Annotated in this window: 41 protein-coding genes, 6 tRNA genes and 1 riboswitch; of the genes, 29 read left to right on the top strand and 18 right to left on the bottom strand. The window is 73.2% G+C overall.

Annotated features, from left to right (window positions below):
- The first annotated feature begins 15 nt into the window (after positions 1-15).
- Together IE124_RS16770 and bldC are read left to right on the top strand one after the other, a co-directional pair.
- Entirely contained in the window at positions 16-885 is an 870-nt protein-coding gene (locus IE124_RS16770) for a DUF8083 family protein (protein WP_189508583.1), read from the top strand.
- A 587-nt stretch (positions 886-1,472) separates the two neighbouring features.
- Positions 1,473-1,679 carry a developmental transcriptional regulator BldC gene (bldC, locus tag IE124_RS16765; protein ID WP_003949541.1) on the top strand — a complete coding sequence of 69 codons (207 nt, stop codon included), beginning with the start codon at positions 1,473-1,475 and terminating at the stop codon, positions 1,677-1,679.
- Positions 1,680-2,009: 330 nt separating this feature from the next.
- On the opposite strand, the gene IE124_RS16760 is transcribed toward bldC, so the two are convergent.
- The 3 genes from IE124_RS16760 to hrpA form a co-directional block, all read right to left on the bottom strand.
- The gene (locus IE124_RS16760) at positions 2,010-2,201 is read right to left on the bottom strand and encodes a DUF6274 family protein (RefSeq protein ID WP_189508582.1); all 192 of its coding nucleotides are present in this window, start codon (positions 2,199-2,201) and stop codon (positions 2,010-2,012) included.
- Positions 2,202-2,323: 122 nt separating this feature from the next.
- Positions 2,324-2,397 (bottom strand) — tRNA-Asp (locus tag IE124_RS16755).
- A gap of 88 nt (positions 2,398-2,485) precedes the next feature.
- Positions 2,486-6,463: an ATP-dependent RNA helicase HrpA gene (gene hrpA, locus IE124_RS16750; protein WP_189508581.1), complete on the bottom strand. Its 3,978-nt coding sequence runs from the start codon at positions 6,461-6,463 to the stop codon at positions 2,486-2,488.
- A gap of 103 nt (positions 6,464-6,566) precedes the next feature.
- On the opposite strand from hrpA, the gene IE124_RS16745 reads away from it, so the two are divergent.
- The 3 genes from IE124_RS16745 to IE124_RS16735 all read left to right on the top strand — a co-directional run bounded on the left by IE124_RS16745 (position 6,567) and on the right by IE124_RS16735 (position 8,783).
- Positions 6,567-7,139: a hypothetical protein gene (locus IE124_RS16745; protein WP_189508580.1), complete on the top strand. Its 573-nt coding sequence runs from the start codon at positions 6,567-6,569 to the stop codon at positions 7,137-7,139.
- Between the two features lie 73 nt (positions 7,140-7,212).
- A complete protein-coding gene (locus IE124_RS16740; protein WP_189508579.1) occupies positions 7,213-7,944 on the top strand; it encodes a DsbA family protein in 732 nt (243 codons plus the stop codon).
- Positions 7,941-8,783 carry a cytochrome c biogenesis CcdA family protein gene (locus tag IE124_RS16735; RefSeq protein ID WP_189508578.1) on the top strand — a complete coding sequence of 281 codons (843 nt, stop codon included), beginning with the start codon at positions 7,941-7,943 and terminating at the stop codon, positions 8,781-8,783. Before IE124_RS16740 ends, IE124_RS16735 begins: the two co-directional genes overlap by 4 nt.
- Positions 8,784-8,923: 140 nt before the next feature.
- Here IE124_RS16735 and IE124_RS16730 read toward each other — a convergent pair.
- The 3 genes from IE124_RS16730 to IE124_RS16720 all read right to left on the bottom strand — a co-directional run bounded on the left by IE124_RS16730 (position 8,924) and on the right by IE124_RS16720 (position 9,206).
- Positions 8,924-8,997, bottom strand: a tRNA-Phe gene (locus IE124_RS16730).
- A gap of 22 nt (positions 8,998-9,019) precedes the next feature.
- Positions 9,020-9,093 (bottom strand) — tRNA-Asp (locus tag IE124_RS16725).
- 40 nt (positions 9,094-9,133) lie between these two features.
- Positions 9,134-9,206, bottom strand: a tRNA-Glu gene (locus IE124_RS16720).
- 127 nt (positions 9,207-9,333) lie between these two features.
- Here IE124_RS16720 and IE124_RS16715 point away from each other — a divergent pair.
- The 5 genes from IE124_RS16715 to IE124_RS16695 all read left to right on the top strand — a co-directional run bounded on the left by IE124_RS16715 (position 9,334) and on the right by IE124_RS16695 (position 16,600).
- A complete protein-coding gene (locus IE124_RS16715) occupies positions 9,334-9,684 on the top strand; it encodes a metallopeptidase family protein (protein ID WP_189508577.1) in 351 nt (116 codons plus the stop codon).
- A gap of 85 nt (positions 9,685-9,769) precedes the next feature.
- Positions 9,770-10,573: a hypothetical protein gene (locus tag IE124_RS16710; RefSeq protein WP_189508576.1), complete on the top strand. Its 804-nt coding sequence runs from the start codon at positions 9,770-9,772 to the stop codon at positions 10,571-10,573.
- Positions 10,574-10,771: 198 nt separating this feature from the next.
- On the top strand, positions 10,772-13,108 hold the full coding sequence (locus IE124_RS16705; protein ID WP_189508575.1) for a DEAD/DEAH box helicase: 2,337 nt from the start codon (positions 10,772-10,774) through the stop codon (positions 13,106-13,108).
- A 191-nt stretch (positions 13,109-13,299) separates the two neighbouring features.
- Positions 13,300-16,422 carry an FG-GAP-like repeat-containing protein gene (locus IE124_RS16700; protein ID WP_189508574.1) on the top strand — a complete coding sequence of 1,041 codons (3,123 nt, stop codon included), beginning with the start codon at positions 13,300-13,302 and terminating at the stop codon, positions 16,420-16,422.
- Between the two features lie 105 nt (positions 16,423-16,527).
- Positions 16,528-16,600 (top strand) — tRNA-Lys (locus tag IE124_RS16695).
- 75 nt (positions 16,601-16,675) lie between these two features.
- On the opposite strand, the gene glyS is transcribed toward IE124_RS16695, so the two are convergent.
- A complete protein-coding gene (glyS, locus tag IE124_RS16690) occupies positions 16,676-17,866 on the bottom strand; it encodes a glycine--tRNA ligase subunit beta (protein WP_229832515.1) in 1,191 nt (396 codons plus the stop codon).
- A 191-nt stretch (positions 17,867-18,057) separates the two neighbouring features.
- On the opposite strand from glyS, the gene IE124_RS16685 reads away from it, so the two are divergent.
- Entirely contained in the window at positions 18,058-19,674 is a 1,617-nt protein-coding gene (locus IE124_RS16685) for an IS200/IS605 family accessory protein TnpB-related protein (protein WP_370468774.1), read from the top strand.
- Here IE124_RS16685 and IE124_RS16680 read toward each other — a convergent pair.
- From IE124_RS16680 to IE124_RS16670, 3 genes are all read right to left on the bottom strand, one after another.
- Positions 19,671-19,808, bottom strand: a complete 138-nt coding sequence (locus IE124_RS16680; RefSeq protein ID WP_189508572.1) for a glycine--tRNA ligase subunit alpha — start codon at positions 19,806-19,808, stop codon at positions 19,671-19,673. The genes IE124_RS16685 and IE124_RS16680 overlap by 4 nt on opposite strands.
- 123 nt (positions 19,809-19,931) lie before the next feature.
- The gene (locus IE124_RS16675) at positions 19,932-20,393 is read right to left on the bottom strand and encodes a pyridoxamine 5'-phosphate oxidase family protein (RefSeq protein WP_189508571.1); all 462 of its coding nucleotides are present in this window, start codon (positions 20,391-20,393) and stop codon (positions 19,932-19,934) included.
- Positions 20,394-20,402: 9 nt separating this feature from the next.
- The gene (locus IE124_RS16670; protein ID WP_189508570.1) at positions 20,403-20,762 is read right to left on the bottom strand and encodes a VOC family protein; all 360 of its coding nucleotides are present in this window, start codon (positions 20,760-20,762) and stop codon (positions 20,403-20,405) included.
- A 218-nt stretch (positions 20,763-20,980) separates the two neighbouring features.
- Between IE124_RS16670 and IE124_RS16665 the strand changes: the two genes are divergently transcribed.
- The 3 genes from IE124_RS16665 to IE124_RS16655 all read left to right on the top strand — a co-directional run bounded on the left by IE124_RS16665 (position 20,981) and on the right by IE124_RS16655 (position 25,903).
- On the top strand, positions 20,981-23,806 hold the full coding sequence (locus tag IE124_RS16665) for an ATP-binding protein (RefSeq protein WP_189508569.1): 2,826 nt from the start codon (positions 20,981-20,983) through the stop codon (positions 23,804-23,806).
- Positions 23,807-23,885: 79 nt separating this feature from the next.
- A complete protein-coding gene (locus IE124_RS16660) occupies positions 23,886-25,289 on the top strand; it encodes a diacylglycerol/lipid kinase family protein (protein WP_189508568.1) in 1,404 nt (467 codons plus the stop codon).
- 20 nt (positions 25,290-25,309) lie between these two features.
- Positions 25,310-25,903 carry a phosphatase PAP2 family protein gene (locus IE124_RS16655; protein WP_370468773.1) on the top strand — a complete coding sequence of 198 codons (594 nt, stop codon included), beginning with the start codon at positions 25,310-25,312 and terminating at the stop codon, positions 25,901-25,903.
- 123 nt (positions 25,904-26,026) lie between these two features.
- On the opposite strand, the gene sigJ is transcribed toward IE124_RS16655, so the two are convergent.
- Positions 26,027-26,908: an RNA polymerase sigma factor SigJ gene (gene sigJ, locus IE124_RS16650; protein WP_189508814.1), complete on the bottom strand. Its 882-nt coding sequence runs from the start codon at positions 26,906-26,908 to the stop codon at positions 26,027-26,029.
- 498 nt (positions 26,909-27,406) lie between these two features.
- Between sigJ and IE124_RS16645 the strand changes: the two genes are divergently transcribed.
- The 9 genes from IE124_RS16645 to IE124_RS16605 all read left to right on the top strand — a co-directional run bounded on the left by IE124_RS16645 (position 27,407) and on the right by IE124_RS16605 (position 35,841).
- Complete coding sequence (locus IE124_RS16645) at positions 27,407-27,901, top strand: rhodanese-like domain-containing protein (protein WP_189508567.1); 495 nt, start codon at positions 27,407-27,409, stop codon at positions 27,899-27,901.
- Positions 27,902-27,952: 51 nt separating this feature from the next.
- A tRNA-Met gene (locus IE124_RS16640) sits at positions 27,953-28,026 on the top strand.
- Positions 28,027-28,171: 145 nt separating this feature from the next.
- On the top strand, positions 28,172-28,912 hold the full coding sequence (locus tag IE124_RS16635) for a MerR family transcriptional regulator (protein ID WP_189508566.1): 741 nt from the start codon (positions 28,172-28,174) through the stop codon (positions 28,910-28,912).
- Positions 28,913-29,017: 105 nt separating this feature from the next.
- Entirely contained in the window at positions 29,018-29,398 is a 381-nt protein-coding gene (locus IE124_RS16630) for a hypothetical protein (protein ID WP_189508565.1), read from the top strand.
- 67 nt (positions 29,399-29,465) lie between these two features.
- A complete protein-coding gene (locus tag IE124_RS16625) occupies positions 29,466-30,497 on the top strand; it encodes a PLP-dependent cysteine synthase family protein (protein WP_189508564.1) in 1,032 nt (343 codons plus the stop codon).
- Positions 30,494-31,783 carry an MFS transporter gene (locus IE124_RS16620; RefSeq protein WP_229832514.1) on the top strand — a complete coding sequence of 430 codons (1,290 nt, stop codon included), beginning with the start codon at positions 30,494-30,496 and terminating at the stop codon, positions 31,781-31,783. The genes IE124_RS16625 and IE124_RS16620 overlap by 4 nt, the downstream gene beginning before the upstream one ends.
- 132 nt (positions 31,784-31,915) lie before the next feature.
- Positions 31,916-33,127 (top strand): PP2C family protein-serine/threonine phosphatase, encoded by a 1,212-nt coding sequence (locus tag IE124_RS16615; RefSeq protein ID WP_189508563.1) that lies wholly within the window; start codon positions 31,916-31,918, stop codon positions 33,125-33,127.
- Positions 33,128-33,352: 225 nt separating this feature from the next.
- Positions 33,353-33,498: riboswitch (cyclic di-AMP (ydaO/yuaA leader) on the top strand.
- 11 nt (positions 33,499-33,509) lie between these two features.
- Complete coding sequence (locus tag IE124_RS16610; RefSeq protein ID WP_189508562.1) at positions 33,510-34,697, top strand: M23 family metallopeptidase; 1,188 nt, start codon at positions 33,510-33,512, stop codon at positions 34,695-34,697.
- Between the two features lie 196 nt (positions 34,698-34,893).
- A complete protein-coding gene (locus IE124_RS16605) occupies positions 34,894-35,841 on the top strand; it encodes an aldo/keto reductase (RefSeq protein WP_189508561.1) in 948 nt (315 codons plus the stop codon).
- Here IE124_RS16605 and IE124_RS16600 read toward each other — a convergent pair.
- The 4 genes from IE124_RS16600 to IE124_RS16585 all read right to left on the bottom strand — a co-directional run bounded on the left by IE124_RS16600 (position 35,838) and on the right by IE124_RS16585 (position 41,570).
- The gene (locus tag IE124_RS16600; protein WP_370468772.1) at positions 35,838-37,193 is read right to left on the bottom strand and encodes a PrsW family intramembrane metalloprotease; all 1,356 of its coding nucleotides are present in this window, start codon (positions 37,191-37,193) and stop codon (positions 35,838-35,840) included. The genes IE124_RS16605 and IE124_RS16600 overlap by 4 nt on opposite strands.
- A gap of 56 nt (positions 37,194-37,249) precedes the next feature.
- A complete protein-coding gene (gene trmB / locus IE124_RS16595; RefSeq protein WP_223834765.1) occupies positions 37,250-37,969 on the bottom strand; it encodes a tRNA (guanosine(46)-N7)-methyltransferase TrmB in 720 nt (239 codons plus the stop codon).
- Positions 37,970-38,709: 740 nt separating this feature from the next.
- Positions 38,710-39,894, bottom strand: a complete 1,185-nt coding sequence (gene lhgD, locus IE124_RS16590; protein ID WP_189508559.1) for an L-2-hydroxyglutarate dehydrogenase — start codon at positions 39,892-39,894, stop codon at positions 38,710-38,712.
- A gap of 170 nt (positions 39,895-40,064) precedes the next feature.
- Positions 40,065-41,570 carry an NsdA family TPR-like regulatory protein gene (locus IE124_RS16585; protein WP_189508558.1) on the bottom strand — a complete coding sequence of 502 codons (1,506 nt, stop codon included), beginning with the start codon at positions 41,568-41,570 and terminating at the stop codon, positions 40,065-40,067.
- 539 nt (positions 41,571-42,109) lie between these two features.
- On the opposite strand from IE124_RS16585, the gene IE124_RS16580 reads away from it, so the two are divergent.
- The 3 genes from IE124_RS16580 to IE124_RS16570 all read left to right on the top strand — a co-directional run bounded on the left by IE124_RS16580 (position 42,110) and on the right by IE124_RS16570 (position 48,235).
- Positions 42,110-44,533: an asparagine synthase-related protein gene (locus tag IE124_RS16580; protein ID WP_229832513.1), complete on the top strand. Its 2,424-nt coding sequence runs from the start codon at positions 42,110-42,112 to the stop codon at positions 44,531-44,533.
- On the top strand, positions 44,530-44,757 hold the full coding sequence (locus tag IE124_RS16575) for a Uma2 family endonuclease (protein WP_229832512.1): 228 nt from the start codon (positions 44,530-44,532) through the stop codon (positions 44,755-44,757). The genes IE124_RS16580 and IE124_RS16575 overlap by 4 nt, the downstream gene beginning before the upstream one ends.
- Positions 44,758-44,830: 73 nt before the next feature.
- Positions 44,831-48,235: an AfsR/SARP family transcriptional regulator gene (locus IE124_RS16570; RefSeq protein WP_189508557.1), complete on the top strand. Its 3,405-nt coding sequence runs from the start codon at positions 44,831-44,833 to the stop codon at positions 48,233-48,235.
- A 239-nt stretch (positions 48,236-48,474) separates the two neighbouring features.
- Here the strand turns inward: IE124_RS16570 and IE124_RS16565 are convergent, their stop codons facing one another.
- Both IE124_RS16565 and IE124_RS16560 read right to left on the bottom strand, forming a co-directional pair.
- On the bottom strand, positions 48,475-50,640 hold the full coding sequence (locus IE124_RS16565; protein ID WP_189508556.1) for a sigma-70 family RNA polymerase sigma factor: 2,166 nt from the start codon (positions 50,638-50,640) through the stop codon (positions 48,475-48,477).
- A gap of 247 nt (positions 50,641-50,887) precedes the next feature.
- Positions 50,888-51,679, bottom strand: a complete 792-nt coding sequence (locus tag IE124_RS16560; RefSeq protein ID WP_229832511.1) for a TetR/AcrR family transcriptional regulator — start codon at positions 51,677-51,679, stop codon at positions 50,888-50,890.
- 353 nt (positions 51,680-52,032) lie between these two features.
- Between IE124_RS16560 and IE124_RS16555 the strand changes: the two genes are divergently transcribed.
- Both IE124_RS16555 and IE124_RS16550 read left to right on the top strand, forming a co-directional pair.
- The gene (locus IE124_RS16555) at positions 52,033-53,397 is read left to right on the top strand and encodes an NAD(P)/FAD-dependent oxidoreductase (RefSeq protein ID WP_189508554.1); all 1,365 of its coding nucleotides are present in this window, start codon (positions 52,033-52,035) and stop codon (positions 53,395-53,397) included.
- Between the two features lie 106 nt (positions 53,398-53,503).
- Complete coding sequence (locus IE124_RS16550; protein ID WP_189508553.1) at positions 53,504-55,159, top strand: ATP-binding SpoIIE family protein phosphatase; 1,656 nt, start codon at positions 53,504-53,506, stop codon at positions 55,157-55,159.
- 10 nt (positions 55,160-55,169) lie between these two features.
- On the opposite strand, the gene IE124_RS16545 is transcribed toward IE124_RS16550, so the two are convergent.
- A complete protein-coding gene (locus tag IE124_RS16545; protein WP_189508552.1) occupies positions 55,170-56,456 on the bottom strand; it encodes an MFS transporter in 1,287 nt (428 codons plus the stop codon).
- A gap of 154 nt (positions 56,457-56,610) precedes the next feature.
- On the opposite strand from IE124_RS16545, the gene IE124_RS16540 reads away from it, so the two are divergent.
- On the top strand, positions 56,611-57,177 hold the full coding sequence (locus IE124_RS16540) for a MarR family winged helix-turn-helix transcriptional regulator (protein ID WP_189508551.1): 567 nt from the start codon (positions 56,611-56,613) through the stop codon (positions 57,175-57,177).
- The last annotated feature ends 494 nt before the right edge of the window (positions 57,178-57,671 follow it).

Here is a 57,671-nt window from a genome sequence, read left to right as displayed (position 1 = left end):
GGAAGGATTCGCGGCATGTCGGTCGCCTCCTCGGTCCTCGTCCCTTATGCGTCCTATCTGCGGGTGTACGAGCCGCTGGCCGCGTTTCCGGAGCCGGAGCGGAGCCACTGGGCGCGGTACGCGCGGCGGCCCCGCACCCCTGGGGCGCAGGAGGAGCTGCGGCGCTCGCTCGCCGACCTGCTGTCGACTCCTCCTGTGCCGGTGCCGCTCCAGGAGAGCGGGGAGGCCTTCGTCGCACATCTGGACGGGGTGGTGGTGATCTGCCCGTGGCGGACCCGGCTGCGGAGCTGGCTGGCGGTCGAGGAGCTGGTGGCCGACGGCTATCCGGGGCCGGTGCTGGACGCGATGCTGCCGCCGGTCGTGCGGTCCCAGATCGCCGGCGACTACGAGCGGTGGCTGAGCGGGAACCCGGACGCGCGCCCGTGGATCCGTACGGCGGTCTGGCAGGTGCCGCTGCGCTGGTTCGCGCTCTTCGGGGACGAGGACCGGCGGTACGAGCCGGGGGTGCCGGCGGTCGAGGGGGCCACGGAGCCGGGCCGCCCGCCGATGCTGCGCTACCGGACGACGATGGCGCAGGCGCGGCGGCGGCTGGCCCGGGCGCTGCGGGCGCTGCGGGAGTCGATCGACGAGGGGCCGATGACGGAGGGCCTGGTCGATGTGGGCCGGTGGCTGGAGGAGTTCCATCCGCGGGCGCTCGTGGAGCTGGACTTCGGGGGGCTGGTGCACGCGGTCGCGGAGGAGTGGCTGGCGGCGGAGCGGTCGGCGGCGGAGATGGCGGAGGGGATCGCGGCGCTGCGGGCCGGGGACGGCGAGCGGGCGAGTGAGGTGTACGGCCGGCTGGCGGAGCGCTGGCGGGTCGTCAGGGACCTGCGAGGCGCGAATTGACATCAGTCGGGCATCTTCGTCAGGTCGCCATCGACAAGACATGTCCGGCTGGGGTAAATGATCTTCAAGCATCCGGACCCTTCGGCTCCGGGTGCCTCTCGGCGCGCTCTCCGCGCCGGGGTCTTTCGGCATGTGGGTGACGAGGACGTTGGTCCCGATCCGGGCCTTTGGCTCAAGCGTGACGGACAGCACTTAACGCACCCTTGCGTCCATCACCCACCCTCGTGCCAAAATAGGACAAGGAGTCCGGGGAGGGTTCCTTCCGTCCAAGTTTGGGCGGAACGCTCAGCATTGCACTCTATGGGGGGTCTGAGGACTCCTGATCGCCCTGTGACTGATCGTCACAGGCGCGTGACTGTCCGTTATGGCATGGTCCATCGACTTCCGCCGCTGATGAACACCTGCGAGGGCAATTCCATCGGTTTGGCCGACGTGGCTGGACGGATGGTGTAGTTGTAGTGCCGAGGACAAGCCGTTCGTCCTATAACCGACTCGACCCGCTTCTGCCATTTCGGGCAACGCGGGTCAAGGTGCAGAATTTAGAGGAAAGAACCGAGATTGGTTCGGTTCTCCCGAGGAGGCCGCTCATGACCGCTCGCACCCCTGATGCCGAGCCGCTGCTGACCCCCGCCGAGGTTGCCACGATGTTCCGTGTGGACCCGAAGACGGTGACCCGTTGGGCGAAGGCGGGCAAGCTCACGTCCATCCGCACCCTGGGTGGGCACCGCCGTTACCGCGAGGCCGAGGTTCGCGCTCTGCTCGCGGGTATTCCGCAGCAGCGCAGCGAGGCCTGAGGCTCGCTCAACACCCCGCAGCACCCCGTAACACCGGGCCCGTCCGGATCCCCCAATCCGGTCGCCCACCCCTAGTACTGCCGACGGATTCCTGCCCCAACAGGCCTTCGTCAACGATCGCGCTGGACTCCGCCGGGTCTGGCGCGATCTTTTTTGTGCCCGGCGCCACTCTGCGAACGGTGGTGCAATTGCACATATTAAATCGGGCCGGTGTAGGAGGGGTGTAAGTGAAGGGGTTCCAGAAACTCTTTCGGTGACTCCCGTCACACCGGTGAAGCCTTGCCAACCACCAGCCTGCCACTCGCGGGAACGCTTCCAACCCGCCGTTGGTCATGGGTCGGTGGGACTTTCGTCCTCCTCGGGCCCCGTGGGCTCCTCGGCCTCGGGAAGCTCCATGACGAGCCGCAGGAGGCGATGGCAGACCACGCAGTGACGTGTGAGGTGTCCGTACCGGGAAGCGGCCGCCAGATGGGCACGCAGCAGCGCGCGCGTGTCGTGCCGTGCCGCTGACGCCGCCGCCATGCGCGACCACCTCCGGTGGGGACCCGACTCCCTGAGTCCGGGGTACCGGCGGGCACCCTGCGCCGTCAATACACGGGAACACGACGAAGGCCCGCATCTCACGATGCGGGCCTTCATTGAAGCGACTCTGACGGGACTTGAACCCGCGACCTCCACCTTGACAGGGTGGCGAGCTAACCAACTGCTCCACAGAGCCTTGCTCGCAGCCTCTTGTGAGCGGCTGCGAGACAGACTGTACAGCAGGTCAGGGGGTGCGGTCGAACCCGCCGGGGGCGACTGCCCTGCTAGGGGGCGGCCGCGTCGATCGCCTTCACGATCCGCTTGTCCGAGACGGGGTGCGCCGTGCCCAACGCGTGCGCGAAATAGCTCACCCGCAGCTCCTCGATCATCCAGCGGATGTCGGTCACCTCGGTCGGCACCGGGCGGCCCTTCGGGAGCTGTTCGAGCAGCCACGCGTACTCGTCGAGCATCTCGTGGACCTTCTCCATGCGGGTGGTGTCCCGCTGGACGCCCGTCGCCATCTGCTGGAGCCGCCGGTCCACCGCCACCAGATAGCGCATCAGGTCCGGCAGCCGCTTGAGCCCCGTACGGGTGACGAAGCCCGCCGGCACCAGCCAGGCCAGCTGCTCGCGCACGTCCGTGAGGTTGTTGATCAGGGCCAGGCTGTTCGTGGACTTCAGCCGGCGCTGGCAGGCCTGCCAGGCCGCCAGGATCTGCTGGACCTGGCCCACCGTCCGGACCGTCGTGTCCACCAGGTCCGCGCGGACCTTGTCGTACAGCTTCCGGAAGGAATCCTCGTCCCAGGCCGGGCCGCCGTGGTCGGCGATCAGCTTGTCGGCCGCGGCGGTGGCGCAGTCGTCGAAGAGGGCCTGTATCGAGCCGTGCGGGTTCGAGGACAGGGCCAGCTTCTGCTGGTTCGTCAGCTTGTCCGAGGCGAACTTCGCCGGGTTCACCGGGATGTTCAGCATGATCAGCTTCCGGGTGCCCCGCCACATCGCCTGCGCCTGCTCGGCCTCCGTGTCGAAGAGCCGGACGGCCACGCTCTCGCCCTCGTCCACGAGCGCCGGGTACGCCTTGACCGGCTGCCCGCCCCGCTTGGTCTCGAAGACCTTCGTGAGCGCCCCGATCGTCCAGTCCTTGAGGCCCGTGCGCTCCAGGGAGGGCCCCGAGCCGTCCGGGCCGCCCGTGGCCGCCGCCGCGGCCTGCGAGAGGGCCTTGCGGGCCTTGGGGCGCAGCTGGAGCCGCAGCGTCTCCAGGTCCTTGTCCTCGGCCAGCTTGCGCCGCCGCTCGTCGACGATCCGGAAGGTCACCTTGAGGTGCTCGGGGACCTTCGTCCAGTCGAAGTCCTCGGCCGTGACCGGGACGCCGACCATCCGCTGGAGCTCACGGGCGAGCGCGCCCGCCAGCGGCTCCTGGACGGGGACGACCGCGTCGAGGAAGCGGGTCGCGAAGTTCGGCGCCGGCACGTAGTGGCGGCGGATCGGCTTCGGGAGCGAACGGATCAGCTCCGTGACGACCTCGGTGCGCAGCCCCGGGATCTGCCACTCGAAGCCCTCGTCCGTCACCTGGTTGAGCACCTGGAGCGGTACGTGGACGGTCACGCCGTCCGCGTCCGCGCCGGGCTCGAACTGGTACGTCACGCGGAACTTCAGCGGGCCCTGCCGCCAGGAGTCCGGGTAGTCGTCCTTGGTGACCCCGGCCGCCTTCTCGTTGATGAGCATCTCGCGCTCGAAGTCCAGGAACTCCGGCTCGTCATGGCGCTTGTGCTTCCACCACGAGTCGAAGTGGGCTCCGGACACGACGTGTTCGGGGACGCGCTTGTCGTAGAAGTCGAAGAGCGTCTCGTCGTCGACCAGGATGTCCCGGCGCCGGGCGCGGTGCTCCAGCTCCTCGACCTCGGTGAGGAGCTTGCGGTTGTCGGCGAAGAATTTGTGGTGGGTCCGCCAGTCGCCCTCGACCAGCGCGTTCCGGATGAAGAGGTCGCGGGAGACCTCCGGGTCGATCCGGCCGTAGTTCACCTTGCGGTCGGCGACGATCGGCACGCCGTACAGCGTCACCTTCTCGAAGGCCATCACGGCAGCCTGGTCCTTCTCCCAGTGCGGCTCGCTGTACGTCTTCTTCACCAGGTGCTGGGCGAGCGGCTCGATCCACTCGGGCTCGATCCGGGCGTTCACCCGGGCCCAGAGGCGCGAGGTCTCGACCAGCTCGGCCGACATGACGAAGCGCGGGGGCTTCTTGAAGAGCGCGGAGCCGGGGAAGATCGCGAACTTGGCGTTCCGCGCGCCCAGGTACTCGCCGCCCCGGCCGCCTTCGCGGCGGGAGCCGTCCTTCGACCCGTCCTTGGACTCCTTCACGTCCTTCAGACCGATGTGGGAGAGCAGGCCGGCGAGGAGCGAGACGTGCACGGACTGCTCGGGGGCGTCCTCCTCGTTGAGGTGGATGCCCATCTGCTTGGCGACCGTCCGCAGCTGCGCGTAGATGTCCTGCCACTCGCGGATGCGCAGGAAGTTCAGGTACTCCTGCTTGCACATCCGGCGGAAGGAGCTGGAGCCGCGCTCCTTCTGCTGCTCGCGGACGTACCGCCAGAGGTTGAGGAAGGCGAGGAAGTCGCTCGTCTCGTCCTTGAAGCGGGCGTGCTGCTGGTCGGCCTGCGCCTGCTTCTCGGAGGGCCGCTCGCGCGGGTCCTGGATGGAGAGCGCGGCCGCGATCACCATGACCTCGCGGACGCAGCCGTTCTTGTCGGCCTCCAGGACCATCCGGGCGAGCCGGGGGTCCACGGGCAGCTGGGAGAGCTTCCGGCCCTGCTGGGTGAGCCGCTTCTTCGGATCCTTCTCGGCCGGGTCGATCGCCCCCAGTTCCTGGAGGAGCTGCACGCCGTCCCGGATGTTGCGGTGGTCCGGCGGGTCGATGAAGGGGAACTTCTCGATGTCGCCGAGGCCGGCGGCGGTCATCTGGAGGATGACGGAGGCCAGGTTCGTCCGGAGGATCTCGGCGTCCGTGAACTCCGGACGGGTCAGGAAGTCGTCCTCCGAGTACAGCCGGATGCAGATGCCGTCGCTCGTACGACCGCAGCGGCCCTTGCGCTGGTTGGCGCTGGCCTGGCTGACCGCCTCGATCGGCAGGCGCTGGACCTTGGTGCGGTGCGAGTAGCGCGAGATGCGGGCGGTGCCCGGGTCGATCACGTACTTGATGCCGGGGACGGTCAGCGAGGTCTCGGCGACGTTCGTCGCGAGGACGATCCGGCGGCCGGAGTGGGCCTGGAAGACGCGGTGCTGCTCGGCGTGCGACAGGCGGGCGTAGAGAGGGAGGACCTCGGTGTTGCGGAGGTTCCTTTTGAGGAGCGCGTCCGCCGTGTCGCGGATCTCGCGCTCACCGGAGAGGAAGACCAGGACGTCGCCGGGGCCCTCGGACTGGAGCTCGTCGACGGCCTCGCAGATCGCGGTGATCTGGTCGCGGTCGGACTCTTCGCTGTCCTCTTCGAGGAGCGGGCGGTAGCGGACCTCGACCGGATACGTACGGCCGCTGACCTCGACGATCGGGGCGTCGCCGAAGTGGCGGGAGAAGCGCTCCGGGTCGATCGTCGCGGAGGTGATGACGACCTTGAGGTCGGGGCGCTTCGGGAGCAGCTGGGCCAGATAGCCGAGCAGGAAGTCGATGTTGAGGGACCGCTCGTGGGCCTCGTCGATGATGATCGTGTCGTAGGCGCGCAGCTCGCGGTCCGTCTGGATCTCGGCGAGCAGGATGCCGTCCGTCATCAGCTTCACGAAGGTCGCGTCGGGGTTCACCTGGTCGGTGAAGCGGACCTTCCAGCCGACGGCCTCGCCCAGCGGGGTCCTCAGCTCCTCGGCCACGCGCTCGGCGACCGTGCGGGCGGCGATCCGGCGGGGCTGCGTGTGCCCGATCATGCCCCGGACGCCCCGGCCCAGCTCCATGCAGATCTTCGGGATCTGCGTGGTCTTGCCCGACCCCGTCTCACCGGCGACGATCACGACCTGGTGGTCGCGTATCGCCTCCAGGATCTCGTCCTTCTTCTGGGAGACGGGCAGCTGCTCGGGGTACGTGATCGCGGGCACGCGGGCGGCGCGCCCGTCGACGCGCTCCTTGGCCTTGGCCGCCTCGGCGGCGATCTCGTCCAGGACGGCCTCACGGGCCTCGGGCTTGCGGATGCGGCGGGCGCCTTCGAGACGACGGCCGAGCCGGTGGGAGTCCCGCAGCGAGACCTCGGCCAGGACGGACTGGAGGGCGGCGAAGGAAGTAGACATACGGATCCCAGGATCGCACCTGCGGCGGAGAAGCGGCGAACCGATTTCCGGGTGGGGGGTGCGTACTATTTCGGGCACGTCGACCGGACCCGAGAGGTATCGCATGTTCCGCACCACCCGCGCCCTGGCGGCCTTCGCCGCGCTGGCGGGGCTGGTGCTGGGCCTGCTGGTGTGCGGGACGGCGACGAGCGCGTCCCCGGTGAGGGGAGACTCGGCCGCGAGGAGCGCTTCCCCTGTGACGGGAGCCCCGCCCGCGACGAGCGCGGCCCACGCCCTGAGCCCGGCCCCTGCCGTGAGGGCGGCCCACGCCCTGAGCCCGGCCCCCGCCGTGAGCGCGGCCCACGCCTTGAGCCCGGCCCACGCCCTGAGCCCGGCCCCCGCCGTGAGCCCGGCCCCCGCCGTGAGCGCGGCCCACGCCCTGAGTGCGGCCCCCGTCATGGGCGCCGGCGTGCCGGGCTGTGATCCGGGCCACGCCGCCGAGGCCGGGGCCTCGGGTCCCGTCGTACCGCCGCGCCCCGGCGGCTTCGCGGAGCTGCTGCCCGCGCTGGCCGCCGACCGGACGCCGGCCTCGGCCCGGCACGGGGAGCCGGACGGGCGGGGGGCCGCCCCGGGGCGGGAGCCGCCCGAGCGCGCGGCGCCGTCACCGGTGGAGCTGTCGACCCTGATGAGGGTGTAGACGGACGGCGCACTCCGCCGTCCCTCGTCCCTTCTCCCTCTCTTCTCCTCTCCCTCCTCAGGAGCGCTTCCGCATGTCCAAGTCCAAGCCGATCGTGATCGTCTCCGGCGTGGCGGCCGCCGCCGTGCTGCTCGGCGTCGTCTCGTACACCGCCACCGCGCCGTCCTCCGGCCGCGGCGCGGGCGGCTCGTCCGCCGTCGCCGAGGTCTCCGCAGACCCGTCCGCCGGCGTCTACCCCGAGCTGGAGGCGTACGCCCGCCGCGACGCCTCCGACAAGCTCGCCCTGGGCCGCGCCGATGCGCCCGTCGTCCTCATCGAGTACGCCGACTTCAAGTGCGGCTACTGCGGGAAGTTCGCCCGGGACACCGAGCCGGTCCTCATGAAGAAGTACGTGGACAAGGGCGTCCTGCGCATCGAGTGGCGGAACTTCCCGATCTTCGGCGAGGAGTCGGAGGCCGTCGCCCGCGCCTCCTGGGCGGCCGGGCAGCAGGGCCGGTTCTGGGAGTTCCACAAGGCCGCGTACGCCGAAGGGGCCAAGGAGAAGGGCTTCGGGAAGGACCGGCTCGCGGCCCTCGCGAAGGAGGCCGGCGTCCCCGACGCGGCCCGGTTCGCGAAGGACGCCGAAGGGACGGCGGCCCGCGAGGCCGTCCGCAAGGACCAGGAGCAGGGGTACGCGCTCGGCGCGACCTCCACCCCGTCCTTCCTCGTCAACGGCCGCCCGATCGCGGGCGCACAGCCCCTGGAGACCTTCACCGAGGCCATCGACGCAGCGGCGAAGAGCGCCGCCTCGAAGGACAAGCGGTGACCTCCGGCATCGGGTACTTCGCCGCGTTCCTCGGCGGTCTGCTCGCCCTCCTCAGCCCGTGCAGCGCCCTGCTCCTGCCCGCCTTCTTCGCGTACTCGATCGACACCCGCGCGAAGCTGGTGGCCAGGACCGGCATCCTCTACGCGGGTCTGGCGACCACCCTCGTCCCGCTGGGAGCGGCCGGTTCCGTCGCGGGCCGGTTCTTCTACGGCAACCGCGACCTCCTGGTGACCGTCGGAGGCTGGCTGATCGTCGGGCTCGGCGTCGCCCAACTGCTCGGCCTGGGGTTCGCCTCCCGCCGCCTCGCCGAGGCGAGCGGCCGCATCAGGCCCACGTCGGCGCTCTCCGTCTACGCCCTCGGCCTGGTCTACGGCCTCGCGGGCTTCTGTGCGGGCCCGATCCTGGGGAGCGTCCTGACGGTGGCGGCGCTGAGCGGCAGCCCGGCCTACGGCGGGCTGCTCCTCGCCGTGTACGCGCTGGGCATGGCGGTCCCGCTCTTCGTCCTCGCGCTGCTCTGGGAGCGGTACGACCTGGGCCGGCGGCGCTGGCTGCGGGGCCGGCCGCTCCGGGTCGGCCCGCTGACGCTCCACTCGACGTCGGTCCTCTCGGGCCTGTTCTTCATCGCCCTCGGCACGCTCTTCCTGGTCTTCGACGGGACGACCGCGCTGCCGGGGCTGCTCTCGGTGGACGAGTCCTTCGCGGTGGAGGAGCGGGTGGCCGAGCTGGGCCGCGCGGTGCCGGACTGGGCGCTGCTCGTCGCGGTGGTGGCCGTGGTGGCGGTGGCACTGGCGCTGCGGGGCCGGCGGGGGAGCGGCACGCGGGAGCGCGAGGAGGCGTGACCGTACGGGGAAGGGGCGCGGGCCCCTTCCCCGTACGCGGACGGCCTTCTCCGCGCGCGGACGAAGAACTTCTTCCTGCGCGGACGAGCTTGTCCTGGGAACGGCGAAGGCCCCGTTCTTTCGAACGGGGCCTTCTTTTGTGGCTGGGGCCGGGGTCGAACCGGCGACCTATCGCTTTTCAGGCGATCGCTCGTACCAACTGAGCTACCCAGCCACGAAGCTGTTTCCAGCTTCAGCGACTCTGACGGGACTTGAACCCGCGACCTCCACCTTGACAGGGTGGCGAGCTAACCAACTGCTCCACAGAGCCTTGCGTAGTGCGAGAACAAGTCTCGCACACGTTTACTGCGTACCCCCAACGGGATTCGAACCCGTGCTACCGCCTTGAAAGGGCGGCGTCCTGGGCCACTAGACGATGAGGGCTAAGGGCCCACCTGCGCACTTCTCAGTGCGTCGGGGACGTGAGAAGCATATGGGATGTCGGCCGCGATCGCCAAAACGGTTTCCGCGGACCCCCGGCGAGTCCCCCCGGCAGGGGGACAATGGGCCCGTGCTGGAGATGACGCGCGAGGAGTTCGAGGAACTTGTCGCCGAGGCCCTGGACCGGATTCCACCGGAACTCGCCCGGCTGATGGACAACGTCGCGGTGTTCGTGGAGGACGAGCCCGCCCCGGACGATCCCGAGCTGCTCGGGCTGTACGAGGGGACGCCGCTGACCGAGCGGGGTGAGTGGTACGCCGGGGTGCTGCCGGACCGGATCACGATCTACCGGGGCCCGACGCTGCGGATGTGCGCGTCGCGGGCGGACGTGGTCGCGGAGACCGAGATCACCGTGGTGCACGAGATCGCCCACCACTTCGGCATCGACGACGAGCGGCTGCACGCGCTGGGCTACGGCTGAGCCGGGGCGTGTCCCTTGCGGCGCCAAGGGAGTTGGGCAGGGTGACGCGTTCCTTCCCTGCCTGTTGTGTCCTGGAGGTGCCCCCGTGCGCCATTTGCCCACCCGTTTGCCCGCCCGCGTGCGATGGGTCGCCGCCGCGCTGGCCGTCGCGGCCTGCGCCGGCCTGAGCGGCTGTATGAGTGTGAGTGACGAGGGGGCGAAGCCGGCGCCCGGCGCGTCCGGGGGGAAGCGCGGCGTGGCGGCCGAGGCCGCCGGTGGTGCCGGGAGCCAGGGCGGGGGCGGCGGCTCCTGGGACGGGAGCTCGGAGAACGGCGGGCCCGAGCCGGACGGCGCGGGCGGGAAGTCCCCGGTGCCGAGCGGCTCGCCGACGGGCTCCGCGAAGCCCTCGCCGGGCGCGTCCCTGCCCTCGACGGGCCCCGCGGGCACCGGCGGCTCCATGGCGCCCGGGGAGGCGGGCGGCGGAGCCGGTGGCGCCGCCGGCGGCGGTCAGGACTCGGGCGGGGGTCCTGTCGACGGGGGGAGCGGCGGAAACGGCGGAAGCGGCGGGAACGGCGGCAGTGGCGCCAACGGGGGCGGTGGGGGCAACGGCGGGAACGGGGGCAGCGGCGGCGGTGACGGTGGCGCGGGGAGCGGCGACAACGGCGGCGGGGCCGGTGGCCCGGGTGACGGCGGAGTGACGCCGACGCCGGAGCCGACCCCGAACCCGACCGAGCCTCCGACGCCCGAGCCGACCACGGAGCCCACCCCGGAGCCGACGCCGGAACCGACCTCGAACCCGACCGATCCGCCGACCCCCGGACCCGAGACCCAGCTGGGCGCGATGCGGGCGGCGGACGGGCGGGGAGCCCCTTCGGAGCCGTCCGCGTCACCGCAGGTCGGGCCGGTGTGACGTAGTCCGGTTTGCCATAGGTGGGGGAGGGTGCGTATGGTGGTAGATCGTTTGATCCCATTGCCCGGCGCCGACACAGAAGAGCGCCGTGTGGCGCGTACTCTCCCTAGCCGTGGCTGACCGCATTGAGGCGGTCGATTTGCGAATTCACGGAGTTGACGGGCGCGTGCCGAGACTCCGGAAGGTTTCGCATTTCGCATGTCCATTTTCAGTTCTGACCACGCCGTCATGCCCGAGAACGACGAGATCGTCGAGGCCGTAGTGGCCACCGAGACCGTCGAGGCGGCCGTCATCGAGGCCGACGACATCGTCGACGCCGTCGACACCGACGACATCGACACCGACGCGGACTCCGACGACGAGCCCGCCGAGCCCACCGTCACCTTCGGCGACCTCGGTCTGCCCGAGGGCGTCGTGCGCAAGCTCGCGCAGAACGGCGTGACGACCCCCTTCCCGATCCAGGCGGCGACCATCCCGGACGCCCTGGCCGGCAAGGACATCCTCGGCCGTGGCCGTACCGGCTCCGGCAAGACCCTCTCGTTCGGTCTGCCGCTGCTCGCCGGCCTGGCCGACGGTCACACCGAGAAGAAGAAGCCCCGCGGCATCATCCTCACGCCGACGCGTGAGCTCGCGATGCAGGTCGCGGACGCCCTCCAGCCGTACGGCGACGTGCTCGGCCTCAAGATGAAGGTCGTCTGCGGCGGTACGTCGATGGGCAACCAGATCTACGCCCTGGAGCGCGGCGTCGACGTCCTCGTCGCCACCCCGGGCCGTCTGCGCGACATCATCAACCGCGGCGCCTGCTCCCTGGAGCAGGTCAAGATCGCCGTCCTCGACGAGGCCGACCAGATGGCCGACCTGGGCTTCCTGCCCGAGGTCACCGAGCTGCTCGACCAGATCCCCGGCGGCGGCCAGCGCATGCTCTTCTCCGCCACCATGGAGAACGAGATCGGCACCCTGGTCAAGCGCTACCTGACCGACCCCGTCACGCACGAGGTCGACAGCGCGCAGGGCAACGTCACGACCATGACCCACCACGTCCTCGTCGTGAAGCCGAAGGACAAGGCCCCGGTCACCGCGGCGATCGCCGCCCGCAAGGGCCGCACGATCATCTTCGTCCGCACCCAGCTGGGCGCCGACCGCATCGCCGAGCAGCTGTGCGACTCCGGCGTGAAGGCCGACGCGCTGCACGGCGGCATGACGCAGGGTGCCCGTACCCGCGTCCTGGAGGACTTCAAGAAGGGTTACGTCAACGCCCTCGTGGCGACCGACGTCGCCGCCCGAGGCATCCACGTCGACGGCATCGACCTGGTCCTCAACGTGGACCCGGCCGGCGACCACAAGGACTACCTGCACCGCTCGGGCCGCACCGCCCGTGCCGGCCGCTCCGGTGTCGTGGTCTCCCTGGCCCTGCCGCACCAGCGCCGCCAGATCTTCCGCCTGATGGAGGACGCGGGCGTCGACGCCTCGCGCCACCTCGTCGGCGGTGCCGGCGCCTTCGACCCCGAGGTCGCCGAGATCACCGGCGCCCGTTCGCTGACCGAGGTCCAGGCCGACTCGGCGAACAACTCGGCCAAGCAGGCCGAGCGCGAGGTCGTCGACCTGACCAAGCAGCTGGAGCGCCTCCAGCGCCGTGCCGTCGAGCTCCGCGAGGAGGCCGACCGCCTGGTGGCCCGCGCCGCCCGTGAGCGCGGCGAGGACCCCGAGGCCGCTGTCGCCGAGGTCACCGAGGCCGCCGAGGCCGAGGTCGCCGCGGCTGCCGTCGAGGCCGAGCGTGCCGCGAAGGCCGAGGAGCAGCGCCGTGAGGAGCGCCCGGCGTTCCGCGACGAGCGCGGCAACTACGAGCGCCGTGACCGTGGCGGCGACCGCGGTGGCGACCGTGGCGGCTTCCGCCGCGACGACCGCCCGTCCGGTGGCTTCCGTCGTGACAACGACCGTCCGTCCGGCGGTTTCCGTCGTGACGACCGTCCGTCGGGTGGCTTCAACCGCGATGACCGTGGTGGCGACCGTGGTGGCTTCCGCCGCGACAACGACCGTCCGTCCTCCGGTGGCTTCCGTCGTGACGACCGTCCGTCGGGTGGCTTCAACCGCGACGACCGCGGCGGCCGTTCTTTCGAGCGTCGTGACAACGACCGTCCGTCCGGCGGTTTCCGTCGTGACGACCGTCCGTCGGGTGGCTTCAACCGCGATGACCGTGGTGGCGACCGTGGTGGCTTCCGCCGCGACAACGACCGTCCGTCCTCCGGTGGCTTCCGTCGTGACGACCGTCCGTCGGGTGGCTTCAACCGCGACGACCGCGGCGGCCGTTCTTTCGAGCGTCGTGACAACGACCGTCCGGCCGGCGGCCACCGTGGCAGCGACCGTCCGTTCAACCGCGACCGTCGCGACGACCGCCCCTCCGGCGGCTTCCGCTCCGGTGGCGGCGACCGCCCCTTCGCCCGTCGTGACGACCACCGCGGCACCGGTTCGACCGGTTCGACCGGCGGCTCCTTCGGCCGTCGCGACGACAAGCCGCGCTGGAAGCGCAACGGCTGAGGTCGGATGACCTGACACAGCAGGGCCCGTACGAGCACTTCGGTGCTGGTACGGGCCCTGCCCCGTTTCCGCGTCCCGTTTCCGCGTCCCGTTTCCCCGTCCCGCTCCCCGCCCCGGATCGCGCTCTCGGACCGGCGTTCGACCCGATACGCTCAGCCGATCACCAGGTTGCCCCGGGGAGGGACCTCTCTTTGTCTCGTTTCGCACGCGTGCGGCGCCCCCGCGCACGTATCGCCGTCCTCGCCACCACGCTCCTCGCCTCGGCCGTCGGCCTCTCGCCCGCCGTGGTCGCCGAGGCGTCGCCGATCGTCGGGGTCGACCAGCTCGACATCGCGCCGAACTGGCGGGCGGTACCCCGACAGGTGACCGTCACCGCGGCCGGCCCCACGGGCTACGTGCACGAGACGGAGGACCCCGACCGGTCCACCGGCGGCGAGCTGGAGTGGACGGACCTCACCGACCCCACGAAGAGCGTTCCGCTGGGGTACGGGACGACGGCGGCCCTGCCCTTCGCAAAGTCCGGCACCGGCGGGCGCTATCTGTACGTCCAGCGCGGTGACGGCGCCCACGCCGTCCGCGACCTGGAGTCCGGCACCGAACAGTCGTTCGACATGCCGGGCGACGCGACCTACCAGGGGCTGCTCGGCTCCATGCTGCTCTTCCAGCAGTACGCCTCCGCCGAGGACCACTCCACGACCACCGGCTACTACCTGGTGAGCGCGGCCGACCCGGACGGGGCCCGCACGCCCGTCACCGGCTGGCCCGAGGGCGCCCACCTGAACACGGCGCCGCTCGTGGCCGGCGACGACTCCGTCGCCGTGCTGCGCTTCGGCCGCTCCGGCGACCCGGCCGCGTACGGCTACTCCGACCTCGGCGTCGTCGACCTGAGCACCGGGCAGATGACCGTGATCCCGGCCCCCACCCCGACCGGGACCGCGCTCTTCGCGCCGGTGGCCGTGAGCCCCGAGCGGATCGCCTGGATCGACAAGAACCGCACCGTGCACGTGCGGCAGCGCGCGGCGCTGACCGGCGCCGAGCAGACGATCACCCTCCCCGCGGGCCTGAGCACCGCTCGTGTCGGCCTTGTCGGCGACTGGGTCCTCGCCCTGAGTGAGGCCTCTGGAGCCGACGCCGCCCTGAAGCGGCGGCTCGTCGCGCTCCACCCCGACGGGCGGACGAAGACCCTCCTGGAGAAGGCGGAGGCGGAGCTCACCCAGATCGCGGGCGGGGGCGTGGCCGTCGTCGGCGGTACGGCCTCCTCCGACTGGTCCGCCTTCAAGGCCGTTCCGGCGAAGGACGGCGGCGCACCACTCCTGGAGAAGCTGAGCCGCTTTGAGCCGCTGCCCGCCGAGGTGCGCTCGCTCGCGCTCGGTGCGGGCCGGTTCTCCTCGCTGGAGGTCGGCACCCGGATGGGCAGCGGCTTCTACGGATGGACGCCGCTGCCGGTCGGACCGGTGCACACCGGTCGTCCCCAGCCGGTGTGGGCGGGCGCGGAGTCGAAGCGGCTGGAGAGCGGCACGCCGCTGTTCGACAGCGGTGACGGCCGGACGGTCTACCTGGCCCGTGACGAGTCGAAGCCGCTGGAGGTCACCGCCCGTACCTCCGACGGCCTGGTGAGGCGGGTCTCCACCGCGCAGACGGACGGCCGGATCGCCGACGCCTTCGGCCGGCGGGCGGTCTTCCAGGGCGGCGGGCAGACGCTCGCCGTGGACTTCGACGCGCAGACCTCCAAGCCCGTCCCCGGTGTGCCGTCGTCGGCGCCGGCGGCGCTCTGGGGCGACACCCTGTACGCGGGCACGGCGGCGGGCGAGGTGACGCGTACCGACCTGAACACCAATGGCCCGCTGGGCAAGGTCACGACCGGGGCGGCGTGTGTCCCGACGGACCTCCAGGCGGCGGCGGGACGTTGGCTGTACTGGGCGTGCGGAGCGACCCAGCAGCGGGGCGTGGTCGACCTCAGGGCGAACACGCGGATCGTGCTGACCCCGGGGACGGACACCAGCGGCCTGCTGGGCGACGGCTACGTCGTCGACCGCGACTCCGGCGGGTACCTCCGGCTCCACGACCTGACCAAGCTCACCAGCGGAAAGCCCGCCGTGCGCCGGCTCGTCGACGCCGAGCCCGTGCCGGGTGCCCGCCGCGAGCACTGGACCGTGGACCGCTTCGGTGGGGCCGTCGCCTACAAGGACCGTCAGCAGCTCGTCCACGTCGTGTGGCCCGGTGTCCCCACCTCCGGCCTCACCGCCGCCTCGTCGAAGGTGCCGGCGACCATGCGGCTCCAGGACGGCTGGAAGGCGTACTGGACGCTGTCCAAGCCCTCGTCGTACTGGCAGCTGACGGTGCGCGACCTCTCCGGGAACCCGGTCCGCGCCTACGGGGGCGGCGAGACCCGGAGCCGTGTCGACGTCTCCTGGGACGGCAGGACGGCGGCGGGGAAGCCCGTCGCGAACGGCCGGTACACCTGGCACCTCCAGGCGAACACGGCGGACGGGCAGGGCAGCGACCTGTCGCTGACCGGCACCGTCACGGTCTCCGGCGGTCAGCCGGCCTGGCGCGACATGGCCGGGAACGACACGCAGGGCGACCTCCTGGTGATGGACACGACCGGGCTCGTGTCGATGTACAAGGGCACCGGGTACAGCGGACTGTCGGCGCGGATCGCGGGCACCGGCGCGAAGTTCCCGACGGCGTCCCTCCTCGTGCCGTTCGGCGATGTCAGCGCCGACGGCTGCGCCGACGTGCTGGTGCGCGTCGGGGACCAGCTGCGGGCCTACCGGCCCGGGTGCGGGAAGGTCGTCTCGGCCTCCTCCCCGTACACGTCGGTCGGCTCGGGCTGGGGGCAGTACGACGTCCTGACGTCCCCCGGCGACGCGAACGGTGACGGGTTCGCCGATCTGATCGCGCGCCAGACGACGACGGGCGACATGTACTTCTACGCCGGTACGGCCGACCACCGCATGAAGCCCCGGGTCCGGATCGGCACCAACTGGAAGCTGTACAAGAAGATCGCCGGCGCCGGTGACCTCAACGGCGACGGGCGCGGCGACCTGCTCGGCGTGGACGCGGCGGGCGTGCTGTGGCGGTACTACGGCACGGCGACCGGCGGCGTGACCCCGCGGGTGAGCGTCGGCAGCGGCTGGGGCGTCTACACCTCGCTGGTGGGCGTCGGCGACATCTCCGGCGACGGCTGCGCGGACCTGGTCGCCCGTGACACGGCGGGCCGGCTCTACGACTACGACGGCACCTGCCGCGGCCCGTACGGCTCGCGCATCCTGATCGGCGGCGGCTGGAACGCCTTCAAGAGCCTCCACTGACCTGACGGATGTCCGGGGGAGGCGCGGCGCGTGCCGCGCCTCTGCCGGATACCCGATCGGTTCCGGGGGGCTGTCGGGCTATGCTGCTCGGGTGTGCTTGTGCACGGGCCGTTAGCTCAATTGGCAGAGCAGTGGACTTTTAATCCATTGGTTGTGGGTTCGAGTCCCACACGGCCTACCGAAGGCCTCACCGGAAGGACCCCCGTCGACCTGAGTCGGCGGGGGTCCTTCCGTTTCGGCGTGCCTGGCGTGCCTACAGGGCGCTCCAGTTCAGGACCGGGCGGGCCAGGGCGGCCACGTCGTCCAGGAGGGCCAGGCGGGCGGCGCGGAGGGCGGGGTCGGCGTCCATGACCAGGACCTCGTCGAAGAAGGCGTCGACCGCGGCGACCAGCGGGGCGGAGGCCCCGGTCAGGGCGTCGAGATCGTCCTCACGGCCGGTCAGGGACGCGCGGACGGCTTCGGCGGCCCCGGCGAGGCGGAGTTCGGCGGGGGCTGTCAGGAGGGAGCGGTCCGCGGACTCCGGGGCCGCGTCCTTCGGGAGGATGCGGAGGACCCGCTGGAGCGCGGCCGTCAGGTCGGCGAACGCGGTCGTGCCGATGTGGCGCTCCAGAGCGGCGAGGGTCCGGTCGCCCCGGGCGGGGCGGTCGGCCCACGGCAGGACGGCCTGGACGAGGCGGTGCTCGTGGCCCGCGTCCGCGAGCTGCTGCTCATAGCGGCGGGTGATGAGCTCGGCCGCCTCGGCGAGCCGCTCGGCGGGCACCTCGACGCCCTGGGCGGCGTAGCGGTCGGCCGCCGCGCGCAGTCCGTCGCGGACCCGGAGGCCGGCGACGGAGGGCACGCTCCGGAGGACGTTGAGGAGGCCGATGGCGGCCCTGCGCACCCCGTACGGGTCGGAGCTGCCCGTCGGGGCGGCGCCGATCACGAACATGCCCGTCACCAGGTCGAAGCGGTCGGCGAGCGACAGGACGACGCCCGCGTCGCCGGCCGGCAGCGCGCCGCCCGAGGAGCGCGGCAGCTCCATCTCGGCGAGGGCGCGGGCGACCCGCGCGGGCTCGCCGGCGCGGAGCGCGTACTCCTCGGCCATCACGCCGGCCAGGCTGGAGAACTCGACGACCATCTGCGACGCCAGGTCGAACTTGGCCAGTTCACCGGCCCGGCGCACGGTGTCGAGCGTCTCCGGTGCGAGGCCCGTACGGTCCGCCAGGGTTGCGGCGAGGGCGGCGATGCGGTCGGCGCGGTCGGCGACCGTGCCGAGGCGCTCCTCGAAGGTCAGCTTGTCGAGCCGGCCGCGGAACTCCTCCGGGGCGACCTTCAGGTCGGCGCGCCAGAAGAAGGCGGCGTCCTCGTAACGGGCCCGCAGGACCGCCTCGTTGCCGGCCCGCACCACGTCCTCGTCGCACGTGCCGTTGGCGAAGGTGAGGAAGTGCGGTTCGGGACCGATCACGCGCAGCGCGGTGGAGGGGTTGGGAGCTGCTGCTCGGCGAGTGTCCAGGAGCACATGCAACAGCGCGTGGGTGTGTCCTGGATCACACCGCGAGGGTGTGGGGGTCGGGTTGTCGGTGGCGGTCGTAGGTTCGGGGTGTGGGTCGCGGAGGGAGGTGGGCGGTGCGGGGGGACGCGAACGGGCGACTGCGTGTGATCGATGCGCCGTTCGTTGCTCTGGGGCCGTCGGGTGTGGCGGTACGTGACCGGCTCAAGGGGCTGACGCCTGAGGATGAGGGGGTTCTGCGGCTGGTCGGCGGGCATCTGGGCAGGCTCGCCTCGCTTGACCTCAAGGCCCGGTGCGCTGACGCGGGCGATCACACCTCGGGTACGTGGGCGGCTCGTAAGCAGGGTCTGACGGCGGATTCGTCCTCGCGGTGGGCGGGGTCGATCACGAAGGCCACGCACGATCAGTGGGCACTGTCCCGCCGCTGCCAGCTCGCGCACGTCCAGTCCCTTGAGGCTGGTGTCCGCATGCTGATGCACCGGCTGTCCCTGCCGCTCGGCGAGAAGGGTTCGAAGCGGGCAGCGGGCGGATACCGGTCCAAGGGGGAGTGGTTCCGCAAGTCGCGGCGTCTGCACATCCTGGAACACCGGCTCGGTGTCGCTCGCGCCGAGCGTGAGGCCGGTGTCGTGCACGTGGTGCGCGGTGGCCGGAAGTTGCTGAACACCCGGCACAACCTCGACGCGGCGCGGCTCACCGAGGCCGAGTGGCGGCAGCGCTGGGAGGTGGAGCGCTGGTTCCTCGCCGCTGACGGGGAGTCGGGGAAGCGTTTCGGGAACGAGACGATCCGCGTCGCTCCCGACGGCGAGGTCAGCATCAAGCTGCCCGCCCCGCTGGCACACCTGGCCAACGCCAAGCACGGCCGGTACATCCTCGCTGCCCGCATCGCCTTCGCCCACCGGGGCCAGGAATGGGCCGACCGCATCACCGCCAACCGGGCCGTCGCCTACCGCATCCACTACGACACCGGCCGCGGCCGCTGGTACCTCACCGCCTCCTGGCAACGCCCCGTCGTCGAGACCGTCCCTCTGTCGGCCGCACGGGCCCGGGGCGTGATCGGCGTCGATACGAACGCCGACCACTTCGCCGCCTACCGGCTCGACCCGCACGGCAACCCCGCCGGCGAACCGCACCGCTTCTTCTACGACCTGTCCGGCAGCGCGGATCACCGCGATGCGCAGATCCGGCACGCCATCACCCGCCTCCTGCACTGGGCGAATACCCGTGACGTGGCCGCCATCGCTATCGAGGACCTGGACTTCGCTGCCGAGAAGACCCGGGAGAAACACGGCCGCAAGAAGCGGTTCAGGCAGCTGATCTCCGGCATACCCACCGGCAAGCTGAAAGCCCGGCTTGTCTCCATGGCGGCCGAGCACGGCCTGTCGATCGTCGCCGTCGATCCGGCGTACACGTCGATGTGGGGCGATGAACACTGGCGCAAGCCCCTGACCAGCAACAAGCGAAAGATGTCCCGTCACGACGCCGCGAGCATCGCGATCGGGCGACGCGCCCTCGGGCACCCGATCCGGCGTCGGACGGCACCGCCCCTACAGCACCGGAGTGATGCTGTGGTGCATCGGACCGCCCAGGCCGGACCGGAGACACGAGAGCGTGAGGGAACCCGCCCACCCGTCACGGAACGCGCACGCGATGCACGTGCCCGAGCGGGGAACACCGGAACGCGGGCAACCAGTCGGATATCCAAAACCGTTCGGGATGTCCGCAGCGACCAGATATGGGTACAAGACTCACTTCTGGTCACTTAATTGGAACGGTTGGCGGTGCCGGCTCCCACCTCCGTGTTCAGCGGCTGCGTGATCATGCAGCCGTTGTCGCTCCAGTATTTCTGCAGGGTGAGGACGGCGTCCTGCATGGTCAGCGCTGTCCGGCCGTTGTTCATGGTGATCGAATCGCCTGCTTTCCCGAGTCGGTTCCCGAGCAGTCAAGCTACGGGAGAAGCGGCCTCGGACTCGGGGGATTTTGCGGGGCGTCCTGTGAGGCGGGCGTCCCGTGAGGTGGGGCGTCACGTCACCGGGAGCCCGGCGCGCAGGAGTTCGCGGCCCTGGAGCTCGTTGGCCTCGCGCCAGGCCTGCACGCGGTGCGGGGTGATGCGGAACCAGCGGTACGGGCCCGACTGGGTGCGCGGGTCGAAGCCGGTGCGCTCGGCGAAGCGGTCGCCCCGCTCCCGCGGCAGCGCGTCGATCTCCAGGACCTCGACCGTGCCGTCGATCATCGTCACGTCACGGGTGAGGCCGAGGCCCAGGCGGACGCGCCGGGTGGCGGCCATGTTCCGGCCGGTCGGGCTGTTCGCCGGGGTGGAGACGAGGACGGCCTCGCCGTCCCAGTCGAAGGAGAGCGGTACGAGGTACGGCACACCGTCCGGTGAGGCGGTGGCCACCCAGACGTCGACGTCGTGGGCGAGGCGCTGCTCGGTGTCGTGGCGGCGCTGGTCGCGGGAGCGGGGTGCGGCGGCGGTGGTGGTCATCGGCGGGGCTCAGCTGTCCTGGAGGAGGCCGATGAGGTTGCCGTCGGGGTCGACGACCGTCGCGACGAGCCGGCCGCCGCCGACGTCCTGCGCCGCGTCCTTCACGGTGGCGCCCGCGGCGGTCACCTCGGCGAGCTTCGCCTCGATGTCCGGCACGTGCCAGTAGGCGAGCGAGGAGGTCAGGCCCTGCGGACCGCCGCCCGGCAGCAGCCCGATGTGCTGGCCCGCGGCCTCGAAGGCGACGTAGTAGGGCTCGTCGACCTGCGGCTCGACACCGAGGAGGGCGGCCCACACGGCCTTGGCCTTCGCGAGGTCGGACACGGGGTGCAGCACGGTCTTGATGCCCTGGGTGGTGGACGTACCGGTCATGGTGGTCACTCCTGTGGGTCGTGTCGTTCGGTGTCGTGCGGTGTCGTTCGGTGTGGTTCCACTCTCCGTCAGCGGGGCGGAGCCCGCCTCCGTGGTGACCACGGAACGCACCACGGAACGCACCACGGAGTCGGTACGGAGTCCGTACGCAGGCCGGTACCGAGTCGGGTACGGACAGACCCCCCGGAAGTCGTCGCGCCCCGGCCGATAATGAGCCGGTGTCGACTCCAGAGATCTCCTCCCGGGAAGCCGAGGTGCTCGCGCTCCTCGGAGAGCACCTCAGCAACGCGGAGATCTCCGCGCGGTTGTTCATCTCCGTACGGACCGTCGAGTCGCACGTCTCCTCGCTGCTCCGCAAGCTCGCGGTGCCGGACCGGCGGGCGCTCTCCCGGCGGGCGGCCGAGGCGGCGCCCGTCGACACGCCGGTGCCCGTCCTGCCCGCCCCGCTGACGGCCTTCGTCGGCCGGGTGCGGGAGCGCGGGGAGCTGATGGAGGCGCTGAAGGCGTACCGCCAGGTCACCGCGGTCGGCCCGGGCGGCGTCGGGAAGACCCGGCTCGCGCTGGCCGTCGCCGCGGAACTGACCGGCGACTTCGCCGACGGGGTGTGGTTCGTCGACCTGGCCCCGGTCACCGATGCGGGCCGGGTGGGCGCGGCCGTCGCGGCGGCCGTCGGCGTGGGCGAGCAGCCCGGGCGGGGCGTCGAGGCGTCGGTGTTCGCCGCGCTGGCGGACCGTCAGGCGCTGCTGGTCTGGGACAACTGCGAGCAGATACGCGACGGGGTCGGGCCCTTCCTGGAGCGGCTGCTCGCGGCCTGCCCGCGCGTACGGGTGCTCGTGACGAGCCGGGCGCGGCTGATGGTGCCCTTCGAGCGGGTCTTCCCCGTGCCGCCGCTGTCACGGGCCGGGGGCGGGGAGTCGGAGGCCGTGGAGCTGTTCCTGGAGCGGGCGGCGGCGGTCGGTCTGCCGTCGCCGGATCCGGCGGTACGGGACACGGTGGTGGCCCTGTGCGAGCGGCTCGACGGCATGGCCCTGGCCATCGAGCTGGCGGCGGCGCGCTGGCCCACGCTCGGTCTGGACGGTCTCGTGGCCGGGCTCTCCGACCAGTTGAGGATCCTGGCCGGCGGGCCGCGCGCGGCCGACCGGCACCGGTCGGTGCGGGCCGTCCTCGACTGGAGCCACGACCTGCTGGAACCGGCGGACCGGGCCCTGCTGCGCCGGGTGTCGGTCTTCGTGCTGCCGTTCACCGCGGGGGCGGCGGCGGAGGTCGCGGGCTTTGGCCCGCTGGAGCCCGGCGCGGTCGCCGACGGGCTCGGCCGGCTGGCGGAGCAGAGCCTGCTCACCGTGACGCCGTCCTCCTCCGGCACCCGCTACCAGGCGCTGGAGACCATCCGGCAGTACGGCGCCGAACGGCTCGCCGAGGCCGACGAGTCGGCGGCCGTCCGTACGCGTCACACGGAGTGGTGCCTGGCCGGGGCGACGGGCCTCCTGGACACCGGGGGTGCGGACTGGCGCGCCCGTTTCGACGCCGTGGCCGAGGACCTCGGGGCCGGCCTCGCCTGGGCCGCCGAGCGGCCGGAGCTGCGCGCGGAGGCCCACCGGCTCGCCCTGGCCCTGGCGGAGTCGTCCTTCACCCGCAATCTGCTGGGCGAGGCGCAGGAGCGGTACGAGCAGGCCGCCGCGCTGGCCGCCGCGGATTCCGACGCCGCGGAGTGCCTGCGGCTCGCCGCCGGGGTGGCCGGGTGCCGCCGGCTGGGCGACGACATGTTCCGCCTGCACCGGGCCGCCGCGGAGGCCGCCCGCCGCGCCGGCGACCTCCCCGGGACGGCCCGCGACCTGGCGACCGCCGCGACCGTCGCGTACCGCTTCTCCAGCGAGTTCGCCCGGGTCCCGTCACCGGAGGAGGCGAAAGCCCTCCTCGCTGAGGCCGGGGAGCTGTCAGGGCCCGGTGACAGCGGTTCCGCTGCCTCCGCCGTCGCGCTCGCCGAGGCCGCCGTCGTCGCCGATGCCTTCGGGGCCGTCCAGGGGGAGACGGACAACACCGTGGAGGAGACGATCGCCCTCGCCGAGCGTGCCGTCGCGCTCGCCCGGCTCGCGGGCGACCCCGTGGCGGAGTCCGCAGCACTCGACGCGCTCTCCGGCGCCCGGAGCTGGGCCGGTGACACCTTCGCCGCCGCGGCCGCCGCCCGCCGCCGCATCGACCTCCTGGTTCCTCTGCCGCCTGCTCCCGCGCGTACCCACGAGCTCCTCGACGCCCTCGCCATGGCCTCCGGCACCGCCCTCGGCGCGGGGCGGCTGGCCGAGGCCCGCCGGTGGGGCGGGGAGCTCGCGGGGCATCCGCTCCTCGCCGAGGTGGGCCACCACGCCACGTCCTGGCTCCTGGTCGCCGACGCGTTCGCCGGCCGGGGCGACGAGGTGCTCACCGGCAGCGGGCGGTTCCTCGACGCCTGGGAGCGCGGCGGCCGTCAGCAGTCGTTCTCCCTCGGCCCCGCCGCCGCCTCGGTCGCGATGGTGCACGGCCTGCGCGGCGACCTCACCGCCCGGGCGGAGTGGCTCGCGATCGTCGACCGCGCGGGGACCTCGGAGGAGTACCGCCACGGCTACGGCGCGATCCTCGACGCCACGGTCCTGCTCCATGACGGGGACGCCGCCGCGGCCCTCGACCGGGTCGCTCCCGAGCCGGAGCAGGTCTGGAAGTGGGTCACCTGGATCTGGCTGCACTGGTACGTGGCCCTCAGGGCCGAGGCCTCCGTGCTCGCCGCACACCCGGACGCCCGGGCCCGGACGGCCGCCGCCCGGACCGTCGTCGCCGGCAACCCCGTCGCCTCCGCCCAGCTGGACCGGGCGGAGGCACTGCTCGACGGCGGCGACCCACGGCGACTCCTCGCCGTGGCCCGGGCGTTCGACGCGGCAGGCAGCCGCTACCAGGCGGCCCGCACCCTGCTCCTCGCCGGCGGCGAGCACGCCGCCGCCGGTACGGCCGCCCTCGCCGGGCTGGGCCTGAGCACGGTGCCGCGCAACCTTCCGGGTCCCGGCCCGCGTCCGTGAGGGCGTACCCCCGACAGATCGAAGATCTTTTTCCTCCGAACGGGCCGTGCCGGGGCGCGTGGTGAGGGACCGTGGGGGAATGTGGGACACGGAGTACGGACGTACGGAGGTGGCGCCGGTGACGGCGAGCGGTTCGGGTGATCCGGCGGCGGCGGCCCGACGGCTGGCCCGCTGTGCGCTGGCGGCGGCGGGCGCCGCGATCCTGGCGCTCCTGACCGCCCTGACGGGCGGGCTGCTGATCCTGCTGGGCGGGATCGTGGGGCTCGCCGCCGCGGCCATGGGCGTCTGGTGGTTCCTCGCCCACCGCGGGCTGCCGCGCGTGGCCGGCGCGGTCGTCGCCGTGGGCGCGCCGATCGGCGTCCTCGTCCTGTTCGTCGTCGGCGGCGTCTGGGTCAACGCGCTGGTGGCCCTCGCGCTCTGGGGCGTGGCGCTCGGCTGCGCGCGGACCGCGCTGCGCCGCCCCGACCGGGAGTGGGAGGCGGTGATGCGGGGCACCCCCGCGGCCCGCCCCCGGCGGCCCGTCCTGATCATGAACCCGAAGTCCGGCGGCGGGAAGGTCGGCCGCTTCGGGCTCGTCGCCCGCGCGGAGGCCCTGGGCGCCCAGGTCGTGCTGCTCGACCCGTCCGTGCAGACCGACGTCACCGCGCTGGCCCGGAAGGCAGTGGCCGACGGCGCCGACCTCCTCGGTGTGGCCGGCGGCGACGGCACCCAGGCGCTCGTGGCCGCGGTGGCCGCCGAGCACGACCTGCCGTTCCTCGTCGTCTCGGCGGGCACCCGCAACCACTTCGCCATGGACCTCGGCCTCGACCGCACCGACCCGGCGACCTGCCTGAACGCGCTGACCGACGGCGAGGAGCTCCGGGTCGACCTCGGGTCGGTCGACGGGCGCCCCTTCGTCAACACCGTCTCCTTCGGGGTGTACGCGGACGTCGTCCAGCGCCCCGAGTACCGCGACGCGAAGGCCGAGACCGCGGTCGAGGTCCTGCCCGACCTGCTCCAGGGCGGCGAGGGCCCGCGCCTCGACGCGACCGTCGACACCGTCCGGCTCCCGGGTCAGCAGGCGCTCCTCGTCAGCAACAACCCCTACTCCGCGCCCGACCCCTTCGGTGTCTCCTCCGCCCACCGGCCGCGCCTCGACAGGGGTGAGCTCGGGGTGATCGGCATCCGGGTGGACGGCGCCGCGCAGGCCGCCGAGCTGGCCGTCCGGGGAACCCAGGCGGCCGGCCTGAACGTTCTGACGGCGCGGAGGGTCGAAATCGTGGGGAGCCCGGGCAGCCCCTCCGGCACCACAGTCTCCGGCACCATCTCGGTGGCCGTGGACGGTGAGGCCCTGACCCTGCCCACCCCGGTGGTGTGCACGCTCCGCCCCGGCGCGCTGAGGGTCCTCGTGCCCCGCGACCGGCCGGGGACCGTGCCTCCTCTGCCGCCGCTCGACTGGCGGCGCATCACCACACTCGCCTTCCACACCCCTCACACCCCCTGAACCATCCGAAGGAGCGGCGCATGACGGACATGACAGCGGAGACGGTGGAGCCCGGGACCATCCGGGCGGTCCTGCGCGACCTCCGGGCCGTCGACGGAGCCGTGTACGCCGCCGTGGCCGCCACGCCCACGCCCACGCTCGACACGGCGCTGCGCCGCCTCTCCACCGCGGCGAACCACTCCAAGATCTCGTTCGCCACCGCCGCGGCGCTCGCCCTCGTCCCCGGCCGGCCCCGCCGGGCGGCGCTCGCGGGGCTCGGGGCGATCGCCGTGGCCTCGGCCTCGGCGAACCTGCTGGGCAAGCGGCTCGTGCGCAGGCAGCGGCCGGACCGGGAGGCGGCCCGGGTGGCCGTGAGCCGGCACGTACCGATGCCCGACTCGGCCTCGTTCCCGTCCGGGCACACCGCGTCGGCGGTCGCCTTCGCCGCCGCCGTGGGCGCGGTGCTGCCCGGCGTCGGCGTGCCCCTCGGGGCCCTCGCGGGGGCCGTGGGCTACTCGCGGGTGCACACCGGGGTGCACTACCCGGGTGACGTCGCCGCGGGCGCGGTGCTCGGGGTCGCGAGCGCCGCGGTCTCCCTGGCGGCCGTGACCTGGGCGACCGCCGGGGAGAGGTGAGAGCGGGGGCGGACCGCTCGCGCGGCCTGCCCCCGGCTCAGAACACCGCGCGGCCTCGGAACCCGCCGCGCGGCGCGGGCTCAGAACGTCGCGCGGCCTCGGAACCCGCCGCGCGGCGCGGGCTCAGAACGTCGCGCGGGCCAGGTCCTCGTCCGAGAGGTCGAGCGCGGCGAGCCGCTCCGGGTCCGCCAGGATCTGGAGGCCGACGATCCGGTCCCCGGCGATCGTGAACGACATGAGCACGGTCGGGCGGCCGTCCACGACCGCGACGAACGCGGGCGAGCCGTTGACCACGACCGGCAGCGCCGCCTGCTTGAACTTCGCGTACATGAGCGCCTGCGAGATGACGGCCTCGGCGCCCCGCACCACCTTGGAGGCGGCCGCCAGGACCCTGCCGCCGTCCGCCCGCAGCACCACATCGGGGTCGAGGACCGCGAGCAGGCCCTCGAAGTCGCCGCCGTTCGCGGCGGCGAGGAAGGCGTCGGCGATCTCCCGCTGGCGCCGGGCGTCCGGGCCCGGGGCGGGCGTGGCGTCCTGGACCCGGCGGCGGGCCCGGCTGGCGAGCTGGCGGGTCGCGGCCGGGGTGCGGTCCACGATCCGGGCGATCTCGTCGAAGGAGACGGCGAACATGTCGTGCAGGACGAAGGCGAGCCGCTCGGCCGGCGACAGCGTCTCCAGCACGACGAGGAGCGCGAGGCCGACGGACTCGGTGAGCTCCGCCGTGTGCTCGGGGTTCGTGGCGTCGAGGACGGTGACGACCGGGTCGGGCACGAAGTACTCCAGCGGGTCCTCGCGGCGCGAGCCACGGGAGCGCAGCATGTCGAGGCAGACGCGGCCGACGACCGTGGTCAGCCAGCCGCTGAGGTTCTCCACCGCGCTGACGTCGGCGCGGCTGAGCTTGAACCAGGCCTCCTGGACGGCGTCCTCCGCCTCGCTCAGCGAGCCGAGCATCCGGTAGGCCACGGCCCGCAGATGCCCGCGGTCGGCCTCGAACCGCCGGGCCAGCTCCTCCTTGGAGCGTCCGCGCCCGTCGCCGACCGGCCCGTCGCCGACCGGCCCGTCGCCGACCGGTCCGTCGCCGACCGGTCCGTTGCCGTTCAGCTTGGCGTCGACCGGTCTGGCGTCGACCGGTCCGTCGCCGTTCAGCCCGGCGTCGACCGGCCTGGCGTCGACCGGCCTGGCGTCGACCGGTCCGTCGCCCTTCAGCCGGGCGCCGACCGGCCCGTCGCCGTTCGGCCCCTCGCCCTTCAGCCCGCTGCCCGGTCCGTCGTCGTTCGGCTCGCCGTTCACGTGTCGATCTCCCCCTTCGCCTCCGTCATGCCTTCATGACGGATGGAACCCTGCCGATGTGACACGAACCGCGGCGGTCGAGCGGGCCGAACGGTCTCGTCACGTGAGATCCCCGCCGCCCCGCGGCGAACGCCCGGGATTCCCCGGCCATGGCCCTCGAGCGCCGTGGATCCGTCCTTCAGCACGGTGATCTTCGTCCGTAGATTGATCACCATGACGACGACAACGACGCAGGTCAACCCCGTACTCCGCACCCCGCCGGCCTCTCCCGCCGCCGCTGCCGCCTACTTCTCCGCCAGCCTCGCCTTCCACGCCGACGTCTCCGACGTGGCCTCCGCGCTGGCCACCGCGACCGCCGAGGGCACGGACCCCGGCTTCGTCGTGATCGACTCGCGCTCCACCGCCTCCTGGGACCAGGGCCACGTCCCCGGCGCGCTCCACCTGCCGACCGCGCTCATCCCCGAGCAGGCCGAGCAGCTGCTCGACAAGTCCGTGCCGGTCGTCACGTACTGCTGGGGCCCCGGCTGCAACGGCGCCACGCGCGCCGCGCTGGCCCTCGCCGAGCTGGGCTTCCAGGTGAAGGAGATGCTCGGCGGCTTCGAGTACTGGGTGCGCGAGGGCTTCGCCTACGAGACCTGGGAGGGGCCCGCGGAGAAGGCCGCGGACCCGCTCACGGCGCCGGTGGACTCCGACGACTGCGGCTGCTGAGAAACCGATTTCACGATTGCGCCGGTCATGACGTAGAGTCGTGTTTACCGACGCGGGGTGGAGCAGCTCGGTAGCTCGCTGGGCTCATAACCCAGAGGTCGCAGGTTCAAATCCTGTCCCCGCTACTCAGTAGCAACGAAGGCCCGGATCCGATTTCGATCGGATCCGGGCCTTCGTCGTTTCCTGTGCCTTTCTCCCGCCCCGGCCTTCCTCGTGTCGGGGGATCGTCGGCTTGACCTTGACGCGACGTCAAGATTTAGCGTTGTCGGCATGGAGTGGTCGATCCAAGAGATCGCCAAGAAGGCCGGCACCACCAGCCGCACCCTCCGCCACTACGGCGAGCGGGGCCTGCTGGAGCCGAGCCGGATCGGCGCGAACGGTTACCGGTACTACGACCAGGCGGCGCTCGTGCGCCTGCAGCGCATCCTGCTGCTGCGCGAGCTGGGGCTCTCACTGCCCGCGATCGCCGAGGTCCTGAAAGGACAGCGCGACCCGTCCGCCGCGCTGCGCACCCATCTGCTCCTCCTGGAGCAGGAGCGGGAGCGCATCGGCCGGCAGATCGAGGCCGTCCGCACCACTCTCCACAAGACCGAGAAGGGAGAAGAGCTCATGGCGGAGGAAGTCTTCGACGGCTTCGACCACACGCGGTACGAGCAGGAGGTCACCGAGCGCTGGGGCCGCGCGGCGTACGAGAAGGGCGACCAATGGTGGCGCTCGCTCGACGCCGAGGGGAAGAAGGCGTTCCTGGACGAGCAGACCGGCATCGCCCGCGACTTCGCACAGGCGGTACGGGACGGCCTGGCCGCCGGCAGCGACGAGGTGCAGGCGATCACGCGGCGCCAGATCGCCTGGCTGTCGGCGACCACGACCCCGACCAAGGAGTACGTGATCGGGCTCGGGCGCATGTACGTCGACGACCCGCGCTTCACCGCGAACTACGACAAGCACGGCGAGGGGACCGCGGTCCTCGTCCGGGACGCGATGGCCGTCTACGCGGAGCGGAACCTGTAACCACCGCGCCGGAAGTGCTCGGAAGTAGTCGGAAGTAAACGGTGGCCAAAACCGCGCCCGTCGCATTGCCGGTGCGCGACACCCCACCGTAGTCTCACGCGCACCATGAGTGACGAGCGTGTGAGTGACGTGCGAAGGCGGGCGCCCGCCGTCCTCGTCCTGCTCGCGCTCCTCGCCCTCCTCATGAGCGTCTGCCACGGAGGGAACGGGCACGCCCTGCCCTCCTCCGGCGTCGCGACCGTCTCCGCCCCCGCCCTGCCGCACGGCTGCGAGCGATCCGGGGAAGTGGGGTCCTTCGACGCCCACCTGCCCGCGCAGACCACCGCCCCCCAGTTCGCCGCGCCCGACACCGGCGCGGCCGTGACCCCGTCCTCGTACGAAGCGGACCTCCGCACCGACCCCCGCGCGCGCTGCGTCCGGGGCCGGGCGGGCCCCGGCCCCGAGCCGGGCCGTCTGCTGATCGCCCTCGGAGTGGACCGGAACTGAGCCGGGTCCCGCACTCACCCGCGTGACCAGGTTCCCTTCGGCGTACCACCTCAAGGACGTAGACCCCATGAACAGTCGCCTGTTCGGCAACACCCTGCCCATCGCCGTGCAGACCGTCGGCAACACCCCCGTCCTCTGGACGGACGACGGCTACTGGGCCAAACTCGAAGGCTTCAACTTCGGCGGCATCAAGGACCGCGCCGCCCTCTACATGGTCGAGCAGGCCCGCCGCCGCGGTGAGCTGCGGCCCGGCGCGCCGATCGTCGAGTCGTCCTCCGGCACGCTCGGCCTCGGGCTCGCCCTCGCGGGCGTCCTCCACGGCCACCCCGTGCACGTCGTCACCGATCCCGGCCTCGAACCGATCGTCGAGCGGATGCTCGTCGCCCACGGCGCCCAGGTCCACGTCGCCGCCGAGCCCAGCCCCCGGGGCGGCTGGCAGCAGGCCCGGATGGACCTGGTCGCGGACCTGCTCCTGCGGCTCGACGGGGCCTGGTGGCCCGACCAGTACGGGAACCCCGACAACTGCGACGCCTACGCCGGGCTCGCCGCCGAGCTGTCCGAGCAGCTCGACCGGATCGACGTCCTCGTCTGCGCCGTCGGCACCGGAGGCCACTCGGCCGGGATCTCCCGCGCGCTGCGCGCCACCGGCAGCCCCGCCCTGGAGCTGGTCGGCGTGGACTCGATCGGCTCCACGGTCTTCGGCCTCCCCGCCGGGGACCGGCTGATGCGCGGCCTCGGCTCCTCCATCCACCCGGCCAACGTGGACCACGGGGCCTTCGACGAGGTCCACTGGGTGGCCCCCGCCGAGGCGGTCCGGGCGGCCCGGCGGCTGGCCTCGCGTCAGTTCGCCACCGGCGGCTGGAGCGTGGGCGCGGTCGCGCTCGTCGCCGGCTGGCTGGCCCGCACCCGGCCGCGCGGGACGCGGATCGCGGCCGTCTTCCCCGACGGGCCGCAGCGGTACTTCGACACCGTCTTCAACGACGAGTACTGCGCGGCGCACGGCCTCCTCGACGGGCCGGTGCGGGAGGACCCCGTCGCGTACGTGTCGGACACGGCCGTCGACGGCTGGACCCGGCGGGTCCTTGAGCGGGCCAAGTGACCACGGCGGCGCCTCCCCGCGGGGGCATCTGGAAGCAGAGCCGCACCTTCGACCCCGCCGTGCGGCTGCTCTTCCTCAACCAGCTCACCATCAACCTCGGCTTCTACATGCTGATGCCGTTCCTGGCCGCGCACCTCGCGGACGGGCTCGGCATGGCCGCCTGGGCGGTCGGCCTCGTCCTCGGCGCCCGGAACCTCTCCCAGCAGGGCATGTTCCTGGTCGGCGGGGCGCTCGCCGACCGGCTCGGCTTCAAGCCGCTCATCGTGGCGGGTTGCGCGCTGCGGACGGTCGGCTTCGGGGCGCTCGCCTTCGCGCAGTCCCTGCCGATGCTGATCGCCGCCTCGCTCGCGACCGGGCTCGCGGGGGCGCTGTTCAACCCCGCGGTCCGGGCCTGCCTCGCGGCGGAGGCCGGCGAGGAGCGGCGGGTGCAGGCCTTCGCGCTGTTCAACGCGTACTACCAGGCCGGCATCCTGCTCGGGCCGCTCGTCGGGGTGGCGCTCACCGGGGTGTCGTTCCGGCTGACGTGCACGGTGGCGGCGGTCCTGTTCGCCGGCCTGACGCTCGTACAGCTCCGGCATCTGCCCGCGGCGGCCGGGGCTTCCGCGCGGGAGGCCGCCGGGAAGGACGGGCGGGGGCAGTTCCGTACGGTCCTCTCGCACCGCACGTTCTGGCTCTTCTCGCTCGCCATGACCGGCTCGTACGTGCTGTCCTTCCAGGTCTATCTGGCGCTGCCCCTCGCGGCGGAGGGCACGGGGCTCACGACGGCGCTCTTCGTCGTCTCGGCGCTGGTCGCGCTCGCCGGGCAGCTGCGGATCACGGCCTGGTGCCGGCGCCGCCTCGACCGTGAGCGGTGCCTGGTCCTCGGGCTCGTCCTGATGGGCGGGGCCTTCCTGGTCCCGGCGGCGCTGGGCCGGGGCGTGGCGGGGCTGCTGCTGTGCGCGGCGGTCCTGGCCGTGGCGAACGCCGTGCTCTACCCGTACGAGATGGACACCGTTGTCGCCCTGTCCCGGGGGCGCTGGGTGGCCACCCACTACGGGCTCTACAACACGGTCTGCGGGATCGGGATCACCGTCGGGAACCTGGCGACGGGCGCGCTGGTCGACGTCACCGGCTGGTCGGCGGTGCCGTGGCTGGCGCTGTGCGCGGTGGGCCTGGTGTGCGCGGGGGCGGTCGCCCTCCTCGCCCGCGGAGGCCGCCTCGCGGAGACGGCGACGGAGACGGAGATGAAGGCGCATACAGGGACGGAGGCAGAGACGGCGACGGAGCCGCCGCCGGCCGCTGCTTAGGGCCCGGCTCGGGGCCCGGCCCGGTACGCCAGTCGGCCCCATGGGGGTCGCCGCCGGGTGCGGCGGCGGCCACCCTGGGAGGGCGCGGTACGGAACACCGTGGCCGGTACGGACCGGGGCAGGAGAGCACAGGTGGGGCACCCCCAGGAGCGGCGGCGGGCGGGCGGCGGGCGGCGGCGCGGCGACGGCCGAGCCCCGTACGGCCGCCCCTCGTACGGCGGCGCCCGGCGGTTCATCCGGGCGCTGCCCCCGCTGGTCATCCTGGGCGGTGTCGTCTTCGACGTGGAGACCCCGCCCGAGTACACGGCGGCGCCGCTCTTCTCCGCCGCCCCGCTGATCGCCGCGCCCTTCTTCTCCACGCTGACCACCCTGCTCACCGGGATCGCCGCCGTCCTCGCCTCCATCGGCCTGCACGTCTACAACGGCACCGTCGGCAGGATCCCGACCCTCACCGAGACCCTGACCGTCGTCACCGTGTCCGCGCTCGCCCTCCTCATCAACCGGGTCGTGCGGCGCAGCGGCGAGCGGCTGGCCTCCGCCCGGGTCATCGCGGAGACCGCGCAGAAGGCGGTCCTGCCGACGCCCGCGGAGCGGATCGGCGGGCTGCAGTGCGCGGCCCGCTACGAGGCGGCGCAGGCGGACGCGTTCATCGGCGGCGACCTCTTCGCCGTCCAGGACACCCCGCACGGGGTGCGGCTCGTCGTCGGGGACGTACGGGGCAAGGGGATGGACGCCGTGGAGGCCGTCGCCGTCGTGATCGGGGCGTTCCGGGAGGCGGCCGAGCAGGAGCGGAGTCTGGAGGGGGTGGCGCAGCGGCTGGAGCGGGCGCTGGCCCGGGAGGGGACCCGCAGGCACGGGCTCGATGCCTTCGAGGGGTTCACGACGGCCGTCCTGGCGGAGATCGCGCGCGCCGACGGGGCGGGGAGGAGGAGCGTACGGATCGTCAACCGCGGGCATCCGCCGCCGCTGTTGCTGTACGTGGACGGGGGCCTGGAGGTGCTGGATCCGGCGGAGCCGGCGCTGCCGCTCGGGATGGGCGAGCTGGCGGCGTGGCCGGACCGGGCCGAGGAGCGGCCCTACCCGCCGGGCGCGACGCTGCTCTTCTACACGGACGGCCTCTCGGAGGCGCGGGACGCCCAGGGCGTCTTCTACGACCCGGCGTCCCGGCTCGCCGGGCGGATCTTCCCGGGACCCGAGGAGCTGCTCGACGCGCTCGTCGACGACGTGCGCCTCCACACGGGTGGGGGGTCGACGGACGACATGGCGCTGCTCGCCCTGAGCAGGCCCGCGGCGGGGCAGCCGGAGAGGCGCCGGACGATGCCGGTGGTCCCGCCGGCGGCGTGATGCGGGGCCGGTCACCAGGCGTAGTCGCAGGGTGTCGCTGAGATAACAATTGACATAACGTCAGATAGCGAGGGTTTGGCCTCTCCTTGCTGAAGGGGGGTCAACTCGGGCGATTCCCCACCAATTCAATGAATGATCACTGGGAACAGCTTGGAATCGGGCCCCCCTGTCTATTAACGTTCGATAACGCAGCGCGGTCGTCACAACCGTCGCAAGAGACGGCACCGTGCGCACGCGCCGAATCCTGAAAAGGAACCGGGGAACCACCACTTGGGGTGAATCAGGCCCTTCGCATCCGTGCGACGAGCCCGTAGGAGACCTTCCTGCTCCGAACCCGTCAGCTAACCCGGTAGGCGAGAAGGAAGGAAAGGAGCGCGCCTCCGTGGCGTCCAACACTCCCGCATCCGAAGCCCCCTTCGACGCCTTCGGTGGTGGTGCGGGTCCTGCCGCTCCGGACACCGAGTGGAATCCCACCGAGGGATCCCTCCGCTCCGGCGGCCGGCACCGGGTCGTCAAGCAGCGCTCCAACTTCGCCCGCTCCTCCACCGTCCTCGGCGTCGGCGTCATCGCGGCCGTCGGTGCGGGCGGCCTCGCCACCGCGCAGGAGAAGCCCCCGGTCGCGATATCGCTCCCCGACCTCCCGGACCTCCCCGACCTGAACCTCCCGGCCGCCGAGGACCTCCCCGGCGTCGGCGACCTCTTCGCCGACGACCAGGCCGAAGAGGCCGACCGGCGGATCCAGGACACCATCGCGGCGACCGGCGGCAACCCGAACCCGCTCACCGCCGCCACGTACGTCACGCCGGCCGGCGAGAGGGCGGACGGCACCTCGACCACCCGGGCCTCCCAAGCCTCCTTCACCACGCAGACCGGGACCGCCCAGACGGCCCCGACCCGCACCGCCGACGCCGGCGAGATCCTGCGCGCCCGCATCCTCCAGCAGGCCGAGCAGCAGCAGGCCTCGGCCGACGCCGCCGAGAAGCTCGCGGCGGAGAAGGCCGCCGCGGAGAAGGCCGCGGCCGAGGCCGCCGCGGCGGAGAAGGCAGCCGCCGAGGCGAAGGCCAAGGCCGAAGCGGAGGCCAAGGCCAAGGCGGAAGCGGAAGCCAAGGCGGAGGCCGAGCGGATCGCCGCAGAGAAGGCGGAGGCCGAGCGCCTCGCCCAGCTCGCCGCGAGCTACTCGATGCCGCTCTCCTCGTACAGCCTCAGCGCGACCTACATGCAGTCCGGTTCGATGTGGTCCTCCGGCTACCACACCGGCCTCGACTTCGCGGCTCCCACGGGCACCCCGCTCAAGGCCGTCCACAGCGGCACGATCAAGTCGGCGGGCTGGTCCGGCTCGTACGGCTACCGGGTCGTCCTGGAGCTGGAGGACGGCACCGAGGTCTGGTACGCCCACCTCTCCTCCATGACGGTCGGCGCCGGCCAGACCGTGACCACCGGCGAGACCATCGGCCGCGTCGGTGCCACCGGCAACGTCACCGGCGCCCACCTCCACATGGAGGTCCACACCTCCGGCGGCGACGGCATCGACCCGGCGGCCTGGCTCCGTTCCAAGGGCCTGACGCTCTGACGCCCGAGCGTCCCGCACGCTCTGACGCCCGAGCGTCCGGCACGCTGGGACGCTCCCGCGCCCGCTGGATCGGAAGCTCCCGCCCCACCCGACGCTCCCGCGCGCCGCACGCCGGGACGCTCCCGCGTCCACAGCGATCCGACCCTCCCGCGCCCCGCACGGAATACCCCCGGCGGCGCGGGAGGTTGATTCCCCCATGACGAACCTCCGCCCGCTGGGCGCCTCCGACCTGCACGTCTTCCCGCTCGCCCTGGGCGGCAACGTCTTCGGCTGGACCTCCGACGAGGCCGAGTCCTTCGCCGTCCTCGACGCCTACGTCGCCGCCGGCGGCAACTTCGTCGACACCGCCGACATGTACTCCTCCTGGGCCGATGGCCACGAGGGCGGCGAGTCCGAGACGGTCATCGGCCGCTGGCTCGCCTCCCGGGGCCGGCGCGACGACCTCGTCATCGCCACGAAGGTCGGCGCCCACCCCCGCTACAAGGGCCTTGCAGGCACCACGATCAAGGGCGCCGTCGAGGAGTCGCTGCGCCGCCTCGGCACCGACCACATCGACCTCTACTACACCCACTTCGACGACGAGACCGTCCCCGTCGAGGAGATCGTCACCGCCCTCGACCAGCTCGTGAAGGACGGCAAGGTGCGGGCCGTCGCCGCCTCCAACATCTCCCCGGAGCGGCTGCGCGCCTCCCTCGACTTCGCCGGTGCGGAGGGCCTCGCCCGGTACGTCGCGCTCCAGCCGCACTACAACCTGGTCTCGCGCGAGACGTACGAGGGCCCGCTCCAGGAGACCGTCGAGCAGGCCGGCCTCTCCGCCGTCCCCTACTTCGGCCTCGCCTCCGGCTTCCTCACCGGCAAGTACCGCCCGGGCACGGCCGTCGACAGCGTCCGGGCCTCCGGGGCCTCCGCCCACCTCGACACCGACCGGGGCCGCGCCGTGCTCTCCGCGCTCGACGCGGTCGCCGAGGCCCACGAGGCCGAGGTCGCCACCGTCGCCCTCGCCTGGCTGGCCGCCCAGCCGACGGTCGCCGCGCCGATCGCCTCGGCCCGCACGGTCGACCAGCTCCCGGCGCTGATCGCGTCGGCGGACCTCACGCTCACGGAGGCGGACCTGAAGCTCCTGAAGGAAGCCTCGTCCGCCTAGCTTCGGTAGGGGTTGTAGCCGCCGTAGTCCAGATACTGCGGCGGCGCCCATACCCGGCCGGTGGCCCGTGCGGCGTACGTGAGGGCGGGGGAGGCGACCGCCCGGCGCTGCCAGAGGTGGTGCAGGAGCTCCTGCTCGCGGGCCGGGAAGTCGGGTCCGGCCGTGCCGCGCCGGGCCCGGTCCCGGAGGAACGCGAGGGTCGTCGCGAAGGACTCGTACTCGCCGACCGCCTGCGCCGCCGGCGGGCCGTACGTCCGGGCGGCGAAGGAGCGGGCCAGCTGGCGGGCGCGCATCGAGGAGAGGGCGAGCGGCTCGGCGGGGGAGAGCCAGCCGGCCGCCGCGTACGCCGGGAGCTCGCCGGATATCGTGCGCAGCTCGCGCTGCCGGCTCCACACCGCGAGCCAGGTCAGCAGGCCGAAGGCGGGGACCATGAAGCACGCGTACACGAGGTAGAAGGCCCAGGGGCCGCCGAAGGTGGCCGAGCCGTTCCAGGCGGCGTGCATGCCCATGGCGAGCAGCAGCCCGGCGAGCGGCAGCAGCACGCGGCGCACCCGCTTGCCGCGCGGGGCGAGGGCGGCGAAGCCGAAGCCGATGCCGGTGAGCACGGTGAACAGCGGGTGGGCGAACGGCGACATCACGACCCGTACGAAGAAGGTCGCGGCGGTCACGGAGCCGATGCCGGTGGAGCCGAACTCCTGGTCCTCGCCGAAGGCGTTGCCGAGGTAGAGGATGTTCTCGGTGAAGGCGAAGCCGGTCGCGGTGAACCCGGCGGCGACGACGCCGTCGACGAGCCCGCCGAAGTGCCGTCGGCGGAAGAGGAAGAGGATCAGGATCGCGGCGGCCTTCGCGGTCTCCTCGACGACCGGCGCGATCACCGTGGCGCCGAGGGTGTCGGCCGAGTCCGGGTCGGCGGTGGCCGTCGCGATCCAGCGGACCGCGAAGGAGTTCGCGAGGATCGCGACGAGCGCGGCGGCGAAGGCGCCCCACGCGAAGGCGAAGAGCAGGTTCTTCCAGGGGCCGGGCTCGACCCGGTCGAGCCAGCGGAAGGCGGCCATGAGCAGCGGTACGGGAAGCACCGCGAGGCCCAGGCCGACGAGGAAGCCCTGGGTACCGGTCTGCTCGCGGACCAGCGCCAGGATGACCAGGGCGCAGAGCGCGAGCAGCGTGATCACGGCGACGGCCCGGACCAGCCGGCTGCGCCAGAAGGCGCGGCGGGGCCGGTAGCGCCACTGGGACCGGTCGGCGGCGGCCGGAAAGACGGGCTCGTCGGTGCCGAGCCGAGGTACGGGAGCGGCAGAGCCCGCCACTCCGGCTTCCTGGACTTCACCTTCGGCGGGGACGGAATTCGACACGTGATCGACCCTAACGACCCCCACCGACACACGGCGAAGGAGTGACGAACTCCCTGTCACTTCCGCCGGAAGAGGAGGTCGTGCACGACGTGCCCCTTGTCCAGGCCCTGACCCTCGAAGCGGGTGACGGGCCGGAAGTCCGGACGGGGCGCGAAGCCGCCGTCGGCACGGGTGTTCTCGAAGTCGGGATGTGCGGAGAGCACCTCCAGCATCTGCTCGGCGTACGACTCCCAGTCGGTGGCGCAGTGCAGCACGCCGCCGGGCTTGAGCCGGGTCGCGAGGAGGCTGAGGAACTCGGGCTGGATCAGGCGCCGCTTGTGGTGGCGGGCCTTGGGCCAGGGGTCGGGGAAGTACACCCGGCAGCCGTCGAGGGAGTCGGTCGCGAGCATCTCGCGGAGCAGGATGATCGCGTCGCCGTTGGCGACCCGGACGTTGGTGAGGCCGTTGCGGTCGGCGAGCCCGAGCAGATTGCCCTGGCCGGGCGTGTGCACGTCCACGGCCAGGATGCCCGTACCGGGGTCGGCCGCGGCCATCTGCGCGGTCGCCTCGCCCATCCCGAAGCCGATCTCCAGGACGACGGGAAGCCCGTCGAACATCTCGCCGAGATCGAGGACCCGCTTGCCGTCGATGTCGAGGCCCCAGTCGGGCCACCGCTTGAGCATGGCCTCGGCCTGCCCGTAGGTGACACGGCTTCGGCGCGGCTGGAAACTCCGGATCCGCCGCTCGTGATGAGCCCCGGCGGGATCGGGCAGGGGCCCCTCACCGGGGGCGAACATCCGACTGCCCCGCCGAGCGACGGGCTGGACGGGTTCGGCGACGGAACGCGGGCTGTTCTCTGGCTGCTCAGACACAATGCCCCCGATTCTACGATCGCCCACCCCCGTCTCTGGAGCGGACCGGGACGAGACGACGATCCCGAGCCCGGAGCCCCGGTGCACCAACGGAGGCGGCCGGACCGGCAGGGCCCGATCCCGAGGGCCCCGATGCCTCGGCAGGCGGCCGGGGCCTGAGGGCGGCCAGGGGCGCGGTGCCTCGGCTGGGCCCGGCCCCGAGGGCCCGGTCCCGAGGGCCAGGGCCCCGGTGCCTCGGCAGGCGCGGCCATGCTTCGGCGGCGCGAAGCTGCCGCTTCGGGGTCCGGGGCGGAGCCCCGGAGAGAAGAACCCCCTAGGGCCTGGCTCGAGGGCCGAGGGACTCAGCGCCGCGGCCGCGCGCACCGGCGGCGCGAAGCTGCCGCCTTAGGGTCCGGGGCGGAGCCCCGGAGAGAGAACCCCCCAGCTGGGCCTGGCCCCGAGAGTCATGGACCGTGGCTTCGGTCAGTGGCCATTCCCGTGGTGACGGCGCCGGAGTCCGAGCCCTGCGTGGTGGTCCCGGCGGCGCGAAGCTGCCGCTTCGGGGTCCGGGGCGGGGCCCCGGATGCGACCGGCTTCCCCCACCCCCACCAGCCCCCGGCAGGGTTTCGGGAAGGGGCGGGGTGGGGGATCCAAGCCCTCACCGCACCCCACGCGCACCCGCGGAGCTACAACCGCTCCAGCGCCCGCCGAGCCACCTCCCGCCCGATCGGCAGCGAAGCCGTCGCCGCCGGCGAAGGCGCGTTCAGCACGTGCACCGTCCTCGCCGCCTCCCGGATCAGGAAGTCGTCGACCAGCGTCCCGTCCCGCAGCACCGCCTGCGCCCGCACCCCCGGCGCCGCGCGCCGCAGGTCGGACTCCTCCACCACGGGCAGCAGTCTCCGGACCGCCTCCGTGAAGGCCCGCTTCGAGACCGAGCGCCGCAGCTCACCCGCCCCGTACCGCCAGTGGGCACGGGCGATCGCCCACGACCCGGGCCAGGCCAGCGTGGCGCCCAGCTCACGCGGGCGGACGACGGACCAGCCGTAGCCCTCCCGGGCGAGCGCCGGCACCGCGTTCGGCCCGATGTGGACGCCGCCGTCGATGCCCCGGGTCAGATGCACCCCGAGGAACGGGAACGCCGGATCCGGCACCGGATAGACCAGCCCCCGCACGAGCGAGGGGTCCGCCAGTTCGTAGTACTCCCCACGGAAGGGGACGATCCGCATCCCCGGGTCGTCGCCCGCGAGCCGCGCGATCCGGTCGCAGTGCAGCCCCGCGCAGTTCACCAGGACCCGAGCCCGCACGACCCGTCCGTCCGCCGTCCGCACGGCGACACCCCACGGCCGGCGGTCGATCACGGTGACCTCGGCCCCGTAGTGGATCCGCGCCCCCGACGCGTCCGCGAGCTGCTTGGCGACGGCCGTGTAGTCGCAGATGCCGGTCGTCCCGACGTGGATCGCGGCCAGCCCCCGCACCCGGGGCTCGTACTCGCTGATCTGCGCCGGCCCGAGCTCCCGCACCGGGATGCCGTTCTCCCTGCCACGCTGCACGAGCGCGTGCAGCCGGGGCAGCTCGTCGCGCGAGGTGGCGACGACGAGCTTCCCCGTCACCTCGTGCGGAATGCCCCACTCTGCGCAGAACTTGACCATTTCGGCCGCGCCCTCGACCGCGAACCGCGCCTTCAGCGAGCCGGGCCGGTAGTAGATCCCGCTGTGGATCACCCCGCTGTTCCGCCCGGTCTGGTGCCGCGCGGGGGCATGCTCCTTCTCCAGGACCGTGACCCGGGTGCCGGGGGCGGCGCGCGTCAACGCGAACGCCGTCGACAGACCGACGATCCCGCCGCCGATCACCAACACGTCACAGTCGAACACCAGCGCCACCTGTCACCTCCCACCCCTGATAGTGCACTGGCCCACTGACAATCCCGTGAAACCTCACGAGACGCAGCTCACGCCGACGGCACGGACAACACCGACCGCACAGCGCACAGCGCACACCGGACAGCGCACACCGCCCACACCGACCGCACACCTCACACGGCTCACACCGGAGCCATCAGCAGCGGCCGCGCCCGCTCCCGCAGCTCCACGACGCGCGGCTCGTCCCCGTACGGTTCGAGCCGGTGCAGCAGATCCCGTACGTACTCGGTCGTCCGCGCCGACGAGATCCGCCCGGCCACCTCCACCGCGCGCGTGCCCGCCGCGCAGGCCGCGTCCAGGTTGCCCGACTCCAGCTCCGCGACGGCGGAGACGACGAGCCGCAGGCCGTGCGAGCGGACGAACTCCTCCGTCGGCCGGGACAGTGCCTGCTCGGTGAAGCGCCGCACCTCGCGCGGCATCCGCAGATCCCGGTAGCACTCGGCGGCGTCGGCGCAGAACCGGTCGTACGAGTAGAACCCCAGCCACGTCGGGTCGGCGTCGCCCGGCCGGGACCGCTCCAGCCACCCCTCGGCGGCCTTCAGCGCGGCCGCCGCGGCCGGCCCGTCCCCGGCCTTGGCGTGCGCGCGGGCCTCGACGAGCCGGAAGAAGGACATGGTGCGGGCGGTGGCGAGCCCCCGGTTCCGCTCCAGCGCGGCCTGGGCGAGGTCGACACCCTCGTCGGCGAAGCCCCGGTAGGTGGCCTGGAGGGACATGGAGGCGAGGACGTAGCCGCCGAGGGGCACGTCGGCGGCGGCGCGGGCGAGTCGCAGGGCCTGGATGTAGTAGCGCTGGGCGGCCTCCTGCTGGCCGGTGTCGAAGGCCATCCAGCCGGCGAGGCGCGTGAGCTCGGCGGTCGCTCCGAAGAGCGCGCGGCCGACCTCGTCCGAGTACGAGCCGAGCAGCAGCGGCGCCGCGTCCACGCGTAAGCACTCGGGGACCATCGACGAGCGCCAGTCCCCGCCGCCGTACTTGGAGTCCCAGCGGCGCGCGTCCTCGGCGGCCTCCCGGAGCTTGGCGACATCGCTGTGGCCTACGCGCACGTGCTCCGAGGCGGCCGCCGCGCCGGCTCCCGACTCCTCCCCACCGGACCCGGACCCGGACCCGGAACCCGCCCCGGGACCCGCCCCCGCTTCGGACCCGAGGCGCGGCGCCTCGCGCTCCACCGACGGGTCGGCCGGGGTTATGAGCCAGCGGGACGCGGGCGTCGCGTACGCGCTGACCGCGAAGGAGCCGGCCAGCGACTGCCAGATGCCGCCACCGCCGGCCCGCCGCCCGGCGAGATCCAGCCGGTACAGGTCGGTGGCCGAGCGGACCGCCTCGCCCACGTCGCGCGGGAAGGCGAGCCCCACCTCGGGCGCCGGGTCGGCGTCCGCGAGCCCGATCTCGTGCAGCGGCACAGGCCGGCCGAGCTTCTGGCCGATCGCGGCGGCGATCAGGTGCGGGGCGGCACCCTGCGGCACCATGCCCTTCGACACCCACCGGGCGACCGACGTCTTGTCGTAACGAAGCGTCAGGCCCCGCTGCGCACCGAGGTCGTTGACGCGCCGGGCGAGCCCGGCGTTGCTGATTCCCGCGAGGGCGAGAACCGTGCCGAGCTTTTCGTTCGGCCCGCGTTGCTCCCTGGACATGACGCCACCCCTCGACAACCCAGACGGCCGCCACGACGCCGGGCATAGGCGTGCGGCATTCGTAAGCACAGCGTAGTTCGCCGCATCCCCACCGTTAAGGGGCGGTGTTCCGTATGGCGGGATTGTTGTGTGAACGGACGGTGCCGGGCGCCGTCGGCCCGACCCGTGCTCCCGCCGTGTGGCCGTGCGCCCGGCCGTGCGCTCTCGTCCGGCCGGCGCGGGGAGCGCTTCCATGGTCGGTGCGTGGGTCGGCCCGCTCGGCCGGGAACGGTGTCCCGGACCAGTGGGCTGGGGGACACCGCCGCTCCATTCCCCGCGGGCGGCGGACGGCGCCGGGAGGCGGGAGCGCCTCCCGGGCTGCCGGTGACGCATGAGGGCGCTGGGCGTCCGGGCGGATACCCGGACGCCTCCCCAACCCTCCGGGGAGGGTCGATATTTGGCCGAATGACGCCGGTGCCCAACTGGCCCATGCCAGGGGCGCATTCGGCTTTCACACGCGTGCGCCCGGACTCCGCCCCGTGCGCCGTTGTCGTGGCAGCATGTCCTCCACCGAAACGAACGTGGAGGCGCCGATGCGATGGCTGGTGGGCTGGAGCAGTGTCGCCGCGAGCTTCGCAACGACAGCGGGGTACGGCGCCGGCGCGGGCTACGACTCCACGGGGGGATACGGCACCGCCTCCGGCGCGGGCTACACCTCCGGCGCGGGCCACGGTTCCGGCGCGGGCTACACCTCCGGCGCGGGCCACGGTTCCGGCGCGGGCTACACCTCCGGCGCGGGCCACGGTTCCGGCAGGGGCTACACCTCCGGCCCGGGCCACGGTTCCGGCGCGGGCTACACCTCCGGCGCGGGCTACACCTCCGGCGCGGGCTACCCGCCCGGCACGGATTACGGCTCCACCAGGGAGCACGGCTCCACCACGGCGGCCGAGGCGCGCACGGTGCAGCCGGTGGGCGCGCAACCCCTCTGGGGCGGCCCCGACCCCCTGTGGGCGGTCGGCGACTGGCGCCCCGACGAGGTGCGCGTGGTGGCCGTCGACGACCACACCCGCCTCGCCGTGCTCGGCTGCTGCGCCGCCACCGACGAGGAGCTTCGGCTCGGCCTGCTCACCGCGCGCGGGGGCGCACTGCGGCATCTGACGGCATGGCCGGGGAGTTACACCGCCGTCGTCAAGGCGGGCCGCCGGGTCACCGTCACCGGTGATCTCGCGGGCGCCCGTCCGGTGTTCCACACCCCGTGGGCCGGCGGCACCGCCTACGCGACCGCCGCCCTGCCGCTCGCCGACCTCGTCGAGGCCCAGCTCGACATCGGCCACCTCGGCGCGCTGCTCGCCTGCCCCGAGACCCCGGAGGCGCTGCGCGACTCGACCCCGTACGAGGGGGTGCGCCGGGTCCCGCCAGGCCACGCGCTGATCCTGCGGGAGGGTTCGCGGGAGATCGCCGGGTACGAGACGGTGGCCTCGCTCGCGGTCGCGGCGGCCGAGTCCGACGCCCGGCAGGCCGTCGAAGGGGTAAGGGACGCCCTGGTCGAGGCCGTCAGGGCCCGGCTCACCGCGCCCCGGCACGCGCCCGAGGCCCCGCTGCCCGACCCGGGCCCGGTGCCCGGGATGGGGCCCGCAGACCGGCGGGCGGCCCGGGGCGGAGGCCCGGCGCCCGGCATCGGCGCGGACCTGTCCGGCGGCAGCGCCTCCGGCACGCTCGCGCTCCTCGCGGCGGGGCTCCCGGGGGTGCCGGGCACGATCCTCGGCCACGGTGCGGGGGCGGGGGAGCGGCTGCTTGCGGTCACCTTCAACGACCTGGTGACGCGGTCGGGTTCGGACCGCGAGGACGAACTGAAGCGGGCCGGGGAGCTCGCGGCGGACCCCCGCCTGCACCACGTCGTGGTCGCGGCGGGCGAGGAGGCGCTCCCGTACGCGGCGCTGGACGGGCCGCTGACCGACGAGCCGGGCCCGTCGCTCGTCACGGCGGAGCGCCACCGGCGGCGGCTGGCGGGCGGCAGCGCGGACCACTTCACGGGGATGGGCGCCAAGCAGGTCCTGGACGCGCACCCGGCGCGCCTCGCCGACCTCCTGATGGACCGCAGGCGCCGCTCCCTGGTGCGCCCGGTGGCGGCGCTCGCCAGGGCGTCGGGCGCGCCGGGGGGCGCGCTCCTGGTGCCGCTGACCGTGTACAGGGCGGCGCGGAAGCTGGCCCGTACCCCGTACCGGACGGGTCTGGAGGCGGCGGCGCGGCGGGTCCAGGAGGCGAACCGCGCGGCCCCGGACGGCTTCGGCCCCCTGGAGGCCTCGCTCTCCGCGCTGACCTGGTCGCGGCCGGGGCCCGCGGCGCGCTGGATGACGGGGGAGGCGCTGGCTGAAGTATCGGTTCGCCTGAACAGGGCGGCGACGCTTCCGACCTCGGTCCAGCGCCCGGGCGAGGCACGCGCGCGTGCCGCCCTCGCGCGGGCGGCGGCCGACCACCGGGTCCTGGAGCAGGCGGCGGAGATCCGCGGCCAGCGGCTGCACGCCCCGTTCCTCGACAACCAGGTGGTACGGGCCTGCCGCGCCCTCCCCGAGTCGCTCCGGGTCCAGCCGGACGCCCGCGCAGGCGTCCTGCGCACGGTCCTCTCCGGCGCCGGCGTCCACGACCTCCCCCCGGGCTGGGGCGCCCCGCACCCGGCGGTCCCGGCCGCCGCCACCCTCGCGGGCCTGCGCGCCGCGCTCCCCCACCTCCTGGCCCTCTTCGACGCCCCGCTGCTCGCGGACGCGGGCCTGATCGAGGCCCGTGTCGTCCGCGAAGCCCTGACCGCCGCGGCCGACGGCGCGCCGGTCCCGCTGGACGGCCTGGCCGACCTGGTCTCCACCGAACTCTGGCTCCGCCGCCTCCTCGCCCGCCGAGGCTCCTGCTGGACGAACACGACAGAACCCCGCGCCCACCGAGCGGTCCAGGGCCCTTTGATCCCGGCGTCGAGGTCGCTGCCCGCGTGAGGCCGGGTGCCTCGACCGCCATCCGCGACCGCGTCCAGAAGATCCAGGCGTACGCGCGGGCCGGGATCCCCGTCTACCTGTTGATCGACCGCGAGGCGGGCGAGGCCGTCGTGTGCTCAGAGCCCTCCGGGGACGACTTCGGCCACAAGTCCATCCACAAGCTGGGGACAGTCGTCCCGCTTCCCGGCCCGCTCGGCTTCGAGCTCGACACCTCGGCGTTCTGAGCCCGGTCCGGCTCAGGGACTCAGCCGGGTAAACCCCGAGGCGCCCCCGCACCCCACCCGACACAATGACCCGGTGCGGTATCTCATCCTCGGCACCACCGAGGCCCTCGACCCCCGCGGCAACCCCCTCCCCCTCGGCGGCGCCCGGCTGCGCGCGCTCCTCGCCGCGCTCGCGCTGCGCGGCGGGCGGCCCGCCTCCACCACCGAGCTCGCCGACGACGTGTACGGGGACGACCCGCCGCAGGACGCGCCCGCCGCCCTCCAGGCCCTCGTCGGCCGCCTCCGCCGGGTCCTCGGCGCGGAGGCCGTCGCCTCGACCCCCGGCCCCGGATACCGGCTCGCCGCCGGTCCCGAGGACATCGACCTGTACGTCTTCGAGCGCCGTGTCCGGGACGCGGGCGCCCGCCTCGACGCCGGCGACCCCGACACCGCCGCCACCCTCCTCCGGGACGCCCTCGCCCTCTTCCGGGGCCCCGCCCTCGCCGACCTCGCCGCCCCGGCGGGCGTCCGCCCCGAGGCCCAGCGGCTCGCCGCCCTGCGCCGCCGCGTCGAGGCCGACCTGCGCCGGGGCGCCACCGACGGACTCGTACCGGAGCTGACCGAGCTCACCACCACGTACCCGTACGACGAGGCCTTCCGCGCCCACCTCATCCGCGCGCTGCGGGCCGAGGGCCGCCATGCCGACGCACTCGCCGCGTACGAGTCGGCCCGCCGCACCCTCGCGGACGCCCTCGGCACCGACCCGGGCCCCGAACTCATCGCCCTCCACCGCGAACTCCTCGCGGCCATACCCCCACAGGCCCCCGAGCCCCGTACGCAACAACAACCCCCCACGACCCCAGCACAACCCACGACTCCCACGCCGAACCTGGCCCCCACCTCGCCCCTCACCCCCACGCCGCCCGCCAACCCCAACCCCAACCCCAACCCCAACCCCAACCCCACCCCCACCCCCGGCAACATCCGCCCCCGCCTCACCTCCTTCGTCGGCCGCGAGCCCGAGATCGCCGCGCTCCAGGACGACCTGGCCCGCTCCCGCCTCGTGACGCTCACCGGCCCCGGCGGCTCCGGCAAGACCCGGCTCGCAGAGGTGGCCGCGGTGCGCGCCGCCGGCCCCGACGCCTGGATCGCCGAACTCGCCCCCCTCGACGACCCCGAGGCGCTCCCGGGAGCCGTGCTCTCCGCACTCCGCCTCCGTGAGATCAACCTGATCAGCCGCGACGGCGTGCCCCTCCAGGACGATCCGACCGCGCACCTCGTGGAGTACCTCGCCCGCCGCCCCCTCCTCCTCGTCCTCGACAACTGCGAGCACGTGATCGGCGCGGCCGCCGCCCTCGCCGAGACCCTCCTCACCCACTGCCCGCGGCTCCGCATCCTCGCCACCAGCCGCGAACCCCTCGGCGTCCCCGGCGAATCGGTCCGCCCCGTCGAGCCCCTCCCGCCCGACCCGGCCCACCGCCTCTTCTTCGAGCGCGCCCGAGCTGTACGCCCCTCCTTCGACCCGGCAGCCGGGACCGACGTCGCCGGGACCGGCGCCGCCGCCGAGACACACGCCGTCGCCGGGACACACGCCGTCGCCGACGCCGATGCCGGGACCGTCGCCGAGATCTGCCGCCGCCTCGACGGCCTGCCGCTCGCGATCGAACTGGCCGCCGCCCGACTCCGCCTCCTCACCCCGCGCCAGATCGCCGACCGCCTCGACGACCGCTTCCGTCTCCTCACCTCCGGTTCCCGCACGGTCCTGCCCCGCCAGCAGACCCTCCGCGCGGTCGTCGACTGGTCCTGGGACCTGCTCGAACCCGCCGAGCGCACCCTTCTCCGCCAGGTCTCCGTCTTCGCGGGCGGCTGGGACCTCGCCGCCGCCGAGGCCCTGACCCCCGGGGCGGCCGACACGCTCGGCGCGCTCGTCGACAAGTCGCTGGTCGTGGCCACGCCCACCGACGAGGGCGAGATGCGCTACCGACTCCTGGAGACCATCCACGAGTACGCCGCCGAGCGCGCCGCCGAGACCCCCGAGCTCCTCGCGGCCACCGGAGCCGCTCACACCGCCCATTTCACCGCCCTCGCCGAGGAGGCCGAGCCGAAGCTGCGGTCAGGGGAGCAGCTCCCCTGGATCGACCGGATCGAGCGGGACCTCGACAACATCCGCGCCGCGCTCCACCGCGTCCTCCTCACCACCCCGGACGAGCCCGCCGCCCACCGGCTCGTCTTCGCCATGGGCTGGTTCTGGTGGCTGCGCAACTACCGTCCCGAGGGCCTGGCCTGGGTGGACCGCGCGCTCGCCCTCGGCGATGACCCCGACGACCCGGCCGACCCCCGGTACTGGCCGCGCATGCACCTGCGCATGCTGCACTTCTTCCTCGCGGTCGAGAGCCATACGGCCGCCCACTACCGCGACGACCGCGAGGTCATCGCCCTGGTCGCCAGGGTGCGCGAAGCGTTCGGCAGCGAGCCGGGCCCCGAGGCCGCCCGCTTCCCGGGCCTGCTCTGGCCGTTCACCGCGTACCTCAGCGAGGAACCGGCCCGGATCCGAGCCCTGCTGGACGTCTCCGTCGCCAACTGCCGCCGCCACGGCGGCGACTGGGAGGTCGGCGTCACCCTCATGTTCCGTACGCACCTGGTCGTCGACATGCCCGGCGGTCTGGCCGGCGGCGTGGCCGGGATCGACGCGGACCTGGCCGAACTCCGCGTCCTCTCCCGCAGGGTCGGCGACCGCTGGATGGGCGCGCAGATCGCGAGCGCGGCGGCCGAGGCCAACATGATGCGCGGTCGCCACGAGGCAGCCGGGGAGGCGTACGCGGAGGCCCTCGGCCTGGCCCGCGAGGTCGGCGCCCATGCCGAGACCCCGTTCCTCATCGCCAGGCTCGCCGAACTGGCCTACCGCGCCGGTGACATGGACGCCGCCGTGAAGGGGCTCGAAGAGGCGACCCGGGAGGCGGAGCGCTACCACGTGCGGGACACGGAGATGTTCGTGTGCTTCCTGGGCGCGGCCATCGCCTGCCACCTCGGCGACGTCGAGGGGGCCCGCGCCCGGCTGGAGGCGGCCGGCCGGCTGGTCGGGGTCGGCCCTGCGCCGCCGCACTTCGAGGCCGCGATGACCGGACTCGCGGCCCGCGTCGAGGCGTACGAGGGCGGGGGCGCCGCCGCCGTGGCAGCCGCCGCCGTCGCGCTGCGCGTCGCGCGGGAGGCCCAGTGCGCGGACCTCATCGTGGCGGCGCTCGGGGAAGGGCTCGCGGTGACCCTGGCGGAGGCGGACGAACCGGCCCTCGCGGTGACGGTCCTGGCCGCCGTCGACGCCTGGCGCCACGAGCTGCCCCGCTCGGTCCCCGAGCTGCGGGAGGCCGAGGACGTGACGGCGCGGGCGCTCACCGCCCTCGGCGCGACCGGCCTCGCCGCCGCCCGCGCGGCCGGCCAGGGCCTCGGCCCGGACGCCGTCCTGGCACTCGCTGACGCCTACGCGGCGAGGACACCGGGCTAGGCCCTGTCGTCAAATTCCCGTCTGCCCTGCGGCGTCTGGCACGCACTCTCACCGCACCGGGCACAGACCCGCGTACATCCAGTACGCGGGCCCGCGCCCGGCACGCCGAGAGCACGCACCTGACGCCGCAGGGCCCGCCCTTCGGGCGGACGACGGGAATTTGACGACAGGACCTAGGGGTGTCTTGTCGATCATGCCGGGGCCGCGACGGCCGGCGGGCGCGGCACCGGCGCACCGGTTCAGGAGCAGCTGATCCGGGACTGTGCCCAGTCGGCGACCGCGGCCCGGCCGAAGGGCGTGTGCTCCTCGACCACGAGCCGGAGCGTCGAGCGGCCCGTGATGTCGACGTGCACCGGGAGGGGCGGGTCGCCCGCCCGGACCACGTCGGAGCGCCAGAGCTGCTCGCCGTCCCCGTAGACCGAGAAGCGGACGCCGGCCTGGCCGAGGAGGGCGCTCATGTCGTCGATGCCGACGACCGCGTCGTAGCTGCTGCACTGCCGGTTGAGGTTGATGAGCAGCGAGGACGGCGCGTGCACGCTCACCCCGTGGGCGTACGGGGTGTCGTTGATCGAGAGGCCGTTCCGCGGCCACATCCAGCTGCTGTCAGAGAGGGACACCTCGGGCTTGGTGCCGTCGCCGAAGATCCCGTACTCCAGCTCGTCGACCGGGTAGACGGTGGCCGGTGCGGGCGGGGGCGGCTTGGGCGTGGTCTTCTCGGCGCTGGGCGTCGGCGTGGGCGTCGGAGTCGGTGTGGGCGTCGGTGTGGGCTCGGGACTGGCCGTCGGCGGGGGTGTGGGCGTCGGTGTGGGCCTGGGAGAAGGCTTCTCCGGGCTGGGCGTCGGCGTGGGCGTCGGCTCAGGTGTCGGAGTCGGCTTGGGCTTCGGCTTCGGCGGGTCGGACGCTACGGGCGGGGGCGGCGGTTCGGGCGTCGGCGTCGGCTTCGCCGGGGGAGCGGCCTCGGGCGGTACCAGGGGGGTGACGACGGGCTGCGTGGGCTTCGGCGCGGCGACGGGCTGCGGGTCACCGGCCATGGCCCAGACGAGCCCTGCGGCCGCGGCGACGGCCAGACCGGCCGCGATGCCGGCCTTCGCGGGCAGGCCGAGCCCCTCGGCGGCGGCGCCGCCCGAGGCCGCGCCTCCGGAGGTCCCGCCGGACGCGCCGGAGGCCGCGGCCGCAGCGCCCGCGCCGGCGGCACCGACGGCGCCGCCCGCGACGACACCGGCGGCCTTGAGGGAGTACCCGGCGGCGAACCAGCCGATGACGGCGATCGGCAGCAGCGCGGGGATCCCGGCGTTGACATGGGCCAGCTCACCGGCGGCGAGCCGGCACTTGGCGCACTCCTCCAGGTGCTTGCGCAGTCCGCGCTCGGCCCGCATCCGCAGGCCGCCGCGCGCGTAGGCGCCGAGCCGGTCCGCGTACCGGGCGCAGTCGCCGCCGGAGGTGAGGGACTGGCTGACGTGGGCCTGGAGGTAGGCCTGCTTGAGGCCCTCGCGGGCCCGGCTGGCGAGCACGGCCGTGGCGTTGGCGGTGAGCCCGAAGAGCGGGGCGACGTCGCTCGGCGACTCCTCCTCGACGGTGGTGTGCCAGAGCACGGCCTGCCAGCGCTCGGGCAGCGAGCGGAAGGCCTGCATGGCGAGTGACTGCTCGGCCTCGTGCATGGCCCTGACGTCGGCGCCGAGGTCCATCCCCGCTCCGAATGAACCGGTCTGGTCGGAGACCTCGGAGGAGCGGGAGGCCTCCGCCGCGAAGACGGCGAAGTCCTCGACGAGGTGCTCGCGCTTCTGCGTCCTGGCCCAGCTCGCCGCGACCCGCCGGACGGTGGTCATCAGATAGGCGCGCACGGCATGTTCGGGCCCCGCCCCGCCGCGCACCGCCTGGAGGGTGCGGGCGAAGACCTCGGCGGTGAGGTCGTCGGCGGTGTGCGCGTCCCGGCAGCAGGTGCGCGCATAGCGCCGGACGGCCTCGGAGTGGCGCCGGAAGAGTTCCTCGTACGCGGAGTCGTCGCCGTCCCGCATGAGCTGGACGAGATCGGAGTCGGAGGGGGGCAGGTCGACGGGCGGCGGAAGGACGCCACCGCCCTCGTCGCCCAGCTCGTCCGCCGAGAAGTCACCGGACCCGACTCCCGGCCCGACACCGGACCCGAAACCCGGCTCGACACCGGCCCCGGCACTCGCGCCGGCCCCCGGGCCGAGACCCGCGCCGGCACCCGCCTTGCCCTCGCGCTGCTGCGGAACGCTCGCCTCGACGGTCCCCGATCCGCTCGACGATCCGCTCGACGACGTCCCGCTCGCGTGCGCACCGGGCAGGCTTCCCGGGCCACCCTGGCTCGGGACCTGACGGGGAGGCAGTCCCCCGGTCTCCGCGCCGCCGTTGCCCAGCGGATCGTCCCGACCGTCACCGCTCATCGCGGAAGCCCCCGTACACACGCCCAGACCCGAACCCGGCCAAGCCTGCCACAGAGCGCGGGCACGCCGAAGCGTCGCGTCCACTTACCACTCGTCCGGGGCGACTTCCTGTATCCGGGCGTAACCGCTCACACGTTCGTGCGATGCTCGTTGGTCCACCCGGAGCACGGAAACCGCCCCCGACGTAAACTCCGCGGCCCCCGAGGCCTGTAGGCCCCGAAGGCCCTCGGAGGCCCCCGCGTATCCCCTACCGGGAGCGCAGGCCTTCGAGAAGAATGTCGAGGAGACGCGCCGAGGCAGCCTGCTGCTGCGCCGCGTCCGGCAGCGCCGGAGCTGCGGTCGCGATGACGAGCAGCACGTCGGCCACGGTCACGTCGGCCCGCAGTTCACCGGCCTCACGCGCCCGGTCGACGAGCCGGCCGACGACGTCGAGCAGCTCCGCCGCCCCCGCGTCGTCCTGCTCCTCGGCCGGCACGGGGCGCGGCGCGATCACACGGGCGTCGGGATCGGCGACACCCCGCTGGTGCGGCACCCGGGCCGCGTCCTCGGAAGCCGAACCGAAAGACGAACCGGAAGCGTCGGAGCCGACCGGCCCCGTGGGCTCGTCGACACCCACCCGCAGGACCTGCGGAGGCAGCAGCCGACCCGCACCCGAGGCCACCGAGGTCCGCAGGAACCGGGAGAGCGCCGACCACGGCTCGTCCTCCTGGCCCAGCGCGGCCCGCGCCTGCTCGGTCAGCCTGGAGGTCTCCTCCTCGGCTATCCGCCGCACCAGCACGTCCTTGCTGGGGAAGCGGCGGTAGACGGTGCCGACACCGACCCGGGCGCGGCGCGCCACGTCCTCCATGGGAGCCCCGTAACCGAGCTCGCCGAAGACCTCGCGCGCGGCGCGCAGCACGTGCTCCAGATTGCGCTGGGCGTCCACCCGCAGCGGCGCGGACCTGCCGCCCGCCGACAGGGACACCGTCCCGGCACCCTGGCTGTCGTCAGCGGTCGCCGTACCGGCGCCCGACTGCCACCGTGAATCCTGAATCTGCATAAGCGTTCCCCCGCTCATGATGTCTCCCCCCGGAGACTCCCCGCCCTGACACGGGGCTTCCGGCCCGCGAGCGCTTCGGTCCACGCGCTCCCGTCCCACACCCCGATGAAGTACGAACATAGTTGAGTCCGGGTCAATTCAGAAGGGGCAGTTCCGTACGGTGCGCCCCCCGATCGGAGCAAGGCCCGGAAGACTCCCGATTCCGACCCCACGGCCCACCCGTCACGCACGCTGTGACCTGCACCGTTGCCCTCGTTCCCCGCTCGCGCGCCACCCCGCGCCTCCGTACCCCTCCGGTCACACAATTTGTCGAGCCTGTGGACAAACCACGGACGGCGTTGCGTCATGGGACAGTGACCGAACCTGCGCGCATTCTCGTGGTCGGCGGTGGCTACGTCGGCATGTACACCGCGCTGCGCCTCCAGCGGCAGCTCAGGGCCGAGCTCAGAGCCGGCATCGTCGAGATCGTGGTGGTCACCCCCGAGCCGTACATGACGTACCAGCCGTTCCTGCCCGAGGCAGCCGCCGGCTCCATCTCGCCGCGCCATGTCGTCGTCCCCCTCCGCCGGGTCCTCGACCGCTGCCGGATCCTCATCGGCGAGGTCCGCTCCATCGACCACGCCAAGCGCACCGCGGCCCTCTCCACCCTCGCCACCGAGGAGGAGGGCAGCGGCGGCATCGAGCTCACCTACGACGAGCTGGTCCTCGCGCCCGGCTCCGTCTCCCGCACCCTCCCGGTCCCGGGCCTCGCCGACCACGCCATCGGCTTCAAGACGGTCGAGGAGGCCATCGGCCTGCGCAACCACGTCATCGAGCAGATGGACATCGCCTCCTCCACCCGCGATCCCGCGATCCGCGACGCCGCCCTGACCTTCGTCTTCGTCGGCGGCGGCTACGCGGGCGTGGAGGCCCTCGCCGAGCTGGAGGACATGGCCCGCTACACCGCGCGGTACTACCACAACATCAAGCCCGAGGACCTGCGCTGGGTCCTCGTCGAGGCCTCGGACCGGATCCTCCCCGAGGTCGGCGAGGACATGGGCGGATACGCCGTCCGAGAGCTCCGCGGACGCAACATCGACGTCCGCCTGGGGACCCGCCTCGAATCCTGCGAGGACCGGATCGCCGTCCTCAGCGACGGCACCCGCCTGCCCACCCGGACCGTCGTGTGGACCGCCGGCGTCAAACCCGCCCCCGTCCTCGCCGCCACCGACCTGCCCCTGAACGAACGGGGCCGGCTCCGCTGCACCGCCCGCCTGGCCGTCGAAGGCGTCGAGCACGCCTGGGCGGCGGGCGACGCGGCGGCCGTCCCCGACGTCACCTCCGGAGAACCCGGCAAGGAATGCGCCCCCAACGCCCAGCACGCCGTCCGCCAGGCCAAGGTCCTCGCCGAGAACGTCGCCGCCTCCCTGAGCGGCCGCCCGCTCAGGGAGTACGCGCACGCGTACGCGGGGTCCGTCGCCTCCCTCGGCCTCCACAAGGGAGTGGCCCACGTCTACGGACGTAAACTCAAGGGCTACCCGGCCTGGTTCATGCACCGCGCCTACCACCTCAGCCGGGTCCCCACCTTCAACCGCAAGGCCCGCGTCCTCGCCGAATGGACCCTTTCCGGCCTGTTCAAGCGGGAAATCGTCTCTCTCGGCTCGCTGGAACACCCGCGCGCCGAATTCGAACTCGCCGCCGCACCGCCACCCGCAGACGGCGACAAGCCGTCGTCCTGACATCACTGTCAGTGCACTCGTCCACACTGGACGTGTGACCATAGGTGGGCTCACACCTGCACAGCGTGACTCTGCGCGGCACCGACACCACGAGGCATACAGATCCGTGAACTTCACCCGTTGGAGCGCCCGGCTCCCCGGCACGCAGCGCCGCGCGGCGCGGGGGACCGAAGGCTCCGTGCCCGCAGCCCGCGGTGAGTACGGGCAGCAGCTGGAGCAACTCCCCGAAGACACCGAAGGCACCGCCGCCGACACCGCCGAGGTCCCCGCCCTGGAGGACTTCTCCGTAAGGGAGCTCCTCGGCCGCCTCCCCGGCCTGGTCGCCCTCGTGTACGGCCCTGAGCACCGCATCGCGTACGTCAACGACGCCTACGCCGCCGCGTTCGGCCCCCGCCCCGCCGGCGCCACCGTCGCCGACACCTGCCCGGAGGCCGAGGAGCTCGGCCTGCTGCCCCTCATGGACCAGGTCCTGCGCAGCGGAAAGCCCCGGACGGTCAAGTCCCGCCGCACCCAGGACGGCGGCTCGTACACGGTCACGTGCCTGCCCGTCGACAGCCCCCACATCGAGGGCGGCGTCCTCGTCCACGCCGCCGACGTCACCGACCACGCCGAGGCCGCCGAGCGGCTCCGGGCCAGCGAGCGCCGCCACCGCGAGACCGCCGTCACCCTCCAGCGCTCCCTGCTCCCGCAGGAGCTGGAGCAGCCCGACGACCTGCGGATCGCCGCCACCTACCAGCCCGGTGGCACGGACGCGGCGGTCGGCGGCGACTGGTACGACGTGATCACCCTCGGAGCGGGCCGCACCGCGCTCGTCATCGGCGACGTGATGGGCCGCGGCGTGCGCGCCGCCGCCGTCATGGGCCAGCTCCGCACGGCCGTCCGGGCCTACGCGCGCCTGGACCTGCCCCCGCACGAGGTGCTCCAGCTCCTCGACGGCCTCGCCGCCGAGATCGACGCCAGCCAGATCGCCACCTGCGTGTACGCGATCCACGACCCCAGCGAGGGAAAGCTGGTGTACGCCTCGGCCGGCCACCTCCCGATCCTCGTCCGGGACGAGGACGGCACCGTGCGCCTCGCCGAGGACCCCACGGGCCCGCCCCTCGGCACCGGCGGCTGGCTGCACGCCTCGGGCTCCATCGCCCTGCCCCCCGGCTCCACCGCCGTCCTCTACACGGACGGCCTGGTCGAGCGCCGCCGCGAGGACATCGACGAGGGCGTCGAGGCCCTGGCCCGTGCCCTCGCCGGCGCGAGCGGCACCCCGCAGGTCGTCTGCGACCGGCTGCTCCGCGCCCTGGGCGTCACCGCCGAGCACGACGACGACGTGGCCGTCCTCGTCGTCCAGCACCCCTCCCGCCAGGGCTCGGACGCCGAGCTCTTCCACAACGCGGCCCTGGAGCTCCTCGGCGGGGTGGAGGCGGCGCCCCGCGCGCGTGCCTTCGCCACCGGCGTCCTGTCGAGCTGGCGCTTCCCGGTCGAGCTGCGTGACCTGGGCGTCCTCGCCACCAGCGAGCTCGTGGCGAACTCCCTCCAGCACGGCACCCCGCCCATGCGGTTGCGCATGCGCCGCACGGACCGCCGACTGATCATCGAGGTGACGGACGGGGACGACCACCTGCCCCGCCGCCGCAGGGCGGAAACAGAGGACGAGGCGGGTCGCGGTATCTCGATCATCGCGACGATCGCCTCGTCCTGGGGGAGCCGCCGCACACCGGGCGGCGGCAAAGCGGTCTGGTGCGAGTTCGCCCTCCCGAACAAGCCCTGACAGCGGTCGCCTAGGCCGACAGCTCGACCTTCTGCCCGGCCGCCTGCCCCGGCTGGTGCCGGGCGACGACCTTCGACGGCTTGGCCGCGGCCGGCGAGGGCTGGTTCTGCTCGGGGGTCAGCTGGCGGCCGAGCCTGACCGCGAGGAACGTGATGCCGAGCGAGAAGAGCACGAACGTCACGATGTACGGACCGTGCAGCGCGGCCCCCATGGGCCCGCCGACGGCCGGACCGACTGCGAGCGCGAGCTGCTTGACCAGGGCGAAGGCCGAGTTGTACTGCCCGACCATCGACTCCGGCGCCAGATCGGCCACCAGCGGCGCCACGGTCGGCGACAGCATCGCCTCGCCGAGCCCGAAGAGCGCGTACGTGGAGACGAACGCCGCGGTCGCCATCGCCTGGCTGCCGTGCCCGAGCCCCGCGTACCCGGCGATGAGCCACGCCACGGTCCAGATCAGACCGACGGCCGCGATCACGCGGGTCCGCTTGCGGCGCTCGACGAACTTCAGCACCAGGAACTGGGCGGCCACGATGACCGCCGTGTTGGCGGCCAGCGCCATCCCGAGCGTCGACGGCTCGATCCCCGCGGCCTCGGTCCCGTACGCGGCGAGACCCGATTCGAACTGCCCGTAGCAGGCGAAGAACAGCACGAACCCGAGGACGCACAGCTGCACCATCGCCTTGTGCCCGAGCAGCGCGCGGACACCGCCGCTCTTGCCGCCCTCGGAGGGACGGGCACCGCGCAGCGCGGGGGAGCCCGGCATCCGCACGGTCCCCACGACCGCGGCGAGCACCAGGAACATCGCCGCCTCGATGGAGAACAGCAGGATGAAGCTGCCGGGGCGGCTCGTGTCGACGAGCAGGCCGCCGATCAGACCACCGACACCGAGGCCGAGGTTCTGCAGGAAGAACTGCATGGCGAAGGCCCGGGTCCGGCCCACAGGCGTCGAGCACCAGACGATCATCGTGGCGAGCGCCGGCTGGAGCACCGCCGTACCGGCGCCGAGCAGCGCCGCGGCACCCACGGCGGCGGGCACGCTGGACGCGAAGCCCATCGCCAGGGCACCCACGGCGGCCACGACCGAGGCGACGAGCAGGACGGGCACCGGCCCGCGCCGGTCGATGGCCCGCCCGCTGAAGGGCAGCACCACGAGCGCGGCCATGGCGAAGACGGCGAGAACGACACCCGCGGTCGCCGCACCCAGATCCCGCACCTGGGCGACGTACACATAGAGGTACGGCACGGTGAAGCCGAGTCCGAACGCGCTCAGCGCGCTGCCTGCCTGAATACGGCGCATCGCTGCGCCCCTCGCCTTGGTCACACTCACCCACTTCGGTCACAGGTTCAGAGGTGTAGCCCTGAACCTTGAAGACTTCAACACTAAAGTTAGATCCTTAACAGTACACAGCGAAGGACTTCAACGCCAACGAACTGCGTGGGATACTCGCCGCATGTCCGACACCCCCGAGCGGTCCGGCCCGCAGGCCCCCCAGGAACCGACCCTCGACGAGCAGATCGCCGCCTACCAGCGCGAGTACCGCGACCTCGACCCTCAGGTGGAGAAGGTCGTCTCGGCCCTCGGCCGACTGAACCGCCGGATGAACGTGGCGTACGGTCGCCAGCTCGCCGACCTCGGCATCAGCAACGCCGAGTGGGAGGTCCTCAAGACCCTGGTCCTCGCCGGAGCGCCCTACCGCCTGGGCCCGGGCGAGCTCGCCAAGCGACTGGGCCTCACCCCGGCCGCCATGACCCACCGCATCGACCGCATGGCGGGCGAGGGCCTGGTCACCCGCGACCGCGACGAGAGCAACCGTGTCCGCGTGATCGTCGAGCTCACTGACGAGGGCCGCTCGAAGTGGCTGGAGGCCATGCGCATGGCCACGGGCTTCGAGGAGGACCTCCTCCAAGACCTCACGGCAGACGAGAGGGGAGTCCTCGGCGAGGTCCTCATCCGCCTCCTGCGCCGGGTGGAGCTCACCCAGCCCGACGCCGGCGGCCGCCTCACGGACCTGGATTGACACCCTCCACCGCGCCCTCCGGCCGGGGGTTGACACGCCCCCACCGGATGCGTAATGTTCTCCGAGTTGTCACGGAGCCGGAACGGTTCTTCGACAGCCACTCACGCCGCTGATGCGGCACCTCTACTCAGCACGATCTCCCCACCGGGACGAATTTTGGCATGCCGAAATTCAATTCGAAAGACTCGATTATGAGTTGACGGGGGAATCCGCTAGAGTTTGAGACGTCGGAACGGCCCAACAGCCGGAAAGACAAACCCCGCTGACTGGGAATCAGACGCCGAAAGGATCTGATAGAGTCGGAACCGCCGGAAGGGCCGCGGAGCGAAAGCGAAACGGACCGGAAAGCGCCGAGGAAATCGGATGGAAAACATCTGATAAGCTTCGGAACGAAGGAAAAGCCCGGAGGAAAGCCCGCGAGGGTGAGTACAAAGGAAGCGTCCGCACCTTGAGAACTCAACAGCGTGCCAAAAATCAACGCCAGATTAGTTGAT

This window comes from Streptomyces narbonensis (assembly GCF_014649015.1).
Taxonomy (GTDB): domain Bacteria; phylum Actinomycetota; class Actinomycetes; order Streptomycetales; family Streptomycetaceae; genus Streptomyces; species Streptomyces narbonensis.
The sequence above is the reverse complement of the archived record's forward strand: the minus strand, read 5'-3'. Positions and strand labels throughout refer to the sequence as shown.

Excerpts from the sequence above, each read along its gene's own strand:
- IE124_RS16740 (WP_189508579.1), top strand. The coding sequence starts at position 7,213 with ATGTCCAAGTCCAAGCCGATCGTGATCGTCTCCGGCGTGGCGGCCGCC.
- IE124_RS16645 (WP_189508567.1), top strand. The coding sequence starts at position 27,407 with ATGACGACGACAACGACGCAGGTCAACCCCGTACTCCGCACCCCGCCG.
- IE124_RS16580 (WP_229832513.1), top strand. The coding sequence starts at position 42,110 with ATGTCCTCCACCGAAACGAACGTGGAGGCGCCGATGCGATGGCTGGTG.
- IE124_RS16705 (WP_189508575.1), top strand. The coding sequence starts at position 10,772 with ATGTCCATTTTCAGTTCTGACCACGCCGTCATGCCCGAGAACGACGAG.
- IE124_RS16670 (WP_189508570.1), bottom strand. The coding sequence starts at position 20,762 with ATGACCGGTACGTCCACCACCCAGGGCATCAAGACCGTGCTGCACCCC.
- IE124_RS16565 (WP_189508556.1), bottom strand. The coding sequence starts at position 50,640 with ATGAGCGGTGACGGTCGGGACGATCCGCTGGGCAACGGCGGCGCGGAG.
- IE124_RS16585 (WP_189508558.1), bottom strand. The coding sequence starts at position 41,570 with ATGTCCAGGGAGCAACGCGGGCCGAACGAAAAGCTCGGCACGGTTCTC.
- IE124_RS16625 (WP_189508564.1), top strand. The coding sequence starts at position 29,466 with ATGAACAGTCGCCTGTTCGGCAACACCCTGCCCATCGCCGTGCAGACC.
- IE124_RS16545 (WP_189508552.1), bottom strand. The coding sequence starts at position 56,456 with ATGCGCCGTATTCAGGCAGGCAGCGCGCTGAGCGCGTTCGGACTCGGC.
- IE124_RS16660 (WP_189508568.1), top strand. The coding sequence starts at position 23,886 with ATGTGGGACACGGAGTACGGACGTACGGAGGTGGCGCCGGTGACGGCG.
- trmB (WP_223834765.1), bottom strand. The coding sequence starts at position 37,969 with ATGTTCGCCCCCGGTGAGGGGCCCCTGCCCGATCCCGCCGGGGCTCAT.
- IE124_RS16605 (WP_189508561.1), top strand. The coding sequence starts at position 34,894 with ATGACGAACCTCCGCCCGCTGGGCGCCTCCGACCTGCACGTCTTCCCG.
- IE124_RS16680 (WP_189508572.1), bottom strand. The coding sequence starts at position 19,808 with ATGAACAACGGCCGGACAGCGCTGACCATGCAGGACGCCGTCCTCACC.
- IE124_RS16540 (WP_189508551.1), top strand. The coding sequence starts at position 56,611 with ATGTCCGACACCCCCGAGCGGTCCGGCCCGCAGGCCCCCCAGGAACCG.
- IE124_RS16675 (WP_189508571.1), bottom strand. The coding sequence starts at position 20,393 with ATGACCACCACCGCCGCCGCACCCCGCTCCCGCGACCAGCGCCGCCAC.
- IE124_RS16770 (WP_189508583.1), top strand. The coding sequence starts at position 16 with ATGTCGGTCGCCTCCTCGGTCCTCGTCCCTTATGCGTCCTATCTGCGG.
- IE124_RS16630 (WP_189508565.1), top strand. The coding sequence starts at position 29,018 with ATGAGTGACGAGCGTGTGAGTGACGTGCGAAGGCGGGCGCCCGCCGTC.
- IE124_RS16635 (WP_189508566.1), top strand. The coding sequence starts at position 28,172 with ATGGAGTGGTCGATCCAAGAGATCGCCAAGAAGGCCGGCACCACCAGC.
- IE124_RS16560 (WP_229832511.1), bottom strand. The coding sequence starts at position 51,679 with ATGCAGATTCAGGATTCACGGTGGCAGTCGGGCGCCGGTACGGCGACC.
- hrpA (WP_189508581.1), bottom strand. The coding sequence starts at position 6,463 with ATGTCTACTTCCTTCGCCGCCCTCCAGTCCGTCCTGGCCGAGGTCTCG.
- IE124_RS16655 (WP_370468773.1), top strand. The coding sequence starts at position 25,310 with ATGACGGACATGACAGCGGAGACGGTGGAGCCCGGGACCATCCGGGCG.
- IE124_RS16760 (WP_189508582.1), bottom strand. The coding sequence starts at position 2,201 with ATGGCGGCGGCGTCAGCGGCACGGCACGACACGCGCGCGCTGCTGCGT.
- bldC (WP_003949541.1), top strand. The coding sequence starts at position 1,473 with ATGACCGCTCGCACCCCTGATGCCGAGCCGCTGCTGACCCCCGCCGAG.
- IE124_RS16745 (WP_189508580.1), top strand. The coding sequence starts at position 6,567 with ATGTTCCGCACCACCCGCGCCCTGGCGGCCTTCGCCGCGCTGGCGGGG.